Genomic DNA, 57671 nt, shown 5'->3' on the forward strand with positions numbered 1-57671 from the left:
AGCCGTTGTACCAAATGAGCCTGGCCGCTTCCAAACAGATATTGCAGGGGAAGGGTACGGTGCGCCTGAATATCCGCGATCCGTTTGCCTGGATGCGGTTCAGCGGGGAAAACAAATACGGCGATATAGACATGCGTTTCCAGAACCGGCCCGACACAAGGCAGGTAGCGGCCACCTTTACCTATCGATTCGGTAAGGCAAGCCCGCAGTCGCAGCCCCGCCGCCGCAATTCTTCCTCGCAGGAAGAACAAAGCAGGGTAGGACAGGGCAATTAAAAAGAGTACTTTTTATTTTTCTCATGTGCAAAACCGGCTCCTTTTTCCAAAGGAGCCTTTTGATTTTCGAATACCAAACAAGGGATGATGAATGCCGAAGGGTTTTAGGGCATCTTTCCCTCTCTTCTCAGGAAGCTTGCTTTGTTGGGAAGAGAGATGAACAGAGGATTTCACTTCAATATTCTTTCCTCCTTGTTCATCTGTTCTTCTGTTCATTTTCCTATCTTCAACGCCCAAAACCACAACCCCTTATGCCTTCTTTCGATATTGTTTCCAAAGTAGACGCACAGGCACTCGACAATGCTGTGAACGTTACCAAGAAAGAGATTACCAATCGCTTCGATTTTAAGAATGCCCATATTGTCATTGATTTGAACAAAAAGGATTTCAAGCTCAACGTCGAAACCGACGACGACATGAAAATGCGGCAGCTGATCGATGTGCTCATCAACCGGGCGCACAAGCAGGGGATTGCCCCCGAGGCATTCGATACGTCGAAGGATGGCTACCAAAGCGGCAAAGTGTGGAAAAAAGAAGTGCAGGTACGCAACGGCCTGAAGCAGGAGGATGCCAAAAAGATCGTCAAGCAAATCAAAGACAGCGGGCTGAAGGTGCAGGCCGCGATCATGGACGACCTGGTTCGGGTGACAGGGAAAAAAATTGACGACCTTCAGACCGTTATCCAGGCCGCTAAAGGCTGGGACTTGGGTATTCCGCTCCAGTTTGAGAACATGCGAAGCTAATTTGGTTCAGGGGTTTGGGGACCACAAACCGGGTTCCCCGCTTCGTGAACGTGTGAACAAGTGAACTCGAAAACGATCTCTTTCAACATCTGCTTAACAAAAAAAGTTTTCCGGGTGTGTAATTTTTTAGAAGGGTTTACTTACTTTTGCGCCTTCAATTCAAGCAATCACACGATATTTATAAAATCATTTTTATGAAAAAGGGTCTTCATCCGGCAAATTACCGTTATGTGGTTTTCAAAGACATGAGTAACGGGCACAGCTTTTTAAGCCGTTCTACCGCAGCAAGTAAAGAAACCGTAAAATGGGAAGATGGAAACGAATATCCCCTGATCAAATTGGAGATTTCCAATACGTCTCACCCTTTCTTCACCGGTAAAAACATGTTGGTAGATACTGCCGGCCGTATCGACAAGTTCAAGAAAAAATACGCAAAGAAATAACTGTTGCAGTTTTCATAACAGACTATCCCGCCTTTCCAGGCGGGATTTTTTTGTTGGCTGGATGGCAGGCTTCCGGGTGAGCGCAGTTGCCGTTTCGATAGGTAAATTCTTTTACCTTCGGAGAATTGAGACAAATCAACGGTAATAGATCACCAAAGACAAGCATCCAGTCATATGTATAAGATTGTTTTTACCGAAGAGTTTTGCAACCCGGGTAACCTTTTCCCATTCACCCTGACCCGCCAGGTTCAGGACATTCGTGTCGGCATTTTAACCATCCGGGAAAAATGGGAAACGGCCCTCCAGGCCCCTTCCTTCGATAAGTTTGAAGAAGACTACAAAGACCTGGAAAGGGCGGTGAAGATCAGCGAAGTGATTGGTGGTGACCGGGTTTACCTCATTCACGGGAATGTGCTCCCCACCAAAAAAATCGTCAAGCAGGTAAAAAAGTTGAAACCCGGTGAGTTCCTGGCGGTGCCCGACCGCGAAAGTTTTGTTTACTGCATTTCCCAAAAAGAAGTGCTGGATGAAAACAACATCAAGATGGGAAAGCCGGTAGAGATTGAAAGCGAATTGAAGGAGATCAGTTTGCCCTGGCATATTTTTCAGCTGAACGCCTGGGCCATCGAGCAGGATTTTGCCCTGCTGACAGAGGGACGGAAATCGCAGAAAATCTCGGAAACAAACAATGTCAACAACCCATCCAATGTCTTTATTGAAAAAGGGGCGGTCGTGGAATGTTGTTACCTGAACGCCCAGGAAGGACCGATCTATATCGGGAAAGATGCCGTGGTCATGGAAGGTGCCCTGCTTCGCGGTCCACTGGCAATCTGCGAAGGCGCCGTGGTGAAGATGGGAGCAAAAATCTATGGCGGTACCACCATCGGGCCCAAATGCACGGCAGGGGGAGAAATTAAAAACTCGGTGATGTTTGGAAATTCCAACAAATCGCACGATGGCTATATGGGTGATGCCGTGATTGGCGAGTGGTGCAACTGGGGCGCCGGCACCTCCAATTCCAACATAAAAAACAATGCGTCCGGTGTGGTTGTGTGGACGCCAGGCGGCGCCATCAACGTGGGGCTGAAATGCGGTGTGCTGATGGGCGACTATTCCCGCACGGCGATCAATACTTCCATTAATACGGGTACCGTGATTGGCACCTGTGTGAATGTGTATGGCAATGGCCTTACACCCAAATATATTCCTCCATTTGCCTGGGGCAGCGACGGCTTGCAGCGGTATGAATTTGAGAAAGCCCTTGCGGATATCAATAACTGGAAACTCCTGAAGGGGAGCGCACTGACTTCAGCAGAAAAAACGATCCTGAAACATATCTTTGACCACTATTAAAATTGGAAACAGCCAAACCTGCAAATACACGTTTGGCGTTCTCGGGATTTTCGATTTTTTAATTTTCTTATTTACATAGTAAACTACCAACACAATGCGGAAACAAATTGCAGCAGCGAACTGGAAGATGAATCTCACGCTGGAAGGAGCGCAAGGTTTATTGGATGATATTTTAAAAGAAGCCGTGCAACCCGGCGCCAACCAGCAGGTCATTTTTGCGGTGCCTTTTCCCTACCTGATGATGGCAAAAGAACGGGTAACACAGCAAGGCTACGCTGTAGCTGCGCAAAACTGCAGCAACAAGAAAAGCGGGGCTTATACCGGCGAAGTATCCGTAGAAATGCTTCGCTCCATTGGGATCGACCATTGCATAATCGGCCATAGCGAACGACGCGAATATTACGGGGAGATCGACGAAATCCTGCAGCAAAAGCTGGCTCTTTGCCTCGATCATGGCGTGACGCCGATTTTTTGTTGCGGCGAGGCGCTGGATGTCCGGGAAAAGGGAAAACAAAACGACTTCGTCCGGGAACAACTGGAAAAGGCGCTGTTCGAATTTTCCGGTTCGGAAATGAAGAAGATCGTCATTGCCTACGAACCCATTTGGGCCATTGGGACCGGTAAAACAGCAACAGCGGAACAGGCGCAACAAATGCATGCGTTTATCCGTTCTGTATTGGCGGAGAAGTGGGGCCTGGATGTCGCGAATGACGTTTCCATTTTGTACGGCGGCAGCGTGAAAGGTGCCAATGCAAATGAACTTTTTGGTTCACCCGATGTCGATGGCGGCCTGGTCGGCGGCGCTTCTCTCAATGCGTCAGAGTTTATCCAGATCATCAAAGCATTAAAGCATTAAACCATCAACCCAATACAAGATCGTTGTTGTTCAAAAAAACCATGTGCTCCTGCGATTTTTAAAGCTGCGGCTCGTGGTAAACGGGATGCATATTTATCCGCTTCGCAAAAACAACCCGGTCCTGGTTACCATGCCCACCAATCCGTCACGGATCGTTGTGACCGATGGTTTTCACATAACGCAACCCCTTGAACTGAAGTACCGGCAACAGACTTCGTACTTCAACATTGTTTGCGCCATCGACAACGACGTGCTGGTTGGCGGGCTCATTTTTATGCTCATGTTTTTTGCGATGGGTGCCACCTCCGGCGTGTGGCTGCTGCAATTTTTCAGCCTGTTACCCATCGGCTATATTCTTTTTCTGTATTACATCCGCCGGAAAGAATTTATCCGGATCCTGCCTGCATAGCCGGACAGTGCAGGCCTTCATGACCGTTCTCTCTGTATGCCCAAAGCATTGATTTTTGACGTTGGTGCCCACCGCGGCGATGACAGCTTTGTTTATCTGAAACAGGGCTATCGGGTGGTTGCCGTGGAAGCCAACGAATTGCTGACGGCAGAACTGCAAAAGCGGCTTCAGGCGGAAATAAAGGCTGGCGATTTCAGCATTGTTCACTGTGCCGTTAGCTCGACCGATGACCAATGCATCAATTTCTACCTTGCCCGGGATACAAGCCGGAGCTCTGTATTCGAATCGGCACAGGCCATTGCCACAAAGGTGCAGTCGCAACGCCTTGATACCCTTTTTGCCAAATTCGGTGAACCGTTTTACTGCAAAATAGATATCGAAGGTTCGGACCTGGTGGCGCTTCATTCCATAGGAAACTATCGTCCGTCCTGGGTTTCTGTCGAAGTGAGTGGCCATTCCGTTGCGGAGCTTGAAATGCATACAGGAAAACTGTTTGATACGCTGGAGGCATTGCACCAATTCGGCTATACGCAGTTTAAACTGGTTGACCAGGAAAACCTGGTTGTTCTTTCCAGGCAGTCCTATTACCGATATCGCAAAACCATTCCGGGCGGCGTACGGGAATTTATCTGGAAAAAGTTTCGGTTGTCGCCCCGCGATCATTTCCGGCGAAAATTTCATTTGCCTGCGGACAGTGAACTTTCCGGTTACCCGTCCAACGGATTAGGTGGCGTGTGGTCTAGTTATGCAGAAGCAAAAGACCTTCTTGCCTTTCACTTTGCTGAATACCGCGAAGTGTGCAGGGATAAAAACCTGCTTTTTTGGGTGGACATCCATGCCGGTTTAGGGACGTGAATTTGCGGCTGCGAGGCCGGTTAGCATTTGATTCAATGTGGCGATCCCTCTTTCCAACGAAAAGTTTTGCGCATTCAGGAAGGCCTCATTGGAAAGGCGCAAAAAGTATTCGTCCCCAAGAAAAAATTGGCTGGCCAGGTCGAAAGCTTCATTGGCCGATGCGTACCGGATGCAGCTTGACCCTAGCTCGTTTGGAACGGTGAGCCAATCCGGAACGAGGAGTGGCTTCCCGTGGCGGATGGCATCGTACATGTTGCCGCTCACTTTTGTCTGGCCGTAAGTTTCCTTAATGGCATCGTGGATGGCAGTGCTTTTACACAGAGGAGACCACAACAAACTGCTCCGGGAAATGAGATCCTGGAATGTTGCCTCGGGTATTTCATCCGTATAAAACGTGATAGCAATGCCCTTGCGCTGCTGTTCCCGAGCTTTTGCCAGGATCGTCTCTCCATAAGCTCCCACGGGCCGGCCAGCGAGTACAAACCTGATTTTATACGACAGCGCTTTTGCCAGTTTTTGAAAAACCTGAAGCACCAGGTGATAGTCACGCCGTTTTTCATCGATTGAACCCGGCACAGTAAGGACCGGTACTTCCGGTCTTCCGGCCGGTGGTTTTGCCCGGGTAATCACCGGCGGCAGCCAGTAAACGGGTTTCGTTGTTAACTGGTTCGACAAAATATAGTCTCTCATCGCGTTGGCATTTACGATAAATCCACCGGCCTTTTTTAGCAGCAGGCGTTTGCCGATGGTTCGAACCAATTTCCGGGGATGAGGCGATAGCGGACTCCGGAAAAAGTTGTTGATGTCGTGAACATTAATGAGGACCGTTGCCGTGCCGGACCGGATGGCTTCAAAGAGTAAGAGGTGCCGGAAATCGATGCTGTTGAGAATAATGACATCCCAGGATTGGGATAAAAAAAAGTGTTTGATTTTGTGACGAAACACATGCCGGCTCTCGTCCAAACGAAAGTAATAAAATGTGAAGCGGGAATAGTTGGCACCAAGAACGGTTTTGAGGTCGGCTTCAAACGCGTCGGACGTAAAGAAGGAAACGTCGTGCGACAGATGAGAAAAAAACTCGCAATAGGGAAGGACCCAGTCGAGATGGATTGGTTCGTATATTGCAATCTTCATAAATGTCGGCTCACCATTTTTCTTTTGTTCGGTCGCTCAAAAAAACGAAAGCTTTTGTTGACTTCAATGCACTCAAGCCCGTTTTTTATCGTGTTGTACGGTTGGGTGTGATGAACGTTGCAGGCGTCGCCCTGGTTTTCCTGACCAATTATCTCTTAATCCGTGTTGCCGGGGAAACGGCCTACGGGAACTACAGCATTATCACTGTGTGGGTAAACCTGTTTCTGGTGCTCGTTGTTTTTGGCTATGATGATTATTTCATTGCAAAGGTGCCGCAGCTACAAAGCCGGAACCAATCTCTCCGGCCCCTGTTGCAACAGGCTCTTAAACTGACTTCTTTTGTGTTTGTGGTCGTGGTGGCAGTGGTGATTCTCCTGTTCCTTGCCAATCTTTTGCCACCCGTGATCGCCGGTTACAAAGTCCTTTTCTTCGCGGTGTTGGCGTTAACGACGTTGTTTACGCTCCTGCAGGCTTTTTTCCGCTCGGTCAACCTAATCGGGTTGGGACAGGTTTTCGAAAAAATCGTTCGGCCCGGGCTCGTGCTGGCCGGGATCTTTGCCTTTTACCTGCTACAACGCCATGTGGTTTTTGAGAGCATCCTCCTGGTGCATTTGCTTTCCCTACTTGCCGTTTGCCTGCTTTTAATCCGGCGGCTTCGCAAGATCACAAGCATGGAGGCGATTACCGGAGAGTTTTTAAAGCCGGAGGTTAAGTCAAACTTATCATTCTTGGGTATTTCGCTGCTTTACCTGCTCAGTACACGTCTCGACCTGATTTTTCTCTCACAACAGGTTGTGCCGCAGGAAGTCGGTTATTACAACCTGGCTGCCCGCATTGGCGACCTGGTTGGTTATCCGCTCACCGCCATCAATTTGGTGATTCATACCATGCTTTCGCAGCAGTATGCCGGCAATAACAAGGACCGGATTTTTCAAACAACGGCCAGGATTACGGTATTTTCCTTTGGAATGACGGCCTTTGTTTTTTTGGTAATCCTGCTTTTTGGAGAAAGCATCCTCGGGATTTTTGGCGAGTCGTACCGGAAAAGCTTTCCGGCGCTGCGCATTCTTTCCTGCTCACACCTGGTTTATTCACTATCGCTGCCTTTTAACGCTTATTTTATGGTAAGCCAAAACGAGCGGCTTTCCCTGGCAAGCCTGGCCGCCAATGTGATTGCAACATTTCTACTGGCCTTTTTTTGGGTACCGGACATGGGCAGCCGGGGCGCCGCCCTGGCAGTATTGGGCGGAAGTATTGTTTATTTTCTGGCGACCGGCCTGTTTGCGTTCCGGCAGTATCAACTTGGCAAAGAGCAACGGGCTATCACTTCAAAATAGGGTAATTGCCTCTCCTCAATAAAAGTCAAAAGATTTTCCTTGGTGGTGAAATGCGGGAGCAGCAGTGCTTCGTCAAAAGCAAGGTTAAAAGAAACCGCTTCAGGACAGAAGCCTTCCAGTCTCGACAGGATTTCCCGCAACTCGGGTTTGTATTCCGGGTAGATGCACTCGAAGCTAAGGCAGGGCAGGGGTTGAGATAGGCCTTTTAGAACGTCCAGCTCAAAGCCTTCCGTGTCGATCTTGACAAAGTCGGGACGACCAAACGTTTTAATGAGGTTGTCCAGCGTGTCGGCTTCAACCGCAGTTTTGCGGGGGAACAGAACCTCTTCGCCCCATTTTTGCGCACCGGTGCTTTCGGCCAGGGATTTGAATTTGGCACTGGCCGTGTTAAAAGCGGAGCCTTCTGCCGGCGAAAAGAAATCGAGTGTTGATGCGGTGGCCGCAAGGGCTTTGTTCAGCAAAACAACTCTTTGCTTTAATCCAAGAAAACGCAGTGTGAGGATGCGAAAGTTATGCTGGTCGGGCTCACAACAAACAACCTTCTTCGCAAGGCGGAGGAAAGCCTCGGTTTTGTGTCCATCGTAGGCGCCAATGTCAAAAATCAGTTGGCAGGGTGGAAGAAAGGAACGGTAAAACCGGGTTTCCCTTTGCAGTTCGTCCCGCCATTTCCCCGGCAAGGCCTGCCGCAGCCACAGGGTTATACGGTTGTATTTGAGAGGGTAAAACCAGCCCCATTTCAGCAAGCGTTCTTTGATCCTTTGTTTCATGCGATGTTGGCAAATGTATTCATCCTGTGTTGTGCAGCCTTTTGTTATTGGCGAATTGCCGGAGGATTTTGTACAGGATGCCTCTGTTTTCCCGGAAGCACAGGAAATTGGGGGCTGCACAAGCATCGAAACAGGAAGGACTTAACAAAATTCTTCCCGAAAATTTCAATCGGCCCGCTTATCTTTGCGCCTCTTCCGGAAAACGGAAGGCATTGCTCCGAACAGGCTCCCCAAGTATTCTCCTGTGAGAATCGCCTCAAGGGCTGAACAATAAAGCATTCGTAAAATGCCGAAGGTTAAAACAAACTCCAGCGCCAAAAAAAGATTTAAAGTAACGGCCACTGGAAAAATCACACACCAGAAATCTTTCAAGCGTCACATCCTGACCAAAAAATCGAAAAAGCGGAAGCGTTCATTGCGCCAGGACGGCGTGGTAGCAAAAGCCAACCTGGATTTTGTAAAACGCCTTTTAGCGCTGAAATAAGCGGTCAGCCGTGGATCGTCAGCAACCAGGAAAAAGCTGACTGCTGATAGCCAAAACCACATTCATTTAACTTTAAACTAATTCAGATATGCCTCGTTCCGTAAACGCTGTTGCTTCAAGAGCACGCAGAAAGAGAATTTTAAAGCAAGCCAAAGGCTTCTATGGCAAGCGGAAAAACGTATACACCGTTGCCAAAAACGTCGTTGAAAAAGGGATGACCTATAGCTATGTAGGTCGTAAACTGAAGAAAAGAGAATACCGTCGTCTGTGGATTGCCCGTATCAATGCGGCCGTTCGCGAAGAAGGGATGACATATTCGCAGTTCATCAATGCCCTGAACAACAAAGGCATTACCCTCGATCGTAAAGTACTGGCAGACCTGGCCATGAACAACGCAGAAAGCTTCAAAGCGCTGGTTGCTCAGGTGAAATAAGTCGCCGCGACTCGTTGTTGAAAACCGTCCTGGAATTTCAGGACGGTTTTCTTTTTGCATATATCCTACTTTTGCCAAAATCTTTTAAAAAGGAATAACCCATTTCAACTGTCAATGAACAATACCTACATTGATCTCGTTCAGCAAACTTTCAATTTTCCGCAGCCCGGACTGGATGTTAAAGACGGTTACCTTCACTTCAACGGTCTTGACTTAAAAGCCATCATTGAAAAGTACGGAACGCCATTGAAGCTAACGTATCTGCCCAAAATCGGCATGCAGATCAACAAGGCCAAGGATATGTTTGCCAAAGCGTTCAAAAAACACAAGTACGAGGGCGAGTATTACTATTGCTATTGCACCAAGAGCTCGCATTTCAGCTTTGTGGTGGAGGAAGCGCTCAAGCACGGCATTCACCTGGAAACATCCTATGCGTACGACATTGAAATCATCAAGAAGCTCTACGAGAAAAAGAAGATCACGAAAGATATCTTCATCATCTGTAACGGGTTTAAACAAAAAGGGTATACGCGTCGCATTGCGCAGTTGTTGAATGGCGGGTTTAAAAATGTCATCCCGGTGCTGGATAACAAGGATGAATTATTGGCCTACCGCAAGTCGGTACGGGTGCCTTTCAAAATTGGGATCCGTGTAGCGGCTGAAGAAGAGCCCACCTTTCCTTTTTACACCTCCCGCCTGGGAATCCGTGCAAAAGACATTCTCGAGTTTTATGTCGACAATATCGAAGGATACGAGGACAAGTTTCAACTGAAAATGCTCCACATTTTCCTGAACAAAGGCATCAAGGACGACATTTATTACTGGTCTGAACTGAACAAGATCATCAACCTGTATTGCCAGCTCCGCAAAATCTGTCCTGAACTGGACTCCCTGAACATCGGCGGCGGCTTTCCGATCAAGCACTCCCTGGGTTTTGAATACGATTACCAGTTCATGATCGACGAGATCGTCAGCAATATCAAGGCGGCCTGCAAGCGCAGCAAGGTGCCGATGCCGAATATTTACACGGAATTTGGCAGCTATACAGTGGGTGAAAGCATGGCCCATATCTACAGTGTGATTGGCGAGAAAGTGCAGAACGACCGCGAAAACTGGTACATGATCGATTCGTCGTTTATCACGACCCTCCCTGATACCTGGGGCATTGGAGAGAAGTTCCTGATGTTACCGATTAATAAATGGGAAAATGAATATCAGCGGGTCGTCCTGGGCGGTATAACCTGCGACAGCCATGATTACTACGATTCCGAAGAGCATATCAACGAGGTTTTCCTGCCTAAGATTAATGGCGGCGAGCCGCTTTATGTGGGCTTTTTCCATACCGGGGCTTACCAGGACCAGATCAGCGGCTATGGGGGCATCAAGCACTGCCTGATCCCTTCTCCGAAACACGTCATCATCGAGTACGATAAAAACGGGAAGCTCGAAGACTGGGTTTATGCCAAAGAGCAATCCGCACAAAGCATGCTGAAGATTTTAGGCTATATCAAGTAAAAAGAACAACGTTCGCTATAAAATAAAAATCCCCGGTTATCGGGGATTTGCTTTTTAGGTTCGGCGAACATGTTAGTTGCCTAGTACTTTTCTGCGGGCTTCGTCTCTGTTCTGCCTGATCTCTTCGCGGGATGGAGCTTGCTGCACGGTTCCGCCGCGCTGATAAACGCCGCCGCCTCTGCTATAGCTTCTGTTATAACCACGATTGTATCCGCCATAGGGATAACTTCTGCTGTATCCTGTTCCGTATCCAGAACCATAGGTAACATCATAGTAGCGGCCGGTGTATGGATCTCTCTCCAGTACGACGGTACCATAGTAGGGATCCTGCATGTAAACACGGTTGCCAATACGCTGCGTACCCCGGGTGTCCAGGTATTCATCGTCTGCGGCGCCTTGTGTGGTGACACAACTGGTCATGATCAGCACAACGGTCAAAAGCCCCAATAGAAATTTGATGTTTTTCATGTATCGGTTTGTTTACATGATTAACGTCAAATTTGTCGCCAAAATTTTACTGAAACCCTTTTCTGTGGCGGGTTTGCGCAATATTAACATTGCCTTCCTGTACGGGCGGGAGCGGGGGTAGAAAAAGCTAAAAAACGTACTTTCTTTAACCTTTCAGGCGGTACTTGCGCTGCACTTTAGGGCTGTTGAAATAGCGGTTCAATTCCTCTTCTGACATGTCGTTTGTAAACTCCAGCGGCACGTCGATGAGCTGCATCTGGCTTTGTTTTAATTCATCCTTCAGCTTGTTGATCTTTTTCATGATATCGGGATCTTTTTCGCCAATCAACTGGTTGTCCTGGAGCATGTATTCGAGCCGTTTAATGGACGTACGAATAACAGATGCCTGGTTTTGATCGATGGGCTTGTTAGGAACTGATGCTTCTTTGATTGGAACAAGGGCGAGACCCACGCTGGGCAGGATTTTGCCGGTTCGTTGGTCTTCCGAATTGCCCGAGGTCGAAAGCACCGTACCGGTCAGCGACGTAGAGGCGGAAGTTAGATCAAAAACGACACGGGTGTTTTTGGTGCGCTTCAGCTTTTTATCCAACTGGAGAAAGGTATATTTTAACTGAAGCACGTACTTGTTGATGCTTTTTACGACCTGGTTATATTCTTCTCTTGCCAGCACCTGGTTCAGTGCATCCCGCACGATGATCCGAACGGTAGCCGTGTCCCGCTGCCCCATTTTGGTACTGCCGATAAAGCTAAGCAGCACCGGGCGCACTTTTGCTGAGTCGGATTCCCTGGCAAAGTCGTAACCGGGTGTCCAGGTAAAATCGTCGCCGCATTTTTGTACGCTCTGGTAACCGGTAATGGGTACAGAGGAAGTCATGATCAGGTTTTCGATCGGGTAGCTGCCCGTTTCGCAAAGGATTTTAAAACTGATCGTTTCCGCTTCATCAATCCAGATCGTTCCGCCCACGGTTGGTTTCACCTGGGAGGGGATAATTTCAGTATTGAAGAAAACGATGTTAAAGCTGGTGTCTTTCCGGTCTGAAGGGTCATACAGGTTTTGAACCCCAATGGCGACTTTGTACGTCACGTCGTATTTCAGTCGGCCGGAAAGGAAGTAACTTTTCTCTGCTCTAAAGGAAATCAGCCCATTGTCTTTACCAATGCGGAGGCCGACAGGGGCATTTTTCAGGTACCAGAAATAATTTTCAGGATTTTTATTGATTTGAAGCTGGTACAGCAGCGACGAATCCACATGCAAGGTAAAATAGGGGTTCAGGTTGACGATGCGCAGCGACGTATCACCGGCGGGTACACGGACCATTGTATCAACGGGCGGCATCTGAACACTATCGTCTTGAGCTGAAAGGGTAAACTGGAAAAGGATGAAAAGAAAAACGCCAACCAGTTTTCGCAAATTTTCGCACATCATCGTGGCTGCAAAATACAGAAATTAAGAAGGTTTGGAAAACATGATTTGCCTGCAAAAGGAAGGGCTCGGTATCGGCCGGCGATTACCGCTGTGTTTGACACTTGTTCCCAGCGCCTTTTTACCGGCAATGGATAGGTGCAAAAAAGTAAACCCCCGTAGAAACGGGGGTCGATAAACCAAAACCAACTGCTTATGAGAAAATCGGTCAATTATTTTTTATTGAACAGAAATCTGTTTTACTGCAGGTTTGACTTCTGCTTTCTTCGGAAGGTTTACTGTCAGAAAACCATTAACATATTGTGCAGAAATCGCCTCTGTGTCAATCTTTTCGTCCAATGTAAAAGAGCGTTTAAATGCGTTGTGCCTGTATTCGCGGCGAACAAAGGTTTGATTGGCGTCTGCGTTCTCTTCCTTTTTTTCCGCTGAAACCGTAAGAAGATTGTTTTCAATATCGATCTTAAAATCCTCTTTGGCCAGTCCGGGTGCTACGATATCCAAAAAATATTCCTTTTCGGTTTCCCGGATATTTACCGGTACTGCTTGTTTGAATTCGTCTCTATTCAAAGACGGAAAAGGCGTAAAAAGGTCGCTTAGCAAATTGTTAAAAGCCGGCTCGCCGTTGATCCTGTTTTTATAACGTACAACTGTCATAGGTAAAAAGTTTTTTGGTTATGAAAAGTTTGGTTTCCGTTCTTGTTTTTCAAACTGTGTACCGGGTGCTGATTTCGTTGAAAAGCCTGCCAGAACAGCATTTTGATTCTTTTGCTTCTGTCATATTGTACAAAATGTTATTCCTTTCAGGCAATTCTTTCAGTTTCGTAGATTTGCCAAAATTTTTTCGATATGTATCCAAGAGAGATAGTGCAACCCATGAAAGAGGAGCTGACCGAAAATGGGTTCAAGGAGTTATTGAACCCCGAAGAAGTGGAAGCGCAGTTGAAGGAAAAAGGTACCACGCTGGTAATGATCAATTCCGTTTGTGGCTGCTCGGCAGGTACGGCCCGTCCCGGTGTGTTGATGGCCGTCGCCAATACGCCGAAAAAGCCGGACCATTTAACAACGGCTTTTGCCGGCTACGACATTGATGCTATTCAAACCCTGCGTCAGCACCTGATGCCTTACCCGCCTTCTTCACCGGCGATCGCCTTGTTTAAGGACGGCGAGCTGGTTCACTTTATTGAGCGTCATCAAATTGAGGGTCGTTCGGCGCAAATGATCGCTCATAACCTCATTGCTGCATTTGAACATTATTGCAACTAAGGCAATGTTTCTGATTCATGTTTAAAGTTTAAGGTTTACAGTGGCTAATCTACTTTGAACCTTAAACTTTACACGTTTAAACCCTCCCGATGTATCCTAACCTCTATTACGTTTTCGACGATTTATTTGGTATCAAGATTGGCTTTCTGCGGTTCATCAACTCTTTTGGCTTTTTTGTGGCAATTGCTTTTCTCGTGGCGGCTGCCCTGTTAGCAAAGGAATTGCGCCGGAAGAGCAAAGAGGGCCTGTTTCAGCCAACCGAACGGAAACTGGTTGTCGGCGGTCCGGCCACACCGGGTGAATTGATCGTCAATTTCCTGTTGGGATTTCTTTTCGGGTTTAAAATCCTGGCGCTTTTCCTTATCGGCTCTACGGCCGTGCAGGATCCGCAGGCTTATATTTTTTCCAAAAACGGTAGTTTATGGCTCGGGCTTCTTACCGGTGGGTTTTTTGTTTGGATGAAATGGCGCGAACGCCGCAAGCAGCAACTGAAAAGCCCGGAAGAGCGGACGGTTCGCATCTGGCCGCACGACAGGGTGGGAGACATTACCGTTATTGCCCTCATCGTTGGACTGTTGGGCGCCAAGCTTTTTGATATTTTCGAAAACTGGAGCGATTTCCTGCAACACCCTTCCGATTATATTTTTTCCGGTGGGGGTTTGACGTTTTATGGAGGACTGATCTGCGCCGCGCTGGCCATTATTTATTATGCCAGGAAAAACAAATTCAGCATACGCCATCTTGCCGACGCCATTGCACCGTCGCTGATGATCGCCTATGCCATTGGCCGGATTGGTTGCCAGACCGCCGGCGACGGCGACTGGGGCATTTACAACAGTGCCTACAAAGTTGATTCAACCAACCATGTCGTCCTGGCGCAGCCAACCGATTTTAAGGATACCGTTTCTTCCCGGGCCAGCTATTTCCTGCAGCATTACGGCAGCCTGGATTCTATTCCGCACAAAAGTTTTGAAAAACCTGGTTTTCTCGGGTTTCTGCCAAACTGGATGGTTGCCTTCCACTACCCGCATAATGTCAACAAGACGGGTGTGCCGATTGCGGATTGTAACGATATGTATTGCAATCGATTGGTGATTCCAGTATTTCCCACACCCTTGTATGAAATCCTTTTTTGTACAGTCCTGTTTTTTATCCTGTGGGCAGTGCGGAAAAAGATGCGGCCTTATGGCGCATTGTTCTGCCTTTACCTTATCCTGAATGGATTTGAGCGTTTCTTGATCGAAAAGATCAGGGTCAACAACCGGATGAATTTTCTGGGAATGCACCCCACCCAGGCGGAGGTTATCTCTTTTGGGCTGATGATCGCCGGCGCTGCCATTTGGATTTTTCTCCTTCAAAAGAACCGGGCCAACCTCAGGAAAGTGTGAATAAGTTCTGAACCCCACCCCGGAAAATTTTTGATAAGCCTTAACGGGGCCGCATTTCCGGCAAAACTGTTGTAGTACAATATTTGTAGAAAGAAAATGTGTCAGGCGGCTATGAGGTTTGCCGTTTGGAGCGTACTTTTGCAGACAGTCTTGGGCAGTATTAACCTTTTCATTGCAACGATCTGTTACAGTACATTGTCATTTATTTATTCATCTATATAACTAAGGATTTAATTTATGAGGCAGCTTAAAATTGCTACCCAAATTACCAACCGGGATTCGCAAGCCGTAGAAAAGTACCTTCAGGAGATCTCCAAGATCCCGATGATCACCCCTGAAGAGGAAACGACTCTGGCGCAGCGCATCAAAATGGGTGACCAGCGTGCATTGGACAAACTGGTTCAGGCCAACCTGCGTTTCGTGGTATCGGTAGCCAAACAATATCAACACCAGGGTTTGTCACTGAGCGATCTGATCAATGAAGGAAACCTTGGTTTGATTAAAGCCGCCCAGCGTTTTGATGAAACCAAAGGTTTTAAGTTCATTTCTTACGCTGTGTGGTGGATTCGTCAATCGATCTTACAGGCATTGGCCGAGCAGGGCCGCCTGGTTCGTTTGCCCCAAAACAAAATCGGTACCTATAACAAAGCCAACAAAGCCTACATGGCGTTTGAGCAGGAACACGAGCGGGAGCCTTCTACCGAAGAGCTTGCAGATATCCTGGAAATGAGTGAGACCGAGATCAACAATATTTTCCAAAGCAATACCCGCCATACTTCCCTCGATGCACCAGTTCACGAAGCGGAAGATGTGGCCATGGGTGATCTCCTGGAAGGCAGCGACGATACGGATGATGATGTGATGAAAGATTCATTGCGCAACGAGATCCGCCGCGTGCTGAAATCACTTTCCCCGCGTGAAGCCGAGATCGTGAACGCTTATTTTGGGCTGGATGGCGAGAATGGGACGACTATTGAGCAGATAGGCCAGAAATACGATCTGACAAAAGAACGTATTCGCCAGATCAAGGAAAGAGCGATTAAACGCCTGCAAAAAGCTCGTTACAGCAGCGCCTTAAAAGCATATTTGGGATAAATTACGTGAAGCGTCAAGCGACAGAAGTGAAACTTGTTTCTTTTCTATTCCGTTTCACTTCCCACGTCTCACGTTCGAAATAGCAAATTTGATGGGTTTTACAGCAGCCTCTGTCTTTTTTGACAGGGGCTGTTTTTTTAGCATAACTGCAAACGTTACCAGCGAATCCTATTGTTCTAAAAAGGAATTCAGCATTTCATCCCGCTTCAGCTGGGATTCGTACCGTTTGTATTTCCAGTAAAATAATCCGGAAACCAGCAGGCCAAGTACGAGTGAAATTTCGTGTGAAGTAACCATCGTGTCGAATTTTTGATAAACGAAACAATTCCGGCGGCTCTTCATTTACCATTCAAAGGACTTGCCAAGCTCGTCATCCGTAGGAGAGAAAGTCGGTTTCTCTAAGTTAGACAATCTGCTAGAATCTTTCGCCGGTGCCTTGCAATCGCCTATCTTCGCACCCGCTATGACACAAGAACAAATTAAGGATATGAGGGACCGCGTGGTTGTCCTGAGGAGGTTTCTTTGACGTCGAGAACCGACAACAAAAAATAACTCAAGACAAACAACTTTCGCTTTCACCCGGCTTTTGGGATGACAACCAGCGGGCTACCGCCATCCTGAAAGAAATCAAGCTGAATGAATATTGGGTAAATCTCTACAGCGAGGTAGACGCTGCTGTGGAAGATTTTGCCGTGTTGTTCGAGTTTTGGAAAGAAGGGGAAGGGACGGAGGAGGAAGTCAAAGCCTCCTACGAAAAAGCCCTTGTTGCCATCGAAGAGGCGGAGTTCAAAAGCACGTTGAACCAACCCGAGGACGAACTGCCCGCCGTCTTACAAATCAATTCTGGCGCCGGCGGCACCGAAAGCCAGGATTGGTCCGAAATGCTGGCCCGCATGTACCGTATGTACGGCGAAAAGCAGGGCTGGACTGTGACCATTCTCGACTGGGTGGACGGCGATGGTGCCGGCATCAAGACCTGCACCATGCAGTTTGACGGACCGTTTGCCTACGGCTTCCTAAAAGCTGAAAGTGGTGTACACCGCCTCGTTCGAATTTCACCGTTCGACAGTAATGCTCGCAGACACACTTCATTTGCTTCAGTTTTCGTTTACCCGTTGGTCGACGACTCCATTAACATTGAGATCAAGGACAGCGAGGTGAAAATGGAAACTGCCCGAAGCGGTGGTGCCGGCGGACAAAACGTAAACAAGGTGGAAACGAAGGTGTTCCTGACGCACATTCCGACCGGCATTACGGTTGTTTGCCAAACCGAGCGGACGCAAATGGGCAACCGCGAAAAAGCCATGCAAATGCTGAAAAGCCGGCTATACGAAGAGGAGTTGCGCAAACGCGAAGAGCTGAAGAACGCCGCCAATGCCAATAAGAAAAAAATCGAATGGGGCTCGCAAATCCGGAGCTATGTTTTCCACCCCTATAAGATGATCAAAGATCACCGCACCGATTTTGAAGTTGGTAATGTCGGACCTGTGATGGACGGCGACCTTGACGGTTTTATCAAAGCCTATTTAATGCTGGAAAAAGAACAGGAAGCCTAGCAGAAGTAAAAACGAAAAAGGCGAATTTCAAAAGCATTGCGGATGTATTGAAGACTCCTTTTTATAGTTTAACTTTTGAATTTTGACGTTCAAACAACTGCTATATGAAAATAAAAGGAATCGACGGCCTGACGGTTTCACAAATTCAAAACGAAGTTGACGGCGGAGGAAAGTTCGTATTCTATTCGTATTGCTTTTCCCTGGTCGTCATGACGTTCAAAAAAACATCGGCTGTTTATTTTATACGGGAAAACGAGAGTGCGTTTTTGAAAGGAACGCCTTTCACGCTCATCTCTTTCCTTTTCGGCTGGTGGGGAATTCCCTGGGGCATCATCTATACCATCGGCAGCCTGGTTACGAACCTTGGCGGCGGTAAAAACGTTACCGCGGAGGTCTTGCAGTTACTTCACAAACAAACCAGCGGCCATGTTTTTGAATTTGAAACGGCAGCGGTGCAATAGCGATTATTAACCCTTGTAAAAGATAAATGATGAATTTCGGCTACTTCTCGTATCCCATACCCGTCAACGAACCCGTTCTATCATATGCTCCCGGTTCGCCGGAAAGAGATGCATTGAAAAACACGTTGGCCGAATTAAAAGGTCAGCAACTGGATGTTCCCATGTACATCGGTGGCGAAGAAGTTCGCACCGGCAAATTGGAAGCAATGCACCCGCCGCACGAAACCGGCCACTTGCTGGGACACTACCATGCAGGCGACGAAAACCACGTGAAGCAAGCCATTGCCTGTGCGCTCGATGCCAAGGAGGCCTGGGCAAACATGGCCTGGGAAGACCGGGCCGGTATCTTTCTCCGTGCCGCAGAATTGATCTCGACCAAATACCGTTACCATATGAACGGGACAACCATGCTTGGTCAAAGCAAAAATGCTTTCCAGGCCGAGATCGACAGTGCCTGCGAATTGATCGACTTCCTGCGATTCAACGTGCATTTTTTAAGCGAGATTTATCGCCAGCAGCCCATCAGCGGCCCGGGCATGCACAACCGCATGGAGTATCGTCCGCTGGAAGGATTTGTACTCGCCGTTACCCCGTTCAATTTTACGGCGATTGGCGGCAACCTGCCGACGAGTGCGGCCATGTGCGGCAACGTCGTGGTTTGGAAGCCGGCGCATACACAGGTTTATTCGGCGCAGATGTTCATGCGCATTTTAAAGGAAGCCGGTTTGCCGGATGGCGTCATCAACCTGATTTATGTAGATGGCCCTACACTTGGTAAAGTTTGTTTTTCGCACCGCGATTTTGCCGGTGTCCATTTCACCGGGTCAACCGGCGTCTTCAACGAGATGTGGAAGACCATCGGGGAAAATGTGTCCAACTACAAAAGCTATCCGCGCATTGTTGGTGAAACGGGTGGAAAGGACTTTGTCATTGCCCACAATTCGGCTGATCCGCAGGTCGTTGCTACGGCCTTGCTTCGTGGTGCATTCGAATACCAGGGACAAAAATGTTCTGCAGCCAGCCGTGCCTATATTCCTTCGAACCTGGCAGAAGAAGTGAAGCGACTGTTGGTGGAAGGCGTGAACTCGTTCTCGATGGGTAGTGTAGAAGACTTTGGCAACTTTGTGAATGCCGTGATCGATGAGAAAAGCTTTGACCGCATTGTCAACTATATCAACAATGCAAAGGCATCACAGGATGCGGAAATCCTGGTGGGCGGTTCGTACGATAAATCCAAGGGTTATTTTGTACACCCTACTATCGTTGAAGCAAAAGATCCAAAATATGTTTCGATGTGCGAAGAGATCTTTGGCCCCGTGCTGACGATCCACGTTTACGACGAAGCTTTGTTCGGTGAAACGCTACACCTGGTGGATGAAACTTCACCTTATGCCCTCACCGGTTCTGTGATTGCCAATGACCGCTATGCAATTGAACTGGCAACGGACCGCCTGCGCAATGCTGCTGGTAACTTTTATATTAATGACAAGCCCACCGGTGCTGTTGTCGGGCAGCAGCCTTTTGGCGGTGCAAGAGCCAGTGGTACCAACGACAAAGCCGGCTCCATGCTGAACCTCTATCGCTGGTTGAGTGCCCGCACCATTAAGGAAACCTTTGTGCCGGCTACCACCTACCCATACCCGTTTTTGCGGGGTGAAAGCGAATGGAAAGGTTGCTGAAATGTTCAGCAACCTTTTTGTTTTTCTCCTTACAGCGATCCACTGCGTATAAAAGTGTAGCCATTCTCGTCATGCAGTTAGCAAAGGCAGGAGCCGCTGTTAGAATCCGATACAGAGACGCTTTACCACGATGTAAAAGGGAAAGTGGTAACCTGTAGGTGTATTTTCGTATTTTTTTAAAAATGTAGAGGCTGCTCTATGAAAGCTGGGTGCGATAGATATCTTTGCTTCTCATTTTATAAACCTCAAAAGACTACTGTTTTATGAAGAAAGTTCTCCTTTCAATGGCTCTTTGTGTGTCTACTCTAACGTTAATCCATGCCCAGGAAGGCAAAAGCAATGCCTTTAAAGTTAACATCCTTAGCCCGGTTGTAAAATCTGGTTCTTTCTTTTATGAAAGAGCCGTAAACGAAACGTCAAGCTTGCAGCTTGGTGTCGGTTTCACAGCGTATAATGCCAACCAGGTCAAAATCTCTGGTTTGTTCTTTACGCCGGAATACCGTTTTTATATGTCAGGTCAGGCAATGAACGGTTTTTATATCAGCCCGTTTTTACGTTACCAGAACCTGAAGATCGAAGACACTGAAAGCGATCCTGCCAACCCAGACAAGGCGACGTTGACAACAATCGGTGGTGGCCTGACGGCTGGCCGTCAATGGATGTTCAAAGACATTGTTACCCTGGATATCTTTCTTGGACCAAGCTACAATAGCGGAAAAATGAAAGTTACCAGCGGTAGTGATGTGGAAGATGTGCCGGGGGCACTCAATGGTTTCGGTCTGAGAACAGGTGTTACGCTGGGAATTGCATTCTAATAGCATTCAACCCTTCTGGCTGCAATCCGAAAAAATTGGAGGCTCGCACTGCGAGCCTCTTTTTGTGTCTTTTCAAGACTGCGCAATGCCGCCGGTAACTTTTATAGTAGTGACAAGCCCACCGGTGCCGTTGTCGGGCAGCAGCCTTTTGGCGGTGCAAGAGCCAGCGGTACCAACGACAAAGCCGGCTCCATGCTGAACCTCTATCGCTGGTTGAGTGCCCGCACCATTAAGGAAACCTTTGTGCCGGCTACCACCTACCCATACCCGTTTTTGCGGGGTGAAAGCGAAGAGGGCTTTTTTTATGCCCTCGTATGAACCGGAAAATCGGGTGAATGAACTGTCAAACTATCGGATGGACTTTTTTGCCTCGCGGGTTTTCCGGTTCATTTTTGCATTGCAATAAATTATTTAACCAACAAATCAAGATTTACTTATGAGAAAAGTGTTTCTAACTGCAGCAATCGTCGCAATGGCGACAGCAGGCTTCGCCCAAACCGGAAAAAATCAAATTGGCATCGGCGCAGAATTGGGTATCGCTACACAAAGTGGTGGGGGGACGGCTTTCGGTGGTACGGCCAAATATCTTTACGGTATTGGTAAGGCAGGACAGTTGACCTTCACGGCAGGTGCAATGTTCGATTCGGAGACGGAAGACAATGTCAAAATCACAGCCACCAACATTCCTTTGCTGGCCGGTTACCGGCATAATTTCAACGGGCTTTATGTTGAGCCGCAGCTGGGCTACATGACATCGAAATTCACGATGAAAGTCGATGGTCAAAAGTACCTGAGTGGTTCTGATGGTGCGTTTGCCTACGCTATCGGTGGCGGTTATGCATTTACCAACGGCCTCGATCTTGGCCTTAGTTTCCGCAACGCGGCACAATCCGGTGCCACAGGCATGTTGGTTGTCCGCGCCGGTTACAACTTTGCACTTGGCCGTTTTGGAAAATAAGGGCCGCCGTCCGCAATAAAAAAGCCGGTGATTTCACTGGCTTTTTTATTGCGAAGACTTTCCATTCAAATGAAAATTTATGGCGGGTAATTGATGGAAGGTACGGTGCATTTATACTTTTGTCCATCAGGTAAAACCCCGCAAAAAACAGTTCAGTTCGTTAAGATCGCTGTTCAATTGCCGTTTTTAACAAAAGCGGCCTCTTTTTTGATTTTACCCTGAAAACGCGATCTATGAAAAAGATTTATTTACTCGCCCTTGTGGCGATGGCAGGCTTTGCAGTACAGGCTCAAAACGCTGATATTGGTTTAAAAGGTGGATTGAACCTGGCCACATGGTCCAATAACGGCAGTGGTGCCGCTTATGCCAACCGTTTAGGATTCAATGGAGGTTTGTTTGCCCAATTTCGAGTGACGCCCCAGTTTGCTGTGCAGCCGGAGGTGGTCTATTCAAGCCAGGGAACCAAATACACCATCGGTAACCAGGAGCATGATCTGAAGCTCAATTACGTTAACATTCCCGTGATGCTTCAGGCAATGGTTGGACGGGGTTTTTATGCAGAAGCAGGCCCGCAAATCGGATTTTTAACCGGTACCGCCGACAAAGTTGGCGATGTTGAAACCGGTTATTTTACGACCAACGATTTTAAAAAGAATGATGTGGGGCTCGGCGTTGGCCTCGGCTTTTCCGGCGCATCGGGTTTGGGTATCAATGGCCGCTACAATTTTGGCCTGACCAACATCAACAATGCGGGTACCAACAAGATTAAGAACAATGTGCTGCAGGTAGACCTGACGTATAAATTCAATGGTGGCGGACGCCGGTACTAAAAAAAAGTTTTCCAGAAAATTGAAAGGCCGCACATGCGGCCTTTTTTTTGATTGCGTGGTGAAAACGTTTTTTATGAAGAAGTTGAATGCTTTTGCTCTGGCAATGTGTGCTGCTTTGGTTGTTGCAGCGCAGGAGAAACCGAAATTTGGCCTGAAGGCAGGATTGAATGTCGCAACCCTGAAATACAGCAACAATGCTGAAGCCGACTACCGTTCCGGTTTTCATGTGGGCGCACTGGCGCACGTTCACATTACACCTTCCTTTTCGCTGCAGCCTGAAATTTATTATTCAAGCCAGGGAGCCAAAATTCCTTACAACGGCGACAAGATGAACCTCGGTTTGGATTACATTAATGTGCCTGTCCTGTTGCAATACAATTTTGCCAACGGCTTTCGTTTGCAGGGTGGTCCACAGGTTGGCTTTTTGGTTGGTGTGAGTGATAAAGTGAATGGTGCCGAAATGAACGCTTATACCACCGACAATTTTAAAACGGTGGAAGTGGCCATTCCGCTGGGCGTGAGCTACCTGGGATACTCCGGTTTCGGTATTGATGCCCGCTACAACATCGGGCTTTCCAACATCAACCAGGTAACGCCACCAACGGCAAAGAACAAAGTATTCCAAGTTGGTGCTTTTTATCTCTTCGATCACAAGCACAAAGTTGAATCCCGCAAAAAGAAATAACCGGCTTTTGCTGCGAGAGAAATTTCCTGTTCGGGTTTTATTCAGATGCCCTGCACAGGCCAATGCCGGCAGGGCATTTTCTTACCCGCATATAGCATTATAATTGCTCGCTCTTCACGGATTATCCACAGGGGAATAGGGCGGCCTTTTTTTTGTAAGTCAATGACTGTCAAAAAAATTAACCGTATGAAAAAAAGTAGTTTAGTGGCATTAGCAGCAGTGATGAGTGTGGGCGTATTTGCGCAGGAAACGCAACCACAGTTACGGACACCAATGGCCGTTCAAACGCGGATTGGATTAAGGGGAGGCGTGAACCTGGCCGACTTGTCGGCGAAGAATTTGCCAAGTAGTAGTATGTATACCGAAGCGCAGGCGAAAACGTCTTTCAATGCAGGCATATTTGCGAATATCCCGCTGGGTGGATCGATGCTCCGTTTTCAGCCGGAATTAAATTTCAGTTCGCAGGGTGGTAAGGTTCAGGGCCCGTCAGGTACCACGTCGGGTGGGACTTATGAGCAGGATCTGCATTACGTTAACCTGCCCCTGAATTTTCAGTTGATGGCGAAAAATGGGTTTTTTGTGCAGACAGGACCGCAACTCGGTTACCTGGTGTCGGCAAAAATTAAAAATCCTTCCGGAACCGGTGCACCTGCAGCAACAGACGACAACAAGGACGATTTCGACAAGCTCGATTTTTCGTGGACCGGCGGTGTCGGATATCTCTCACGGATTGGTCTTGGTGTGGATCTACGCTACAACCTTGGTATCGCTAATATTGTTGCCGATGATGCCCGTGCCGCAGCACCGTTTAAAGGCGGAACATGGAAGAACAGCGTTGGGCAATTCAGTTTGATCTACCAGTTTGGCGCCTACAAATAAACTTGATTCAACAACTGGAAAAAGCCCTGCATCGCGGGGCTTTCCTTTTTGTATCTATCCGGCAACAAGGTTCGAAAACAAGGAATACCTATTTTTATCAAAATTTCATTTTTGAAAACGCTTCTCACCGAACAACAGATTGGATTAACAGTGAAACGTCTTGCTCACCAGTTGCTGGAAAACCATGTCGCGTTGAACAATACCGTTTTGATTGGCTTGCAGCCACGGGGTATTTTTTTATCCGATCGGATCGTTCGCGAAATAAGGCAAAGCGGGGAAGCGGAAAACATCGTGTACGGAAAGTTGGACATTACCTTTTACCGGGATGATGTGCGCAAAGAAATCCACGTTCCCAATCAAACAGATATCCGGTTTTCGGTCGAAGACAAACATGTGGTCCTGATCGATGATGTGCTCTACACCGGTCGCACCATTCGGGCTGCACTGGATGCGCTGATGGATTTCGGCCGCCCGGCAAAAGTGGAATTAATGGTGCTGGTAGACCGGCGTTACAGCCGACAGCTTCCCATCCAGGCCGATTACATCGGCAAGTCCATCGACTCCATCATTACCCAACGCGTCAAAGTTTTGTGGGCCGAAAAAGATGACAAGGACGAAGTGGTGTTGGTTTAAGAAATACCATCAACTTCGGGCCTGCTGTCGTAAATGAACGCCTGGAGCGCTGGGTGGTTTACGATACCAAAACCGGAGTTTTGCCCAATTCTACAGCGGCAGTAAATCGCATTGCGGTCCGGGTTAAATTTGTTTACACCAAAGCAAATGCGATCCCTATGAAGCATTATTCGCTGCTTGTCCTGTTATTTGCCACTTGCAGTTCTGCCGGCGCACAAACGCCTATTACCCATGTGATCTTCGAACATACGACTGCTTCTTCGGGGCTGACATATTCATTGTCGGCAAAAGAGTACAATTTCGGCAACCGTTCCGGAACCATCCGGAACATGCAGAATGCAACCGGGATCATTTTCCCCAGCCAAAACTTTTACTACAATTCATTCGTGAATGGCGAAGTGCGAATCAGGCGGGTGAACAACGGCGTGACGAAAGGACGAAAAAGTCTTGTCTGGATGGAATCGGTTGAAAAGCCGACGGCTTATAATATTTCACTTCCGTATCAGGATGCCATGGAGGTTTTTTTGCAAGGCAGAATCATTAACCAGGGTACAGATAATTTATTTGGCAACCAGGGCGATGGCAGCGGCAACAACAACAACATCGAGCGGGTAGATTGGTTGACACCGGGCGGGATGAAAACCGCTAATGTCAGTCAGGCCGGCTTTGCCATTCTTGAACGCGGCGACGACAACCAGCACGATCCGTTTTGCATCGCAGCCATCCTCGACGTTGACGAATTGGGAAACCCAATAAAATATGGCAATATCCTGCGGGTTGCTTCCAGCAAATTTGGCAACATTGTTAGTTCCTCCGTTACCTATTCCATCCTCCGGAAAGAGGAGTCGGAGACCCGTCTTTCCCGTAGTTCCGGTGGAACACAAAACCGCGGTGGCGTGTTTGTGTCGCTACAGGACCTTGGCATTGTTGCCAACCAGGTTGTTTATGGCTATTCGCTGTTTGCCAACGATCTGCCACTTTCTGCCACGCCGGCCAATTTGCTCAACTATACAGATACCCGTTATTTTCCTACAACTACCTCGGCCAACACAGGAGATGGTGGCATTGATTTGATCGCCATCACCGGGTTGTTTAATACTGCGGGCAATGCCGTTGTTTTGCCTGCCAAACTTTTTTCGTTTAACGCAAAGGCAACAAACGGTGCTGTAAAACTGGACTGGGAAATCGCCCAGTCCGAAGAAATCAAGCAGATCGAAGTTGAAGAAAGCAACGACGGAAATATTTGGAAAAGCTGTTCCGTACTTGCCGGCAGTGTGCGTTCTTGCAATGCACCGGTGATAGAGGCCGGCAAGCATTACTACCGGTTGCGGTTGGTTTCAAAAGATGGGGGTGTCATTTATTCTGGCGTAAAAATGGTGCTGGCAGCAAAACCGGGTTTTTCTAATCTATTGGTCCATTTTTCTGCGCAGGAATTGCGACTTTGGTTTCAGCAAAAAACCGCACAGCCAGTTACCGTGCGCATTTACGATCTGCAGGGAAAACGCATTTGGCAAACATCTTTTTTAGGCCAATCCGGCGATAACCAGTTGCAGTTTTCCGGCATTCCCTTCAGGGGCGAAGGGCTTCTGGAACTTTGCACGCCGCAGTCTGTCATTCGAAGAAAAGTTATTGCGCAATAGCGCCAAACAGCGCCATCATGCCCATGCCTGTTTCGATAGCGCTTTCGTCGATATTAAATGTTGGCGTATGCACGCCGGACGTCAGTCCTTTTGCTTTGTTGGCGGTTCCAAGGCGAAAGAAACAACCCGGTATTTTTTGCGAATAAAAACCAAAGTCTTCTGCACCCATGCGTATTTCGGTTTCCTCAACATTCTCCCGGCCCATCCATTCTTCAGCCAATGCACGGGCCTTTGCGTTTAAGTCTTCATTGTTGTATACCGTCGGGTAACCGACATCGATATGCACATCGGCCTCGGCGCCCATGGCGTGAACCAGTTCCGTGGTGTGTTTTCGAATGAGATCGTGGGCCCTGAAACGCCAATCTTCATCCATGGCCCGGAAGGTGCCCATCAGCTTTACTTCTGCCGGGATCACATTGGTGGTAAAACCGCCCTGGAAAGAAGAGATAGAGAGCACCGAAGGCGAAAGTGGATTGCGGTTGCGACTGATGATTTGTTGCAGGCTTACCACAAGGTGCGACGCTATCAGGATCGTATCGGCCGTTAAATGCGGTGCCGCCGCATGGCCTCCTTTGCTGCGAACCGTGATGTAAAGTTCATCGGCGCTTGCCATTACCTTTCCGCCGCGAAAGCTCAATTTTCCCACTTCCAGTTGCGGGTTCACGTGCAGGCCGAAGATGCATTGTGGCGCAGGATTTTCCAGCACACCTTCCTTGATCAGCAGGCTGGCGCCGCCCGGATTTCTTTCTTCGCCGGGTTGAAAAATGAGTTTCACCGTCCCTTCCCATTCGTCACGTGTCTCGGACAGGAGTTTGGCCGCACCCAGCAGGCAGGTGGTGTGCACGTCGTGGCCGCAGGCATGCATCACACCCGGCACTGTCGACTTGTAGGCAATGTCGTTTTCTTCCTGGATAGGCAATGCATCCATATCCGCCCGCAGGGCAACAATCCTTGAGTCCGGATTTTTACCCTGGATCAGGCCAACGACACCGGTCGTGGCTTTTATGTCAAATGGGATGGAATAGTCTGTCAACTTTTGCTGAACGTATTTCGATGTTTCAAATTCCTGGTAACTCAGTTCCGGGTGCGCATGCAGGTAATGCCGGATCTCGATGAAGTCCGGTGCATATTGTTTGGCTAAGGCTTTGAGTTTTTGTTGAAGCATGCGGCGAAGATACAGCCCACCGATCCGCTTCCGTTACTGAAAAATGTGATTTCGCGTCGTGCTTATTGATTGATGAATGTTGGCGGATTGACCAAAGGCGCACCTGTGCTGTCGGTGTTTCTTCGCGGATTTCTACGGCCAAAAAGGAATTCGCTGAAGTTGTCAAATTCTTTGTTGTACGACAGGCTGGTTCCGTAGCGTCTTGTTTGCGGACTGCCGCTGGTGGTAAACCCGTTAAGGAAGTCGACATTCTGCCGGTAAAAAAATGTTGCCCGCAGCGAACCTGTTTTGTTGAGCAAAATCTGCAGGCTCACATCCGGCAAAATCTGGAAGGTTTGCTGCACATTCGCCTCCAACGGAATATCAAAGCTGCCGCCAACTGAAAGAATGGCCCGCCCGTTGAACAGAGACGTACCCACGCTAATGTTGGAGGTGGCCTGGTTGAAAAGACGGATACCCCTGGCATTGGGGTCGAACAGGTTGCGGTTGTAAAGCGAACCGGAAAAGTTAAGCGTAAACCGGTTGCGAAGCACCCGTGACAGGATCTGGTTCAGTTCGCGATTGATTACATTGAACAAGACACCGGAAATGGTATTGTAAGCCAGTTCCTCAAACGGACGTTGTACCGATTGCGTGCTTTCGTATGGCGCAAAAGAGTTCGTAACGATCAGGAAAGTGACTTGCTTCGTCAGTTCATTCCTGTTGCGTTCCAGTTGTTGAACGGCAAAAGAGATCTTTGGATTCGAATAAATACTGTTTGGAAACTCCAGGCGGAAATCAATATCAGGTGAAAAAAGTTTTCCCGTCAATGTTGCGGCCACAACCACGTTTTCACGAGTGCGGTTTAGAATATCCTGGTCCTGCTTGTCCACCACCAGGGTAGAAGCCAGCGGGGCAAAACTGACTTTTTCGGCAGTATAAAAGGCATCAAGATGAATGTTTGCATCGTAAGGGTCGCCGTTCCATTCGATGTAATTGTTGGCGCCTTTTCGTACAATAAATGGCCGTTTGAAAACGGATTGGAACGTAAACAGGTAGTTTCCTTCTTCGATGTTGTAGCGGCCGGAAAGGCGCAGCGGTGCGATGGTGCCGGCTGTGATCTTCAAGGTGCCGTTCCCTCTTCCTTTGATGATATCGCCGGTCAGTTCATCAAGGACGACTTCTACGTTAACCAAAGGTGTCGCGGTCATATTCACCTCGTACGTGATGTTGCTTTCGCCGCCGCGCTTCTCAATCTCCGTCATCTCACGGCCGTATTTTTTCTCCACCATGAAAGTGGTTTGGCCGGTCACTCTTGTTTGTGCCGGCGGCAGCGTAATGTACGAACTGTCCGTTGTGGAGGCCTTCACATCGATGTACATGTTCATGTCGTACTGCGGTCCGATCAGCACAAAAGAGCCGGCCCCTTTTGCCCGTCCGTAAAACTGTTGATTATCCCTGTACGTGGTGTTGATCAGTTCCATTTGCCGTGATACGGTTTGCACGGCAAGGTCAAAATACATATTCTTAAATCCATGATGCGTGATGCCGCCCTTGATCTGCGCAAGGTTGCCTTCACGGTCGTGCAGCTTGAGATTGGAAAGATCGAGGTAGTCTTTTTTTAGTTCAATGTCTGTGTCTTCCAGCGTATAAGGCACCTGGGTAAAGACCACTTTGAAGCCGGCGTTTTTGAGTCGCACTTTTGCCAGGAAGTCACGGTTGTCGCCCTCGCCTACGATATCCACCTTGCCCGTCATGGTGCCCTGGATATTGGTGAAAAGTGTACCAATGAAACGCTCCAGGATTTTCAGTTGAAAGTTGTCTGGCCGCAGCGTAATCCTGTCCTGGAAGGTGTTGGCGCTGTCTTTAAAATCCATCGCCATGTCGAAATCAATCTTGTGTTCGGGATCGACATTGTTGCCGCGGGCCGTCAGCATACCGTCAACGTTATTGTACCTGCCATTGATCAGCACATCGCCGATGGAGTCGTTGTCCAGTCTTATTTGCCCGCCTCTGACATTCGCATCGATCACCAATTTTTCCGTTGGATTTTCGGCAACGATGCTTCCCGACAGCGTTCCTTCCAGCCGCATGTCCTTTATAAAAAGGGGTGAAAGGTCGGCCAGGTTGAGGTCCCGCATGGTCACATGAATGTCGTTCCAGCTACCGATATCGGAGGCCACCGTTTCTATACGCACTTCCTGCGGTCCTTCACGCAAAAGCACCTGGCCATTGGCAACGGCACTTTTGCGGAGGTTTAGCTCTCCGCCTTGTTCGATGTTCCAGGTTTTTCCGTTGAGCACAAACGAAGATGGAAAAAACAGCACGGAGATTCCATCGTTGAAAGTTTTGACCTGCGCGGCCAGTGAAGCCCTGTTGATGGCCTGGTTGGCCGTGGTATTGAGCACGATATTCGAAACGTCGTTACTGGCCCGTATGCTGAATGTGGTTTGCGGCAGTTTAATCGCACGACTCAGTGTCGCATCGCTGGCACTGCCGTTCAGTACAAGGCTGTCGAGGTTTCCGGCACCGGTCAGTTTGATGGCTGTGAATGAATATTGCTTGTAGCCAAACGCCGGCACATCGGCATCAATGGTCATCGTGTTGGCCGTCGTGTTCAGTGAGCCAATGAGGCGGCTGTTGTTCAAGCCGGAAAGATTTGAATCGAGCAGGCGTACATAATCTTCCACCAGGCCGGTTGTAATGTCGAATGTAAAGTTCTGCGGGATAAAATGCGTAGGCTTGGGAATGTAGGCAGGGTAGTAGCGGCTCAAGAAAAGCTTAAAGGCAGAAGGCAGGGTGCTGATGTCGAAGTCACCGGTAATCCGTCCGTCGAATTCGTTGGAACTCACATTGAGGCTTCTCTCGTTGTTGATATAATAAGAGGCCACGTTCAGAAAGTCGAAGGAAAGCGGCTGCCCGTTGGCCACCAGTTCGGCGTTGCTGATGCGGGCCGTGCCAATGAGGTTGGACAAACTGTTGCCCTGCAAGTTCAATGTAAAATCTCCTTTCAGCTTGATGTCTTCTTTGGTCAGTTGAAGGGCTTTCAGGTCAGCCTTGCGGATTTGTGCCGTCGCATCAAAAACGGGAATACGCTTGCTGAAGTCGATCAGGCCATTCAAGTGCAGGTCGGCGTTGGGGTCGTTGATGGTAAAATCGCCATTCAGTTGCTGCTTTTTAATTGTTCCCTTGCCTTTGATATTTTGGTAAGTATACCCGCCATACCGGATGCGGTGCACGATGCCGTCGATATCCAGGCTGATCTTGTTCCAGTCGAAACTGCGGCCTTTCACGTTACCGTGAAAATCCACAATTCCCAAATCCTTGTTGTTGATCAGGGTACCCAGTTGAAAACCGTCGGTAGAGACCGAACCGGAATAAACCGCTTCGCCGCCCTTCGGTAGTTTCATGTTGATATCGGTGGTGAGTGTGCCAAGCGCTGTTTGGATGGTGCCGTACGAGACAAAGTCGTTGACGAAACCCGTGAACGTTCCTTTAAAACGCAGGTAGCGAAGCGCCCTGGCATTGGGATTTTTCAGCCGGCCCAGCTCGGGGAAAAAGCTGACGGCATCGTCGTATGTTGTGCTGAGTTCTTTAGCCTCAACGTTTAATAATGTCTTGTTGATGTCGGGCAGGCCTACCACACTCACATTGCCGTTGATCACCGTGTTTTTTCCCAGCCGGACCAGGAGGTCATCGGCATTCAACCGGTCAACGGCACCGTTTACTTTTCCTTCGATGCGGATGTCTTTGTTCCAGTTGCGGGCACTGGGAATGAAATAAGCCAGATCGTCCGATGAAATGGTGGCGTCGGCAAAATCCGCATCCATGGTTACACTGTGCAAAAAATCGCTGAATCCTTTGGGACCTTCTGCCCGCAGGGAAAACGACCGGTGCAACCGGCTTTTGGGTGTTTCCAGAAGCAGGTCGGCAAAGGTGTATGCTTTCGGCTGGAGAGTGACAAAGGATTGAAGATTCTTGACTACAAACCCGCTGCGTTCGGCAGTAGAAAGCTTTACGCTTGCCTGAACCGTGTCTCCCCTGAACCATAAATTATCTGCGGTACCGTTAATGCGGCTAAAGTCCAGGTGGTTCCCATCGAAATACGTCACGGTAGGCGTATAATTGTCTTTGTCGAGACGGAAACGTCCATTTTTCATGCTGGCATGGGTAACCCGGATTGTCCAGGTATTGGGGGAGGAGCTTGTGTTTTTGAATTTGCCTTTGTACGACAGCGATGAAAAATACGGGTCGGTCAGCTCCACGTTCCGCAGCAACACATTCTGGCGGCTGACGCTGATGTCCTGGGCATCCAGGTCGAGTGCGCCGACTTTTACTGTGAGATCGTTGCCGGCCCAGGCATCCCGCTTGTAAAAAGCCACGTTATCCAGTTCCACCCGCTGCAGGTTGAATTGAATCCCGGCGTTCTTTTTCACTTTCACCGTGTCGGTTGAAGCAAAGTACTTGGCGAGAAAGCCATAGTTCCAAACCGAGTCTGTCCGGTTAAAATGTATGGTGGCGTTTTCCAGCCCGATGTATTTCAGGTCGGCTTTGTCCTTGAAAAAAAACCAGTCCGTGATGCGGACCTTTACAGCACCGGCATAGAGCAGTGTATCTTGTTTCTGATCTTCCACATAAACACCTTCCAGTTCCATACGATTAAAAAAGCCGATGCTGACATGTTTAATGGCAATTTTGGTGCGGAGGTCTTTGGAGAGTTTGCTGGTTACCTGCCCGGCAAGCCAGTTCTGGCCCCAATCTGTTTGCACAAATGCCCAGATTACGATGAGCAGCAAAACGATGGAGAGAAGGACGCGGCCAAGTATTTTGAAAAATCTCCTCAATGGCAAATTTGTGTAAATGTAGGTATATGCCATTTTCAGACAAATTAAGGGCCGCGGGGTTTGTTCAAAGAATTGTGAAAGGTGAAAGGCTGAGGGCAAGCGGCAATCGGCCATCAGCTGTTGGCAGGTGACGATTGGTAACGCTACAAACATTTCTATTTTTATTCCGTTCATCCTCTTCCTTCCCATTGGCAGGTTTCTATTACTGATGGCTGATCGCTGTTGGCCGATCGCAGCTTGCTTCGTGGCATATTTGCTGCATACCTTTTCCTCACGATCAACTGAGACATGAAACAGAAAATAGCCCTTGCGATACACGGGGGAGCGGGCACCATCCTCAAAAGCAAGATGACCGCTGCTCTCGAAAAAGCGTATAAGGAAGCCCTCCGGCTTTCACTTCAAAAAGGTTACGATGTTTTGACGGCCGGTGGCACCTCCCTCGATGCCGTGGAGACTGCGGTGCGTGAACTGGAAGATTGTCCCCTGTACAATGCGGGCAAAGGGGCCGTGTTTACAGCCGATGGCCGAAACGAAATGGATGCATCGATTATGTCGGGAAAAGACCTGGCCGCAGGAGCGATTGCCGGTGTGACCTGCCTTAAAAACCCGGTTACGGCTGCAAGGGCGGTCATGGAAAAAAGCGATCACGTGATGCTGATCGGGAGTGGGGCGGAAGCATTTGCGCGGCTGCACGGAATAGAGATGGTCGCACCTGATTATTACTTCACCCGGGAACGCTGGGAGGCACTGCTCAAAATCCGCGAAGAAGACCCGGACCGTACCGACCTGGATCATGGAAGCAGTAAATCCTATCGGAAGAAAAAGAAGGAAGAAAAGTTCGGCACCGTCGGCGCTGTGGCCCTGGACCGCGAAGGCAACCTGGCGGCTGCAACCAGCACCGGCGGCATGACCAACAAGAAATGGGGCCGCGTTGGCGACTCGCCGGTTATTGGCGCCGGCACCTATGCCAACCGGTTGTGTGCGGTAAGTTGCACCGGCTGGGGAGAATACTTTTTACGGTTGTGTGTTGCAAAGACTGTGGCTGACCTGATGGAGTACAAGGGATACTCGCTTTTGCGTGCAGCCAATGAAGCCATTTTAAAAAAGCTTCCGGAGATTGGTGGCGATGGTGGCCTGGTGGCCGTTGATGCACAGGGGGCTGTTGCACTACCGTTCAATACAGAGGGCATGTACCGTGGCTATGTAAAAAACAACGGGAAGATTGTCGTGGATATTTATGCCTGATTGTTGATAAGGAAATAGCTTCGAGAACGACGCAAAACTTCAGGGAATATGGTTGCTATCAGTTTACGGGTATGTACAGGCGTCAATGAATCAAATGTTCTGCCTGGGAGAACGAATGGCCGTGAATTCCGACCCAAAGAACAAAAGGCAATCAGATACGTACCCTTATTTCCGTCCTAATTTCCACTCCACTGAAATACCGACTACCCGCTGGAGGATCATGGGTCCCAGGTCGGCGTTATTGAAATTGCTCAGGCCATGCTCGTAATTGGCATAGACACTAAAGCCGCTACTGTGAACAAACCCTACCTGTATATTGGCAAACGCGGTTGCCGGGCTGTACCCGAGCGACCCGAAGACCATCGGACGGTTGACCTGCTTGCCCGCTGCCGAATCAAACGTTTCTTTCCCTGAAAAGGCGACGTCAACACCCGGTCCAAAGCGGACAAAGTAGTGCGATTTGGTGCCTGATAAATTGAATTGCAAAAGCGGTGTAAAAGCAATCGTGTTGTACGAGGTATTGTTGTTCAGTGCTGCGGAGTCGGGGAGGACGGCCTGGCGGTTGAACGACACTTTATAGCCTTTCCGGCTGTAATAAAGAGAGGGAGAAAAGTAAAGATTGCCTTCTACCGGTGTTGTCAACCGCAAACCGGCCATATAGCCCTGTTTGAATTCTTTGTCCTGCTTGGCATTTCGAATATGGTATTTGGCCGTTGTAAACTGTGGGCCGGCAAACAGGCTGACCTGGGCCATGGAACGGTTGGCAAATAAAACAAAAAGAAAAAGTATGCTTAGAGTCCTGGCTTTTCTCATAACGCTTGAAAAGGCGTAAAAATAAGGGAAACTGCTTAATTGAGTCGCTTCAGGGGAAAATCAGTTGCATGGCGGATTGCGCGTCGAATCAGGCAGGCCATGTTTTGGGTAAAAAGAAGGCGGGACTGGCTGGGGTTGGCGTTTCGCCCATGGCTTTTTGTGGATTCGAAATCGTTAATCCCGAACCGGGCAATTGGTAAGACAACAGCGCAATTTGTTGCAGCACCGAAAGACCTGCTGGTCCAATTCTATCAAGCCGGTACCGGCCTGTCAGATAAATATTTCCTCCTCTCAGGAAACGAATGGAGCAGGAGGTAGTATAAGGTGCCTGGCCTGACTGGTAGCAAGTGTGTCGCGATAAAGAAACTGTTACCTCGCGAACACCGCTTCGGTTACCGCTTTTCCATTCAATTGATACGCCATTTCTGGCGGTTCATTCCTGTTCCGCTTTTCCTGCTGCCCGTTTTCGACAAGTTTTGTTATTCAAACCACCCAACGTGAACAAAGTCCTTTTCTTCGTCCTGTTTCTCCTGGTCTTCATCAATGCCCTGCTCTTTTGGCAAAGCCACCGGGAAAACAATCAATCCGCAAAAAACAACGGGTCGTGGCCGGCGAAAACCATGGTTTTACCGGGGACGTTACTCACTGTGAATTAACCTCGTTTCACCCATAAATATTTCAACTATGCAACGACTTCGATTCAATCCCTTTGGCCAGGTGCACAAAGGCCTGCGGGCACTTTTGTATGATACGGCTCTCCTGCTCCAGCACACGGATTTTTCCAATGAAAAGGAGATTTACGCTGCGATTGACCGCGTTAAGCTGGTAGCCCGGCTTTTCGAGCATCATGCCCATATTGAGGACAGCCAGGTGTTTCCAATGATTGGGAATACAGCGCCGGAGATCGTCGCTGACTTTGAAGCGCAGCACCAAACCGATCACGAACTTTCGGCGCAACTGGAAAAATGCATCGCACTGTTCGCCGAAACCAACACAACAGATCAAAACCGTTACGCCGGCAACGAATTGGCGCAAAGCTTTCATTCTTTCCTGGCCTTTAACGTGGAGCACATGAAAAAAGAAGAAACGGTCGTAAACGAATGTTTGTGGCGCCACTACTCCGACGAAGACCTGCAACGGAAAGTGCAGGAGATCGCGGCTTCCGTTCCCCCTGCCGACAACCAGCTTTTTTCTTACTGGATGCTGAAAGGCATGGCGGCACACGAAATCGTTGACTGGTTTACTGCGATCAGGCAAACCGCGCCGCCACCGGTCTTTGCTTTTTTCTGCAACCTTGCAGAGACGGCACTGTTGCCGAATGAATGGCAACGTGTGCAGGAAAAAATCCGGGAAGTTGCATTGCTTGCCTGATTTTTTGTATATTTCTGAACGCAGTTTTTTTACCAAATAACCAAACCACTATGCGCAACACGAAACGAATCCTCTCCGCACTGCTTTCTGCTTCGGTCCTGATCTGGTCTTGCGAGTCTGCAAACAAGAACGTCAGGCAGGACGAAGAACCCCTGGTGAAAGCCTCCTCCACAAAGGAAGAAATGATTGATCACGGCCGGCTGCTGGTCACGGCAGGTGGTTGTAACGACTGCCATTCGCCCAAGAGCATGGGTCCTTATGGACCGGCAGTCGATTCCGCAAAAGCCTTGTCTGGTCACCCGGCTTCGATGCCGACACCACCGGTGATCGAAAGCGCATTGAAGCCAGGCGGGTGGGTCCTGATGGGACCCGATGTTACTTCGTTTGTCGGGCCCTGGGGCATTTCCTATGCCGCCAACCTGACGCCGGACAGCGCCACGGGAATCGGCGCCTGGACCGAAGGCGAATTTATTCAAACATTGCGGAAGGGGAAGCACCTGGGAGCGGATAATGGTCGCCCCTTGCTGCCTCCAATGCCGTGGCCGGGCCTGGCCCGTCTGTCCGACCAGGATCTCAAGTCAATCTTTGCCTACCTGCAGACCCTTACACCTGTCAGTAACCGTGTTCCCGGACCCGTATCGCCGGACAAGGCAGTGGTCGCGAAATAACAGTCATTCCATTTTGAAAAAGAGCAGCAATTCGCTGCTCTTTTTTTATAGAAATCTTGCTTCTGTTGTTCGGCTGTTTGATGATTCTAAGGGACAATACCACTGCCGCCGTCTAAGCGAAACGGTCATCTGCAAAAAGCGCTGTGCTCTCGCTAAAGTCATCCCTCATCAAAATACCTTTCCAAAATGAAAAGGGTTGGGTGAATGACCGTAAATGGCCAGGTTACCGGCTATTGATTTTTCTGACCTGCAACCATTTCGGCAGTAAAATTTGCAGACGCTCCTTTTGGGATGGATAATGATTGCCATTCTGCATCCTTCATCCACCGGCCGAGATAAACAATTTGTCCTACGTGGTAGCTGTAATGGGCCAGTTGCCGGTTGATTGCGTCCACGACGATCAACGGTTCCGAGCGGATCGTGATCGTCTTTTCAAGGTCGCTTTCCTTCAGCGAATGGAGCGTGTCGAACAGGGTTTGCCATCCGTCTTGCCATAATTGCAGCAATTGGTCTTTACTCAGGTGATGCGCCTCGAATTCATCGTCCCGTTTGCGCCAGGTTTTTTCACCGTCTTCGGAAAGAAAATTGGTCCAGCGGCTAAGCATGTTGCCATGCAGGTGCTGAATAATAACCCCGATGCTGTTGGATGCATCGTTCGGCTGGCGAAGCATTTGTTCGTTGTTTAGCTGGGCAAACGTTTTTTCGCCCAAAACTTTGTAGCTCTCAAACCGTTTGATGGCCGAATCTAAAAATTCAGTGGCGAGTGACATAACAGCGTTTTAAAGGTGTATGGCTCTTCAAATCGTGCAACGATCACGGACGATTTTTCATTCACTCCTCTTGAAAAAACAAGTGCAATATCAAAACGTCAGATCTTCGTTTGGATTGCCTACCAGCCTTCCGCCGCATCGTCGCCACGGTTGTCGGCAACGGCTTCGAAACTGCCGTTTGGCAATACTTTAATGGCTTCTACACGGCCTATGGAACCCCGCTCTGTGATCTTGTAACCCATTTTTTCAAGGGCTGTTCGCACATCGGTCGGAAAAGATTTTTCCACGGCAATTTCATCGGGCAGCCATTGGTGATGAAACTTCGGCTTGTACACGGCATCTTCCGTACGCAGGCCAAAATCGATGATGTTCAAAATGGTTTGGTAAACAGACGTGGGGATCGTGGTGCCTCCCGGTGTTCCCACGACTAGGAACGGTTTGCCATCTTTTAGTACGATGGTCGGTGTCATGGAACTCAGCATGCGCTTTCCCGGTGCAATTGCATTGGCTTCGCCGCCAACAGCGCCATAAAGATTGGGCACGCCGGGCTTTACGCTAAAATCATCCATCTCATCGTTGAGTAAAAAGCCGGCTCCGCCAACTACCGTTTTACTGCCATACGAATTATTGAGTGTGGTGGTGACTGAGACGGCATTTCCCGCGGCATCGATCACGCAGAGATGCGTGGTTTCTTCGCTTTCATGTGTCAACTTGCCGGGCCTCGTTGCCTGGCTGCTGCCGGCTTCGCCGGGCTTATAGTCACGCATCCGTTGGTTCAGGTAAGCCGTGTCGGTCAGTGCCTTTTCCGGCACTTTCACAAAATCGGCATCGCCCATGTGCTCGGCCCTGTCGGCATAGGCACGACGTTCGGCTTCCACCATCAATTGCACCGCTAAGGGCGACTGAAAGCCGTACGTCACCAGCGGCTTTTCCTCCACCATTTTCATCATCTGGTGTAAAAGAATACCGCCGCTGCTGGGCATGGGCATGCCAACAATGGTGTAACCCTTGTAGGAAAATATGTGAGGTTCTCGCCATTTCGCCTTGTAGTTCTTCATGTCTTCCAGCGTGATGATGCCAGCCCCCCGGCTCATTTCTTCAATCACCAGTTGCGCGGTTTTGCCTTCGTAAAACCCGGCCGCACCAGCGTCACGAACCCGCTTTAGCGTATTGGCAAGATCGGTTTGCACCAACGTGTCACCGCCATGCCAGGGTGATTCTTTTTGAAACGCATTTTTCACCGTGTTGTATTTAGCCAGGTCGGCTTGTATGGAATTGAGCGAACCGGCTTCTCTGTCCGTCAGTACAAATCCTTTTTCTGCAAGGTCAATGGCCGGCTGAATCAGTTTTGCAAAAGGCAGGTTGCCATATTTGGCGGTTTCAAAGAGACCTGCAATGGTGCCCGGTACACCGGCCGCCAAATGGCCATTCAGGCTTTTGCCCTGCAGCACATTGCCGGCCGCATCGAGGTACATGTCGCGGCGGGCCAGCGACGATGCCGTTTCGCGGTAATCGAGAGCCACGGTTTCGCCGCTTGCCCTGCGGGCTACGAGAAAACCGCCTCCACCAATATTGCCGGCGGTGGGATACACCACCGCCAGTGCCAGTTGCGTGGCAATGGCCGCGTCGAACGCATTGCCGCCCTGTCGCATGATTTCCATTCCCACCTTGCTGGCCAGCGGGTGCGCCGATGCCACGGCACCGTTTTGCACAACAACTTTTTTACTGCTGGTATACTGGTAGGGATTCACGGCGCCTTTGGGGCCAACCAGGTTTTTAGGTGTGCTGCATTGGAGGAAAAGAACAGAAAGAAGAAGAATTGTGTAACGCATGGTATAGTAAAATCGGTGATACAAACTTACTGCGCTGCAGCGATATGCCGTCTATCAAAATGTGCATAGAAAAGCTATGTGAATTCTGCAGAAGGCCTTACCTTTCCTACCTCTTTCACTGCAGAACATTCCCCGTTCCCTAAAGACTGATTTGTTTTCGATTGCCAGCAACGTACGAAAGCGTTAGCGATGGACTTCCCAAAGGAACCGGAAGCCTGTCTCCACATATTTCGAAAAACAAAACGAAAATCTATGACAAAGATTTACCCGAAACTTCACAGAACCTTTCTGGCAGTGATTACTTTATTCATGGCGACAGTAGCATGGGCGCAAAACACAACTATCAGGGGAACGATAACCGATGCAAGTGGGCAGGGGTTAGCCGGCGCATCCGTAACGGTGCAGGGCACGTCGAAAGGAGCTTTTGCCGACAACAGTGGTAATTATTCGCTGGCTGTAACTCCCGGCCGTTATACAATAGTGGTTTCCTATGTGGGCTATACCACCCAGTCGGTGGCCGTCACTGTAGGACAAACGGGGGCGGTACAGGACATCATCCTCAGCGGGGCAAGAGACCTGGGTGCAGTTACAGTAGTCGGATCCCGCAGCGCAGCGCGAACCCGGACCGAAACACCCGTACCCGTTGACGTTATTCCACTGGCACAGGTGGTGAACGAAATCGGGCAGGTCGACCTGAACCAGATCATGAACTACGTGGCGCCTTCCTTCCAGTCTGCACGCCAAACCATCGCCGATGGTACCGACCACCTCGATCCGGCTCAGCTCCGTGGACTGGGAACCGACCAGGTGCTGGTGCTCATCAACGGAAAGCGCCGTCACCAGGCCGCACTGGTGAATGTGAACGGAACGGTTAACAGGGGGCAAACCAACACTGACCTGAGCGCCATCCCGGCAACGGCCATTGAGCGCATCGAAATCCTTCGCGACGGGGCTTCCGCGCAATACGGGTCCGACGCAATAGCAGGAGTGATCAATATCGTGCTGAAGAAACGGACAGGCCTACTCGAAGCCGGCAGCAGCTATGGCTTTTATGACACCAAGTATCCCAAGAACTATGCGTTGTATAAAATCCAGGGCAAATCCGACGATCCGGATGTACATGTAACGGACGGCGGTACCTACCAGGGCTCTCTTGGATATGGCTTCAACCTGGGCAAGGGTTATTTGACCCTTTTTGGTGAATACATCAGCCGCGATGCCACCAACCGTACCGGCACCTACACAGGACAGGTGTTCCCGTCTGTAAACGGGCAAATTCGGGACGACTCTATTCTTTCAGCCCGTGGATTAACCCGTAACTTTTTTGATATCCGCGCCGGTAATTCGGAGATGAAAGGCGGGGCGGCTTTTTACAACTTCGGCTATCCTGTTGGCAAAAGTGGTGAGTTGTATGCATTTGGCGGCTGGAGCAAGAAGAGCGGGAATTCGGCAGGCTTGTACCGTTATCCCAGCAGCATTGTCCTGGCTTCCAATGCCGGCAAATATGCCCCCAATGTTTTTGCGCTTTACCCCAATGGGTTCTTGCCCAACATCGATACCGATATTGAAGACTTCTCCACGGCCGTTGGCTTTCGCACCAAGTTTAGCCAATGGAATTTTGACATCAGCAATACCTACGGGATCAACACCTTTGATTTCGGGGTGAGCAATTCTGTGAACTATTCACAATTCGCCGTCACGTCAAATCCGCAGACCAGCTTCGACGCGGGTGGGCTGAAGTTCTGGCAGAACACGGCCAATGCAGACGTTTCGAGACGCTACGAAGTTTTGCAGGGGCTGAACGTAGCGGCAGGATTGGAATACCGGATCGATGCATTTGGTATTCGTAGTGGAGAAGAAGCCTCCTATAAAAACTACGACGTACCGTCGGGAGTGGGCCCTGCTGCACAGGTTTTTCCCGGTTTTATCAACACCATCGGTGATACAAAAACCCGAAATGCCAAAGCCGTGTACGTGGACCTTGAACAGGATTTTACGCAAGCCTTTTTACTGACAGGAGCGTTGCGCTTTGAAGACTACAGCGATTTTGGCCACACATTGAATTATAAGTTCAGCAGCCGTTATAAGCTTACCAGCTGGCTCAACCTGCGGGCTTCGGTAAGCTCTGGTTTTCGTGCGCCGTCGCAGCAACAGAAGTATTATGCCAAGACAAACACACTCTTCATCCAGCAGGGTGGAAACCTGACTCCGGTGCAGGCGGGCACATTTACCAATGACAGCCGCCTGGCCGAACTGCTTGGTATTCCAAAGCTAACTGAAGAAACCAGCAACAATTATGCAGTGGGATTTACGGCGAAGCCATTCAGTGGTTTCGAGTTTACGTTTGATGGCTACCAGATCGACATCAAAAACCGCATCATCCTGACGAACAATTTTACCGGCGCTACAAACGCCCAAATCAAGCAGATACTGGATGCCGAGGGAGCGTCGACGGCGAACTTTTTTACAAATGCGATCGATACCCGGGCCCGGGGCTTTGAGGCCGTGGCTTCGTACAACAAGACGTTTTTGAAAAGCCATTCCCTGCGCACCGTCCTGGCGATAAACATTACCGATAACAATGTGAAAAAAGGTTCCGATGGAAAGCCTATCATTCATGCATCGCCGCTGCTGGTGAACGGAGGCCAGCTTGGAAATTATTTCAATCGTGAGGACGAGAGCCGCATCGAAGTGGCCAACCCGAAAGACAAGGTCAGCCTTTCGTTCAATTACCGGCACAGCCGGTTGGGCGCCATGCTACGGCTGGTGCGTTTTGGAACGGTGCAGTACCTTGATGCGAGCGCCAACCCGTTTTCTGCCAATGCCTTCAACGGTGGCGCTGTTGAAAGTTTAGACCAGGTATTCGCGGCAAAGACAGTCACCGATCTTTCGATCTCTTACGACATCCTGAAAACGCTGACAGCTACGGTTGGTGCAAACAATCTTTTCGATGTCTATCCTGATGTGCAAACCCATAGCGGGAACCAAAGCTTAGGACGGTTCGTTTATAGTCGTCGTGTGCAGCAAATGGGCTTCAACGGCGCTTACTATTTTGCCCGGTTAAAGCTGGCCCTGCCAACACGTTAGGAGGGAACAAGCATACTTCTTGTTAGATGGCTATCCGCAGGGATAGCCATTGTTGTGTTTACAAAAATTTGTTGATCGGGGACCGTATTTCAGGCAGTGGATGTTGACATGTTCGGCTAACTGTTTCGGAGAACCGAAATATTTTTTTGCAATTCATATTTATTTTAATAACTTGGCAAAGTGAAGTTAGAATCGTTCGTTTTTCCACCTACGCTATTCGATTTTTAAGCGCCGACTGAACGATTGCCGTAGAACCCTTTTACCGACCCTTGAACAACTCCTTCGGAAGATATCCTATCGTTTTAGCTGAGAATATCCTATTGTTTCAATCCATTTTTTAGGCATTGACTATTTGTGCATTTTTCTAATGTCCGGCGACTCTGCAGTAAATGCTTGTCGCTAGCATCGAAATTCTATTTGTCATGATGAAACGCATGGATATAGTTTTATTCGGTACCGGCCTGCAGTCATGGAAATGCGGGCATATTAAAAACAGGAGCCCTGAAAATTCGGGATCGCATGCGATCCCGAAACCGTATCTCCCGAATTTCACCCGCAGTGTATTACGAAAACCAATAACTAAGCATAACAACAGTCCCTAAAGTGAAAGCTCATGATACAGCTCCCCAATCGCTGTGACGTACAACCGAAACAAAGTACTGCTGTTTACCGCTTTTTGTTCAATTGGTCATCTTTCGGTTTTCTCAACGCCTGTCACAAAAGGCAGCCTTTCGTGCGGAATTACTTCGTCGAATGGGGCTGGCCAATTCGCTTACCTGCAGGGAGAAAATGGGGGTAAATGCGATTACGCCTAATCCTTGGGATCGTTGCAGCTTATAAACTGACCAAATATTCAGACAATATCACAAAAAAGAAAAGCAACAGGACTTTCACGTAAATGCAAATTGATCGCAAGGCTTACCCCTGGCTGCTAATCATCGCAATTGCTTTATGATGGCTTTGTTGTCCTCGCAATAACGTTGCCGGCTGGTCTTTGGTTTCGGCTTTTGTATTTAAAATTTAGACACAGCTAATCCATTTTATCAATCACTAAAATCGAATCAATTGTTCACTTCAAATTATACGCACATGAAAAGAACACTATGCACGTTTCGTAGTCGTTTATTGAGCTGCCTGGTCCTGCTGCTGGCCCTGGGAATCAGCAGTTCGCTCCTGGCACAAAAACTCGTTCCGGGTACATTTTCAAAATCAAGCTCCGATCGGTTTTTAACCCAGAAATCGAACCAGGCCGCTTTGGCAACTGCTGTCGGTTTACAGCAGGTGTATAGCTCCACTGGTCACTATACAATATCTGCTGATGGAAAAGGGACAACGGGAACGTCGATGAACATTCGGGTTGACAAACCCAGTGCAGCAGCAACGGTTGCAAAAGCCTTTCTCGTTTCGTCAGTGACCAGCAGTACCATTCCTGATGGTTGTGTAACCATCAATGGCACACCAATCAATTGGGACGGGAATGCAGCCGTTTCTTACTTCCGGAATTACTGGGCTGATGTGACAACCACAGTAGCGCCTATCATCAACGCTTTGCCTGCTGGTATTTCAAACCTGGCCTTAACTGAATGCAGTTCCAGTGTGGTTGAAGGCGAAGCACTGGTGGTTGTATTTAACGATGCTGCTGCTACGGAAAAGACGATTGTGATCATGCTGGGGGCTATGAACCCTTCAGGCGACAACTTTTCTGTAACGCTGGCACAGGCGATCAATCCCAGCCAGCCTGGTGCCCTGCTGGATATGGGCCTTGGAATTGGGTATAGTTACCAGGCCAATGGAAGCAACCAGGCTTCCCAGGTATCGGTTAACGACCAAAGGCTCACCTCGTCTGCTGGTGGAGAAGACGACGGACAATCTACCAATGGTGCCCTAATTACAGTGGGGGGTATTGGGGACGCAAACGATAACCCGGCTGACCCGATGGCCAACCCAACCAATCCCCGTTCGGACGATGAATTGTACAACATTTTGCCTTTCATCAACAGTTCGACAACCAGCCTGACAATCCATACGTCCAACCCCTCACTGGATGACAATATCTTCCTGGCCTATTTTGCTTTGTCGGGAGCGGCTGTTATCGGTGAAGGAATCCTGTTGTCGCAAACAACAAACTCAGGAACCGTAGGCACCAATCATACGGTTAAAGCATCTGTTGTAAACTCGCTTGGCCAACCAATCGCTAATCGCCAGGTCACTTTCCAGATCACGTCCGGGCCAAATGCTGGCAACACATTTTCTGTTAACACCGATGTAAATGGCGTGGCAGAATATACCTATACAGGTTCCGGAGGTGCTGGTACAGACAATATCCAGGCCTGCTTTACCAACAGCCAAAGCACGCAAAGCTGTTCCAACACCCTTTCTTTCCAATGGGTTTCAGACAATAATAACACGTGTACTACACCGCCAACGTTCCTCAACGATATGACGATCGTGCTTGACGCCAGTACCTGCGGTAATGATGGTTTGATCACCATTATTCCGACGTCAGGCACGGCACCATTCATGTACTCGATCGATGGTGGGGCCACTTATGTGGAAGGTCCGGCTACCGGCTATTCCTTCCAGGGCCTGGCTGCCGGCATGTATCAGCTTCGACTGAAAGACGCCAATGGATGTCAATCAGAAGTCATCTCCAGAGAAGTGAAAGCTTTGTATCCATGTCCAACCACATGCACACCGCCGACCTTCCTCAATGACCTGACAATTGTACTCGATGCAAGCGAGTGCGGTAATGATGGTTTGATCACCATTATTCCGACGTCAGGCACAGCACCGTTTATGTACTCGATCGATGGTGGGGCCACTTATGTGGAAGGTCCTGCGACCGGCTATTCCTTCCAGGGCCTGGCTGCCGGCATGTATCAGCTTCGACTGAAAGACGCCAAAGGTTGCGAATCCGCAGTGGTAACAAGAGAAGTCAGGGTATTGTTCCCCTGTCCGGCTAAGTGTACGAAACCAACTTTCCGGAACGACAACACCATTGTGCTTGATGCATCCTGCCAGGGCAATGACGGTAACATCTCCATCATCCCGACGTCCGGTACCGCGCCGTTCATGTATTCGATCGATGGTGGTATGACTTACGTGGAAGGTCCGGCTACCGGCTACACATTCATGAATCTTGCCGCCGGCACGTACCAACTGCGGCTGAAGGATTCGAAAGGTTGTGAATCCGAAGTCGTTACCAGAGAAGTGAAGCCCGATGCCTTTGGTCCATGTAATGTCACAACGGTCTCTCCGCGTCAACGTGTGCAAAACCTGGCCTCACTTGCCGAGGTGACGGCTTATCCAAATCCGAGCAGCGGCCAGTTCCAGGTGCAGCTGAAGCGCTTTGGTGCACAAACTGTGCAGGTTCAGATCCTTGACAGCCGCGGTGTTGTGGTTGAACAGCGCCGGGTGAATGCCGAGCAAAGCACCACCTTGCCGATCAACCTGTCTAACAGGGCGAAAGGTCTCTACCTGATCCGCGTGGCGAGCAGCAACGGTGTGCAATCCACCAAGGTCAACGTCCAGTAGTTTACTTGCTTACTTCCATAACTCAACTCCCGGCGTAGCTGCCGGGAGTTTTCATTTTTGAACCCTACTTATTTTTCCATGCATTGCCGGATGCGTTTTCAAGAACAGCCCGTCTTTGTCATTGCCGGTACCAAACCGATTTCAGCCTGGAAAGCTTTTATTTGATGGCAGATGACGGAAGACAGGAGGGAGGATGCTTAGCTTTCCCGCGGAGATTTGTTTCATTTGCAGGTGGTGGATTATAAAATAGAAAAAGCTGCCCGGTTAAGGACAGCTTTTGTTTTCATTTGCCTCCGCAGCTTTTTGCAGGGCTCTATTTTACAACAGGATAAAACGATTCCGGCTTATCCGTTAATAGGGTTGGAACGATTCGTTCTTTGACGATTAGTGTTTTTTGATCACCACGTCCTGAACAGTACGCACCTGTGAGTTGACTTCAAACACCTGTGCTTTCTTGCTTTTTTCACCGGTAACAGTGAAAATCAGCTTGGATGCATTGTGGTCGGCGTTGTTCCACTCGAATTTTTTGGAGAAAACTTTCTTGGCGATTTTTTCGCGGTACAAAACTGTACCGTCTTCTTCCTGGATAGTCAGGAGATAAGCTTCTTCGTTGTCGTTCAGAAGGTCAAACTGGAACTGTGCTCTTTGATCTGCCAGGCCTACATACTTCACATCTACAAAAGGCTCGTCACCTTTGTTGGGAGTAGCGGCATAGCCTTTGGTCAGGCTCATGAAAAGAAGAATGGCGGCGCTAAAACGGATCATTGAAGATTTTGTGCTGTTGCTAATCAATTGCTTTTTCATAACATTAACTTTTTAACTTTTTACAAATACTCTTTCCCTATCGCAAACCCAATCGAGAGCAGCAAGCAAATTTTCTGGTGCACCTTGAAAAGAACTGTTGAACATTTCTTGGTACGAATTCTGGAACAAAAATAGGGGCTTAAAAAAGCGGTTTACAATGCAAGTTTCCCTGCGGTTTCGTATAACGAAAAGACAAAAAAAAACGTTAAAACCAGCTGCTGGCAAGGGTTTCGGCTAAAAGCAAATCACACGTCCAACGTGTATTTCTTGTTGGTAAAAGCGTTGTAATTCGTGTGTTTGCTTACATATCCTTAACAAACATCGCCGAAATAATGAATTCAACCTGGAACAGAATTGCCTTTCGGTACCTGCGAGTGATGTGCTGGCTGATAATTCCAGAAAGCGCTTTAGCCGATCGCCACCGCTTTCCGTCGTTTACACAGCGAAGTGCAGAAGAATCCTATTAATGATCCCGGTTAGCGGGTAAAAGCCAGTTGTCCTCGGCAACCGGCGTTCTTCACTATTTGATTCCATCGGCTTTTCCCCGTGATTTGATGGCTTTGCTCACTATCCGGCTTGTGCTTGTTGCAAAACGGCGAATCAATGCCGTTTCAGATCACGACGTATGTGGTTAAAAAATCAGGACTGATGCCGTCATCACCATATCCATCGAAAATGGCTGTGCGAAAAAAGATGAGATAATGCCTCTTCCGATTCAGGATATGGAAACACAAAAGATTTGTAGAGAATTCAGCAATTACCGCCGTATTTGCAAATGTGCGTTGCCGGAAGTAATTTGGCGGCCGAATCATCCTGGATGGTTCATTGTCGCTTTGACAACCTAAACCCTCTGGCGACAACAGGCCCCTGCTTTTGCGGGGGCTTTGTTTTGGTGAAATGTATGGATTTCCCTGTTTAATATTGCGCCTTAATTCCCTTGTTGCATGAGACGTTACTTTCTCGCTTCTTTTCTTTTGATCACAGTTTTTACCATTGCGCAAGTGCCTTCGCCTGAGCAGTTTTTGGGCTATAAAATTGGCACCCGCTTTACGCCGCATTTCCGTATCGTTGACTATTACAAGGCGGTTGCTGCCGCATCTCCCTCCACAGTGAAACTGCAGCAGTATGGAACCACCAACGAGGGCCGGCCGCTGCTGGTTGCGTTTGTGTCGTCGGCCGGTAATCTTGCCAACCTGGAAACAATTCGGACCAACAACCTTGCCGTGGTTAACAAGACGGGGACGTATCCTGCCGGCCAGCCGGCGATCGTATGGCTTAGCTATAATGTGCACGGTAACGAGCCGTCGTCTTCGGAAGCGGCCATGCTGACCCTGTATGCTTTGGTCGATCCGTCGAATGCACAAACCAAACAATACCTGCAAAATACCGTGGCCGTACTGGATCCCTGCATCAACCCCGATGGGAGAGACCGGTATGTAAACTGGTATAATTCGGTCGTTGGCAAAACCTACGATCCATCGCCGATTGCCCGTGAGCACAACGAACCCTGGCCAAGAGGCAGGGCCAACCACTACAATTTTGACCTGAACCGCGACTGGGCCTGGCAAACGCAAAAGGAGAGCCAGCAGCGCCTTGCATTTTACAACCAGTGGCTGCCGCAAGTGCACGTGGACTTTCACGAGCAGGGCTACAATCAACCCTATTATTTTGCGCCGGCTGCCGAACCCTTTCACGAGGTTATTACCAAATGGCAGCGGGATTTCCAATCGACGATTGGCCGCAACCACGCAAAATATTTCGACGAGAAAGGCTGGCTGTATTTTACCAAAGAACGCTTCGATCTCCTATATCCTTCGTATGGCGACACCTACCCGCTTTACAACGGTGCCATCGGCATGACCTATGAACAGGGTGGAATTGGGGCCGGTTTGGGTGTGCTGCTTGATAATGGCGATACCCTGACCCTTGTTGACAGGGCGCAGCACCATTTCACCACGGGCGTCAGCACGATCGAAGTAGTATCAAAAAATGTAGAGCGCCTGAAAAAGGAATTTGCAGATTATTTCACCGCCGCCAACCAGGGGGTGGGCGACTACAAAGCCTTTGTGCTGAAACCCGGGCGGGAAGACTCGGCCCGGCTGTCCGCCCTGTTGCAATTGCTCGACCGAAACAAGATCCATTATTTCTATGGCCGCCCTGGCACTGCCCGCGGGTTGAACTATCATACCAATAAGGAAGAAAGTTTTGCCATTGGCAGCACCGATATCGTGGTGCCATCGGCGCAGCCCAAAAGCAATCTGCTAAAAGTGCTGTTTGAGCCCGTGACCAAGCTGACGGACTCAGCGACCTACGACATTACCGCCTGGGCCTTGCCCTATGTATACGGTGTTCCAACCTTTGCGGTTAAATCAGCGGTTGCCCTCGGCCAGCAGGTGAATGGAATTGACGAGGGAAGGAAGACAGCCAACGTGTCTGCCGGCGTCGATCCCTATGCGTATGTCATTCCCTGGAACGGCATTCCGTCGGTTAAGTTGGTAGGTGCGCTTTTGCAAAAAGGCATAAAGCTTCGGTTTGCAACGACACCATTCGAGTCCAGTGGCCGTCAATTTGACCGCGGCTCTGTAATTGTGCTGAAGACCGGTAACCAATACACGGCAAACCTGTGGCAAATGGTGCGGACCCTGGCCAACGAAAATGGTGTGCAATTGGCGAGTGTGGCCAGTGGATTTGTCGACAAAGGACTTGATTTTGGTAGCAGCAGTGTGTTGCCTGTCAAGGCCCGGAAGGTGGCTTTGCTGACCGGTGATGGTGTCAGCAGTTTGGCTGCCGGGGAAGTATGGCATTACTTCGAACAGGTGATCAACTACCCGGTTACATTGATCAATGCTACCGACGCCGGCCGCATGACGTGGAGCGATTACGACGTTGTAATCATGCCCGATGGCGCCTATCGTTTCCTGACGGACAAAGCATCGGGCGATGCGTTTAAAACCTGGATCAATAACGGCGGACATGTCGTTGCGCTGGAAGGCGCGGTGGCCCAGTTGAGCAAGCTCGATTGGAGCCTGAAGACAAAAAAGGCCGACGATGCGGAGCCCAAAGAACTGGCAGATTATATTCACCGGTACGAGGCAAGGGAGCGGGACGCATTATCTGGCTCAACACCGGGTTCTATCTTCCGTGTGCAACTGGACAACACGCATCCGCTGGCCTTTGGCTATCCTGATTATTACTATACGCTGAAGCAGGATGCTGCTATCTACGATTTTATCAAAGAAGACGGGTGGAATGTGGGTGTGCTGCGAAAAGACAAACCGGTAGCCGGTTTTGTGGGTACATCACTTGCCCGGCGCTTGCAAAACGGGTTGCTATTTGGTGTGCAGGATATCGGCCGAGGCTCGGTTACCTACCTGACGGATGACGTGCTGTTTCGTAGTTTTTGGGAAAACGGCAAGCTGCTTTTCGCCAATGCTGTTTTCTTTGTAGGGCAATAATTTTTTAGGTCAAAATCCAAACGGAAAAAAACCGGATCTTTTGCATCCATTTTCAGTTTTGGATTTTGACTTTTTACTTTTGAATTTTCTGTAAGACAACACAGGCGCATGAAAAAACTCCTTCTCTGCTGTTCGGCTTTGCTTGCCATCACGTCCTTTGCCCAAACGCCGGCGTTTCCAACCTCCGGCGATATTTACCTGGGTATTAAAAAACTGAATGTTCTGGGCAGCGTGTTGTACCTCGCTGCACACCCCGACGACGAAAACACACGGCTGCTCACCTATTTTTCGAAAGAGAAATTATACCGGACCGGTTATCTTTCGTTGACGCGAGGCGATGGGGGGCAAAACCTGATTGGCGAGGAGCAGGGCGTCGAGTTGGGATTGATCCGCACACAGGAGCTGCTGGCCGCAAGGCGAATCGACGGGGCCGAGCAGTTTTTTTCACGGGCTTTCGATTTCGGCTATTCCAAATCGCCGGAAGAAACGTTTACCAAATGGGACCGCGAAAAGATCCTGAGTGATGTGGTGTGGGTGATCCGCAAATTTCAGCCCGATGTGATCATCACCCGTTTCCCGACAACAGGCGAAGGCGGGCACGGGCAACATACCGCTTCCGCCATTCTCGCTGTGGAAGCCTTTCGTGCAGCGGCTGATCCAAAGCGTTTTCCCGAACAGTTGAAATGGGTGCAGCCGTGGCAGGCAAGGCGCCTTTTATGGAACACCTTCAACTTCGGTTCGGCTAATACAACGGGTCCAGGCCAGTTTACACTCGATGCCGGGGACTACAATCCTGTGCTGGGAAAAAGCTATGGCGAGATTGCCGCCGAAAGCCGTAGCCAGCACAAAAGCCAGGGTTTTGGTGTGCCGCGTGGCAGGGGAGAAGCCATTGAATATTTTAAGACGATCGGAGGCGATGAACCACATACCGATTTGCACGAAGGGATTAATACGACATGGTCGAAAGCCCTGAACGGCGCATCCTTGCAAACCGTGCAGAAGCAAGTAACCGACCTGTTGGCAGGTTTTGATTTTTCTGCACCGCAAAAATCGGTACCCCAACTGGCGGCGCTTTACCAGGCTTTGTCTGCCGAAGCTGCCGGCAATGTTTGGGTGGCGCAAAAAGCAAAAGAAGTGAAAGACCTGTTGGTTGCAGCCAGTGGCTTGTGGCTCGAGGCGGTCACCAGCCAGTCGGCTGTAGTGAAGGGAGATTCGCTGCAGTTTTCTGTGATTGCCAACGATCGTTTGGGCTACGGCATGCAACTGAAGCGAATTCAAATGGAAGGATTTGATACCAGTTTGTCGGCAGCGCTTCAGAAAAACAAAAACGTTTCCATTACCAAAAAGGTGAGGGTTTCACCCAAGAAAGAATTGACGCAGCCTTACTGGTTGCGGGAAACCATGCACGAAGGTTATTTTGAAGTGAAAGACCAGAACCTGATCGGGCAACCCGACGTCGAGAAGGCTTTCCCGGTAACCGTGACTCTGTCTCTAAACGGCCAGGATATTTCGGTGACGCGGCCCCTGCAGTACAAATATTCCGACCAGGTGAAAGGAGAAGTGTACCAGCCGTTTTTTGTGTTGCCGCCGGCAACCGTTTCGCTCAATCCGCCGGTTTTGCTTCTCAATAAAAATACCAACCAGCCAAAAGACCTGACGGTTTTCCTCATCGCACAAAAACAGTTGAACGGCACCGCCGAAGCCCATGTCCGTTCCCGTTCTATCGACTCTACCAAACCACCCGAGCCCCTCGTGCTGGCACCACGTACTGCCCATCCCTATTTGTTCTCCCTTTCCAGCAAAAGCCTGCAAAACCGCAAGGATGACAATCTTTTTGGCTCCGTGTCCATCCACGAAAAACAGGACACGGCAACGGCCTACCTGAGTATGCGGACGATTAGTTACGATCACATTCCGTCGATCCTGTACTTCTTTGGAAGCACCATTAAACTGGTCAACCTTGACTTGAAAACGGAGGGGAAGAAGATCGGCTACATTGTCGGCGCAGGCGATAAGGTGCCCGAAGCGCTGGAGCAAATGGGCTACGAGGTGACGCTGCTTACGGCCAAAGAACTGGAGCGGAACAACCTGCAGCAATACGATGCCATCATTTCCGGCGTGCGGGCCTTTAATGCGAACGATTGGATGGGCCGGTTTTACGACAAGTTGATGGCCTACGTGGAAGGCGGTGGCAACTACATTGTGCAGTATTCGCAGAACAATAATATCCGCGGGAAAATCGGGCCGTACAACTTTACGGTGTCCAACCGTCGCATCACCGATGAAAATGCTGCCGTTACATTCCTGTCGCCGCAGCACCCCGCCTTGAATTTTCCAAACAAGATCACGCAGGACGATTTTAAAGGTTGGATCCAGGAACGAAGCATTTACCACGCCGATGGCTGGGATCCGCATTTCGAACCGATTCTCAGCATGAACGACCCGGGCGAACAGGCGCACAACGGTAGCCTGATTGTTACCCGGTACGGGAAGGGATTTTTTACCTACACCGGCCTGGTTTTCTTTCGCGAATTGCCGGCAGGCGTGCCGGGCGCCTACCGGCTGCTGGCCAACCTGATTGCGTTGAACAAATTAAAAGGAATGTAATGGCAGAAAGAAAGCCGGACACCAACCGTGGCTATATCGCATTTGCGTTTGTGATTGTGCTGGGATATATCATTGGTATTTTTTTGAAAAAGGTAACGCTGGGATTGATCATTGGATTGATGTTGGGTCTACTTGGGTCCGGCTTCCTGCGAAGAAGATAAACGGCCGGATTGTGAGCCGGCCCGCCATTTAGGGAACTGCCTTTCGGGTAGGTAAGAGGTTCCCAATTTTTTCAGAGTATGAAACAGAACCAAGATAAACCACCGCTGTTCAAAGGCTGGAGCGCCTGGTACATAATTGTGATTCTTTTTCTTTTATTGCTCCTATTTTTATTCTACCGCTTTACCAAAACCTTTTCATGACCGCTACCGATTGGCTTGTGATCATTGCCGTGCTCCTTGGGATCGTTTTGTATGGTCTGTACAAGAGCCGCACCACCAAAAACCTGGAAGGTTATTTTCTTTCCAATCGCGACCTGCCCTGGTATATCGTGCTGTTAAGTATCATGGGAACGCAAGCCAGTGCAATCACCTTTCTTTCCGGCCCGGGACAAGCCTTTGCCGACGGGATGCGCTTTGTGCAATATTATTTTGGTTTACCGCTGGCGATGGTGGTTATCTGCATCACCTTCGTTCCGATCTTCAACCGGTTGAAAGTCTACACCGCCTACGAGTTTCTCGAAAAACGGTTCGATAACAAAACGCGAACGCTGACATCGTTTTTGTTTTTACTGCAGCGCGGACTGTCCACAGGAATCAGCATTTATGCGCCATCCATTATTGTCTCCTCGCTGTTTGGCTGGCCGGTGTTCTGGGTCAACATGGTGATGGGCGGACTGCTGATCATCTACACGGTGAGCGGTGGTGCCAGGGCCGTTGCGCATACGCAAAAAATACAACTGCTCCTCATCTTCGCAGCCATGGCGGCAGCCGGTTACATGGTTGTTCACCTGATGCCACCCGGTGTGGGTTTGACCGAAGCCTTGCACCTGAGCGGAAAGGCAGGAAAGACGGCCGTGATCACGTCGGGGGTAACGCAAGACGGTTTCAACTGGAACGACCGCTACAACATCTGGAGCGGACTGATTGGCGGCTTTTTCCTGGCCCTCTCTTATTTCGGTACCGATCACTCGCAGGTGGGTCGTTATCTAACGGCTCAAAACAACCGTGAAAGCCGCCTGGGCCTGCTGATGAATGGCTTGGTGAAGGTGCCCATGCAGTTTTGCATTTTGCTGATTGGTGTGCTTGTTTTTGCGTTTTACCAGTTTGCGCCGATGCCGCTTTCGTTCGACGAAACCCTCGTGAATGATGTCGCGGCATCGCCGTACCGCGACTCCCTGCAGCAGTTGCAAAAGCAGTATGCCGACGTGAATGTGCAAAAGCAGGCAGCGGCGCAGGACTATGTTCGTGCGTTGCAAAGAAAAGAAAGTAACGACACAGGTATAGTTCGCTTTCAACAACTGACCGCCCAAAGCGAAAGCTACCGCCAGTCGTTTCGGCAACTGGCGCAAAAGGCAGTGGATCGAAAAGGCGAGGATGCCAATTTTGTTTTTCTTTCTTTCGTCAAAAATTACTTGCCCAAAGGGTTGAAAGGCCTGCTGATCGCAATTATTTTCCTCGCATCCTGGGGTTCGATTGCTGCTGCCCTGAATTCGCTGGCAGCAAGCACAGTAGTGGATTTTCAGCAACGGTTTGGGCGGCAGAGCCAGCCGGTGGATGAATACCGGATTGCAAAATGGTACACGTTTGCCTGGGGCGCTTTTTCGGTGCTGGTGGCTGAATTTGCCCACAATCTTGGACAAAGCCTGATCGAGACCGTCAATATACTCGGGTCTCTTTTTTACGGTGTGATCCTGGGAATTTTTTTAGTGGCCTTTTACCTGAAAACTGTAAAGGGCACGGCTACGTTCGTGGCGGCGCTGCTGGTCGAAGCTTTTGTCGTCGCGCTGTTTTTCAAAAACAGTATCGGGCCTTTGCGTCAACTTCCGGACATTAGTTTTTTATGGCTGAACGCGATCGGCGCCATTGGTGTGGTCCTTCTTTCCGTTTTGCTGCAGGTTTTGCTTCAACCGGGTGCGTTGCGCCGGAAAACAGTAACGGTATCATAACCGACTTACGATGCTATACCGGCAACGTTTCATTTTTTTTCGGTGAATGCCTTGAATGGAAAAGGTGATGCAGATGCATCACCTTTTTTCATAGATCAATATTGTGTGCATTAACCCACTAAAAACGGATTGACAATTGCGGTGATCTCGGCTTTTGTCAACGGCTCGTCAAATGCTTCCGACGCCTCGTTGGCAGCGATCATTTGTCCGCCGATGTTCGTGATGGGAACGCTGGCCTGCGTGGTGGCATTCTCGCCGTTGTAGCTAAGCTGGATCGCTGCATTGACGCTGGAATTCCCCGCGTCGATCCCGCTTTGCGCCTGCGTAATCCAGGGCTGAAGCAGCACGCCGGCTGGAATCAGTTGCCCTAGGTTACGACGCATCTGGCGAATGTGCGAAGCATGGCGGGCTTCCACCGAATGAATTTGCAAGGCGGCCTGCAATACATCGTTGTTGTTGATCAGCCGCGGTGCCTGTCCTTTGTAGGCGCGGACACCTGTGTCTTCAAAGGTTTGTGCAACTGCCAGCAGCACTGCATAATTATTGGTAAATGCCGTGGCAAAAGGTCCCGTGCCGGAACCCTTGCCACCGGAGAAGTCGAACGATGCGGCAGTGTACGTTGGTGGTGTCACGCCGAGTGATGTCAGGACAGATTTCAGGAAGTTAACGTGTGCAACTTCGTGGTCACGTATGGTGGTCATGGCGCCTTGTGCAGCACCAGCAGGTACGCCGTTGGTGGCAAACGTGGAAACTACCCGCTTGTAAAATTCCGCTTCGAGGTTTTCGAGCAGGTAAGCGAAGAGGAGAACGTCTTTAACGTCATCGGTGGTTTGTCCATAGGCCTTATTCAGCATCGAGCCCAGTGCTGTGGGCACGGCGGCAAGAGCCAGTGTTTTCCCGATAAACGAAAAGCGTTTCATGATATGCCGGCGGCTATCCAACCGCTCGTAAACCTCCGGATCAACGTTTTCAATTTCAGAGATAATATTTTGAATATTCATTGTTTCGTGTTTAGATGTTGAAGAAAAGGGATTAGGAGGTGGGCAAATTGCTGGCGTTGATTTTTGTTTTAATATAGCTGGAAGCGGCTGCCAGCACATCCGGCGGGTTCAGTGCCGCGTCGAGTCCTTTGGCGTTGTCGGCACCCAGCGGCTGCAGCGAGGTCAAGTCTGCAAACGAACCATTGCTGAGGAGGTCGCGGAACAGGGCCGCATGGCGTGCCTCCACCGAAACGATCTTGCCGGCGATGGTCAGGTAATCCGTACTTACCAATAATTTGCCGGCACCGTTGTACGCTGCTACACCCAGATCTTCAAATGTTTTGGCTGTTGTCAGCACACTGCTTCGGTTGGAAAAATCAATGCTTGAAAAATCGACTTCCAGTGCCTGGATGGCATTGCTGCCGAGGGCCGCTTTGAAAAATTCGCGGTGGGCAATTTCATGGTCGCGTACGTCTTTGATGTACTCCTGTTCCAGGGCGCTAAAGTTGGTTGTGAAACTTCCATTTGCCACCACCTGGGTGTAAAAAGCAGCTTCCAGTTGCTCCAGCGCATACGCATAATTCAGGATGCCTACATCGCCGCTGCCTAAGTTGGTACCGTTACTGCTGCTGTCGTCGTCTTTTTTGCAGCCTGTTAATCCGGCGCCGCCAACCACTACGGCCGATGCACCGACAAGGCCCGAAAAACGGAGGAATTTTCTGCGGGAGAGTTCTTGTTGCGACAAGTCGCTGAGGAGGGAATGCTCATCCTGTTTTTCTGAGCGTTTCAAAATGTCCATACTGTCTGTTTAAGGGTGAAAAAAAAGTTTCCGTGGTGAGGGACTGTTTGCCTGTAGCCAATCATTTCAAAGAGTTACGAAAAGAGTCATGCCGCTGGATTTACAGAGTCAAAAAAAAGTTCTTGTGGCATGATTGATTCCGCAAAATGATAAAGCTTAAACAACGTCTAGCTGTGTTCGTTAGCAACTGTAGAAAGTTTGGCGCAAAAAAAAAGAACACTGTTGGAAGTGTTCTTTTTAAAAAGGTTGTTGACCGGTTATTTCAAGCGTTCCAAAAGCTTTTCATTCAGTTTTACATAGTCGTCGTTCTTTTGTGCTTTGGCCAGTTCCATTGATTTGGCAGCAGTCTGCCGGGCTTCGTCTTTCTTTCCCAGTTTGGCCAGGGCATTCGCTTTCTGGTGATAGATCCAGTAGGCGTTTGGATTTTGCTCAATTGCTTTGTTGAACCAGCTAACAGCCTGGTTCAGGTCTTTTCCTGATTCCATATAATACATGGCCGCATTGAAGTAAGGGCGGTTGTCCTTGTTCATCAGGTTGTCGATCTGTGCCATCACCTTGCTGTCGATATCGGTGGTAATGGGTACAGCTACGGCCGTTTTCTCCCACATTATTTTCAGTTCTGCTGAAGCTGGTTTAACATTATCAAACTGCATGGTAAAGGTTTCTACAGGGTCGTTCAGTTTGAGGGATTTAACCTTTGTGCGCAACAGGTCGTCTTCCTGTTTGTATTCGGTGCCCCAGTTGGCAGAACCCTTGTTGATGATCACTTCCCATTCGTTTTCGCCGGGGATGGTATAGAGTGCATATTCGCCGGCCTTGAGGGGCTGCCCGCCGATCAGCACATCATCGTTGAATTTGATGCGGGTGGCGGCGTTTGCGCCGGTACGCCATACTTTCCCAAACGGCACCAGGTCGCCGAAAATCTTACGGCCTTTCATGCCGGGACGGGAATAGATCAATTGCATGGACGAAATGCCAAAATCTTGTTGAATGGTTTGCGTGGGACTGGGAGCGGGTGTTCGAAGTTGTTGTGCTTCTGTCGCTGAAAGAAAGGCGCAGCATAGCAAAGCGAGAGTCAATTTCCGGATCATATGATTGAAAGATTTTTTCAAAGATAACATTGTGTTGTTCATCTGAAAGTTTGTGAGAAGCGGGCCTTATTCTTCGCTGCTTGCTGCCAGGTGCAAACGGTAGCTTCCCCGTACGTCTCCGGTTCCGTTTTTGTCCCACACCC

The 57671-nt window shown here is 49.3% G+C and carries 51 protein-coding genes (2 of these 51 cut by a window edge); 35 read left to right on the forward strand and 16 right to left on the reverse strand.

The window, feature by feature from the left end; all coding sequences use genetic code 11:
• Positions 1–275, forward strand: partial view of a TonB-dependent receptor domain-containing protein gene (locus D6024_RS10865; protein ID WP_121354611.1) — the final stretch only. It extends 2182 nt beyond the left edge of the window; the window shows 275 of its 2457 coding nt (coding positions 2183–2457); its start codon lies beyond the left edge, outside the window; it ends in the stop codon at positions 273–275.
• Positions 276–296: 21 nt separating this feature from the next.
• Here the strand turns inward: D6024_RS10865 and D6024_RS26670 are convergent, their stop codons facing one another.
• On the reverse strand, positions 297–491 hold the full coding sequence (locus tag D6024_RS26670; RefSeq protein WP_162944695.1) for a hypothetical protein: 195 nt from the start codon (positions 489–491) through the stop codon (positions 297–299).
• Positions 492–526: 35 nt separating this feature from the next.
• Between D6024_RS26670 and D6024_RS10870 the strand changes: the two genes are divergently transcribed.
• From D6024_RS10870 to D6024_RS10895, 6 genes are all read left to right on the forward strand, one after another.
• Entirely contained in the window at positions 527–1018 is a 492-nt protein-coding gene (locus tag D6024_RS10870; protein WP_121354612.1) for a YajQ family cyclic di-GMP-binding protein, read from the forward strand.
• Positions 1019–1212: 194 nt separating this feature from the next.
• Positions 1213–1461 carry a type B 50S ribosomal protein L31 gene (locus D6024_RS10875; protein ID WP_121354613.1) on the forward strand — a complete coding sequence of 83 codons (249 nt, stop codon included), beginning with the start codon at positions 1213–1215 and terminating at the stop codon, positions 1459–1461.
• Between the two features lie 174 nt (positions 1462–1635).
• Positions 1636–2814: a putative sugar nucleotidyl transferase gene (locus D6024_RS10880; protein ID WP_121354614.1), complete on the forward strand. Its 1179-nt coding sequence runs from the start codon at positions 1636–1638 to the stop codon at positions 2812–2814.
• 94 nt (positions 2815–2908) lie between these two features.
• The gene (tpiA, locus tag D6024_RS10885) at positions 2909–3670 is read left to right on the forward strand and encodes a triose-phosphate isomerase (RefSeq protein ID WP_121354615.1); all 762 of its coding nucleotides are present in this window, start codon (positions 2909–2911) and stop codon (positions 3668–3670) included.
• Positions 3671–3713: 43 nt separating this feature from the next.
• The gene (locus D6024_RS10890; protein WP_121354616.1) at positions 3714–4079 is read left to right on the forward strand and encodes a hypothetical protein; all 366 of its coding nucleotides are present in this window, start codon (positions 3714–3716) and stop codon (positions 4077–4079) included.
• Positions 4080–4115: 36 nt separating this feature from the next.
• Positions 4116–4934, forward strand: a complete 819-nt coding sequence (locus D6024_RS10895; protein WP_121354617.1) for an FkbM family methyltransferase — start codon at positions 4116–4118, stop codon at positions 4932–4934.
• On the opposite strand, the gene D6024_RS10900 is transcribed toward D6024_RS10895, so the two are convergent.
• Positions 4923–6068, reverse strand: coding sequence for a glycosyltransferase family protein (locus D6024_RS10900; RefSeq protein ID WP_121354618.1), 1146 nt, complete (start codon positions 6066–6068; stop codon positions 4923–4925). The two genes, D6024_RS10895 and D6024_RS10900, sit on opposite strands and share 12 nt — an antisense overlap.
• Positions 6069–6070: 2 nt before the next feature.
• Here D6024_RS10900 and D6024_RS10905 point away from each other — a divergent pair, with 2 nt between their 5' ends.
• On the forward strand, positions 6071–7405 hold the full coding sequence (locus D6024_RS10905; RefSeq protein ID WP_121354619.1) for a lipopolysaccharide biosynthesis protein: 1335 nt from the start codon (positions 6071–6073) through the stop codon (positions 7403–7405).
• Here the strand turns inward: D6024_RS10905 and D6024_RS10910 are convergent.
• Positions 7366–8172: an FkbM family methyltransferase gene (locus D6024_RS10910; protein ID WP_162944696.1), complete on the reverse strand. Its 807-nt coding sequence runs from the start codon at positions 8170–8172 to the stop codon at positions 7366–7368. The two genes, D6024_RS10905 and D6024_RS10910, sit on opposite strands and share 40 nt — an antisense overlap.
• A 286-nt stretch (positions 8173–8458) precedes the next feature.
• Here D6024_RS10910 and rpmI point away from each other — a divergent pair, with 286 nt between their 5' ends.
• From rpmI to D6024_RS10925, 3 genes are all read left to right on the forward strand, one after another.
• Entirely contained in the window at positions 8459–8656 is a 198-nt protein-coding gene (rpmI, locus tag D6024_RS10915) for a 50S ribosomal protein L35 (RefSeq protein ID WP_121354621.1), read from the forward strand.
• Positions 8657–8744: 88 nt separating this feature from the next.
• On the forward strand, positions 8745–9089 hold the full coding sequence (gene rplT, locus D6024_RS10920) for a 50S ribosomal protein L20 (protein WP_121354622.1): 345 nt from the start codon (positions 8745–8747) through the stop codon (positions 9087–9089).
• Between the two features lie 114 nt (positions 9090–9203).
• Complete coding sequence (locus D6024_RS10925; protein ID WP_121354623.1) at positions 9204–10604, forward strand: type III PLP-dependent enzyme domain-containing protein; 1401 nt, start codon at positions 9204–9206, stop codon at positions 10602–10604.
• Positions 10605–10676: 72 nt separating this feature from the next.
• On the opposite strand, the gene D6024_RS10930 is transcribed toward D6024_RS10925, so the two are convergent.
• The 3 genes from D6024_RS10930 to D6024_RS10940 form a co-directional block, all read right to left on the reverse strand.
• Entirely contained in the window at positions 10677–11072 is a 396-nt protein-coding gene (locus D6024_RS10930) for a hypothetical protein (RefSeq protein WP_121354624.1), read from the reverse strand.
• A 145-nt stretch (positions 11073–11217) separates the two neighbouring features.
• The gene (locus D6024_RS10935; RefSeq protein WP_240410012.1) at positions 11218–12498 is read right to left on the reverse strand and encodes a hypothetical protein; all 1281 of its coding nucleotides are present in this window, start codon (positions 12496–12498) and stop codon (positions 11218–11220) included.
• Between the two features lie 216 nt (positions 12499–12714).
• Positions 12715–13149, reverse strand: a complete 435-nt coding sequence (locus tag D6024_RS10940; RefSeq protein WP_121354626.1) for an Hsp20/alpha crystallin family protein — start codon at positions 13147–13149, stop codon at positions 12715–12717.
• A gap of 192 nt (positions 13150–13341) precedes the next feature.
• Here D6024_RS10940 and D6024_RS10945 point away from each other — a divergent pair, with 192 nt between their 5' ends.
• From D6024_RS10945 to D6024_RS11010, 14 genes are all read left to right on the forward strand, one after another.
• Complete coding sequence (locus tag D6024_RS10945) at positions 13342–13758, forward strand: BrxA/BrxB family bacilliredoxin (protein ID WP_121354627.1); 417 nt, start codon at positions 13342–13344, stop codon at positions 13756–13758.
• 89 nt (positions 13759–13847) lie between these two features.
• Complete coding sequence (locus D6024_RS10950) at positions 13848–15146, forward strand: prolipoprotein diacylglyceryl transferase (RefSeq protein ID WP_121354628.1); 1299 nt, start codon at positions 13848–13850, stop codon at positions 15144–15146.
• A 237-nt stretch (positions 15147–15383) separates the two neighbouring features.
• A complete protein-coding gene (locus tag D6024_RS10955) occupies positions 15384–16241 on the forward strand; it encodes a sigma-70 family RNA polymerase sigma factor (protein WP_121354629.1) in 858 nt (285 codons plus the stop codon).
• A 463-nt stretch (positions 16242–16704) separates the two neighbouring features.
• Positions 16705–17797, forward strand: a protein-coding gene (gene prfB, locus D6024_RS10960; protein ID WP_205573262.1) for a peptide chain release factor 2 whose coding sequence is annotated in 2 segments (ribosomal slippage) — positions 16705–16752 and positions 16754–17797 — 1092 coding nt in all. Because the reading frame shifts where the segments join, the coding sequence is not laid out codon by codon here.
• A 104-nt stretch (positions 17798–17901) separates the two neighbouring features.
• Positions 17902–18258 carry a hypothetical protein gene (locus D6024_RS10965; RefSeq protein WP_121354631.1) on the forward strand — a complete coding sequence of 119 codons (357 nt, stop codon included), beginning with the start codon at positions 17902–17904 and terminating at the stop codon, positions 18256–18258.
• A 29-nt stretch (positions 18259–18287) separates the two neighbouring features.
• Complete coding sequence (gene pruA, locus D6024_RS10970) at positions 18288–19937, forward strand: L-glutamate gamma-semialdehyde dehydrogenase (protein ID WP_121354632.1); 1650 nt, start codon at positions 18288–18290, stop codon at positions 19935–19937.
• A 263-nt stretch (positions 19938–20200) separates the two neighbouring features.
• A complete protein-coding gene (locus tag D6024_RS10975) occupies positions 20201–20752 on the forward strand; it encodes a DUF3575 domain-containing protein (protein WP_121354633.1) in 552 nt (183 codons plus the stop codon).
• Positions 20753–20944: 192 nt separating this feature from the next.
• Entirely contained in the window at positions 20945–21070 is a 126-nt protein-coding gene (locus D6024_RS27715; protein WP_262670711.1) for a hypothetical protein, read from the forward strand.
• A 118-nt stretch (positions 21071–21188) separates the two neighbouring features.
• Complete coding sequence (locus D6024_RS10985) at positions 21189–21710, forward strand: outer membrane beta-barrel protein (RefSeq protein WP_121354634.1); 522 nt, start codon at positions 21189–21191, stop codon at positions 21708–21710.
• Between the two features lie 233 nt (positions 21711–21943).
• The gene (locus tag D6024_RS10990) at positions 21944–22540 is read left to right on the forward strand and encodes a porin family protein (protein ID WP_121354635.1); all 597 of its coding nucleotides are present in this window, start codon (positions 21944–21946) and stop codon (positions 22538–22540) included.
• 73 nt (positions 22541–22613) lie between these two features.
• Positions 22614–23225 (forward strand): porin family protein, encoded by a 612-nt coding sequence (locus D6024_RS10995; RefSeq protein WP_162944698.1) that lies wholly within the window; start codon positions 22614–22616, stop codon positions 23223–23225.
• Positions 23226–23411: 186 nt separating this feature from the next.
• Positions 23412–24104 carry a porin family protein gene (locus D6024_RS11000; RefSeq protein WP_162944700.1) on the forward strand — a complete coding sequence of 231 codons (693 nt, stop codon included), beginning with the start codon at positions 23412–23414 and terminating at the stop codon, positions 24102–24104.
• 111 nt (positions 24105–24215) lie between these two features.
• Positions 24216–24737 (forward strand): bifunctional pyr operon transcriptional regulator/uracil phosphoribosyltransferase PyrR, encoded by a 522-nt coding sequence (gene pyrR / locus D6024_RS11005; protein ID WP_121354638.1) that lies wholly within the window; start codon positions 24216–24218, stop codon positions 24735–24737.
• A gap of 158 nt (positions 24738–24895) precedes the next feature.
• Entirely contained in the window at positions 24896–26377 is a 1482-nt protein-coding gene (locus D6024_RS11010) for a hypothetical protein (protein WP_162944701.1), read from the forward strand.
• Here the strand turns inward: D6024_RS11010 and D6024_RS11015 are convergent.
• Positions 26364–27542, reverse strand: a complete 1179-nt coding sequence (locus D6024_RS11015) for a M20 metallopeptidase family protein (protein ID WP_121354640.1) — start codon at positions 27540–27542, stop codon at positions 26364–26366. The two genes, D6024_RS11010 and D6024_RS11015, sit on opposite strands and share 14 nt — an antisense overlap.
• A 62-nt stretch (positions 27543–27604) precedes the next feature.
• Entirely contained in the window at positions 27605–32365 is a 4761-nt protein-coding gene (locus tag D6024_RS11020; RefSeq protein WP_162944702.1) for a translocation/assembly module TamB domain-containing protein, read from the reverse strand.
• A 288-nt stretch (positions 32366–32653) separates the two neighbouring features.
• Between D6024_RS11020 and D6024_RS11025 the strand changes: the two genes are divergently transcribed.
• Positions 32654–33610: an isoaspartyl peptidase/L-asparaginase family protein gene (locus tag D6024_RS11025; RefSeq protein WP_121354642.1), complete on the forward strand. Its 957-nt coding sequence runs from the start codon at positions 32654–32656 to the stop codon at positions 33608–33610.
• A 165-nt stretch (positions 33611–33775) separates the two neighbouring features.
• On the opposite strand, the gene D6024_RS11030 is transcribed toward D6024_RS11025, so the two are convergent.
• Positions 33776–34423: an outer membrane beta-barrel protein gene (locus D6024_RS11030; RefSeq protein ID WP_121354643.1), complete on the reverse strand. Its 648-nt coding sequence runs from the start codon at positions 34421–34423 to the stop codon at positions 33776–33778.
• A gap of 497 nt (positions 34424–34920) precedes the next feature.
• On the opposite strand from D6024_RS11030, the gene D6024_RS26675 reads away from it, so the two are divergent.
• The 3 genes from D6024_RS26675 to D6024_RS11040 are packed head-to-tail and all read left to right on the forward strand — an operon-like array spanning position 34921 to position 36462.
• The gene (locus tag D6024_RS26675) at positions 34921–35079 is read left to right on the forward strand and encodes a hypothetical protein (RefSeq protein ID WP_162944703.1); all 159 of its coding nucleotides are present in this window, start codon (positions 34921–34923) and stop codon (positions 35077–35079) included.
• A gap of 28 nt (positions 35080–35107) precedes the next feature.
• A complete protein-coding gene (locus tag D6024_RS11035) occupies positions 35108–35794 on the forward strand; it encodes a hemerythrin domain-containing protein (protein WP_121354644.1) in 687 nt (228 codons plus the stop codon).
• Positions 35795–35844: 50 nt separating this feature from the next.
• Complete coding sequence (locus D6024_RS11040) at positions 35845–36462, forward strand: c-type cytochrome (RefSeq protein WP_162944704.1); 618 nt, start codon at positions 35845–35847, stop codon at positions 36460–36462.
• Between the two features lie 230 nt (positions 36463–36692).
• On the opposite strand, the gene D6024_RS11045 is transcribed toward D6024_RS11040, so the two are convergent.
• On the reverse strand, positions 36693–37232 hold the full coding sequence (locus D6024_RS11045; protein WP_121354646.1) for a DUF1572 family protein: 540 nt from the start codon (positions 37230–37232) through the stop codon (positions 36693–36695).
• A gap of 119 nt (positions 37233–37351) precedes the next feature.
• Positions 37352–39064: a gamma-glutamyltransferase gene (gene ggt / locus D6024_RS11050; protein WP_121354647.1), complete on the reverse strand. Its 1713-nt coding sequence runs from the start codon at positions 39062–39064 to the stop codon at positions 37352–37354.
• Positions 39065–39316: 252 nt separating this feature from the next.
• Here ggt and D6024_RS11055 point away from each other — a divergent pair, with 252 nt between their 5' ends.
• Both D6024_RS11055 and D6024_RS11060 read left to right on the forward strand, forming a co-directional pair.
• On the forward strand, positions 39317–42151 hold the full coding sequence (locus tag D6024_RS11055) for a TonB-dependent receptor (protein ID WP_121354648.1): 2835 nt from the start codon (positions 39317–39319) through the stop codon (positions 42149–42151).
• Between the two features lie 1089 nt (positions 42152–43240).
• Positions 43241–45685, forward strand: a complete 2445-nt coding sequence (locus tag D6024_RS11060; protein ID WP_121354649.1) for a T9SS type A sorting domain-containing protein — start codon at positions 43241–43243, stop codon at positions 45683–45685.
• A 384-nt stretch (positions 45686–46069) separates the two neighbouring features.
• Here D6024_RS11060 and D6024_RS11065 read toward each other — a convergent pair whose 3' ends face one another.
• Positions 46070–46489, reverse strand: a complete 420-nt coding sequence (locus tag D6024_RS11065; RefSeq protein ID WP_121354650.1) for a hypothetical protein — start codon at positions 46487–46489, stop codon at positions 46070–46072.
• 944 nt (positions 46490–47433) lie between these two features.
• Here D6024_RS11065 and D6024_RS11075 point away from each other — a divergent pair.
• The 4 genes from D6024_RS11075 (at position 47434) to D6024_RS11085 (ending at position 54658) form a co-directional block, all read left to right on the forward strand.
• Entirely contained in the window at positions 47434–49944 is a 2511-nt protein-coding gene (locus tag D6024_RS11075) for a M14 family metallopeptidase (protein WP_121354652.1), read from the forward strand.
• Positions 49945–50052: 108 nt separating this feature from the next.
• Positions 50053–52551, forward strand: a complete 2499-nt coding sequence (locus D6024_RS11080) for a PIG-L family deacetylase (protein ID WP_121354653.1) — start codon at positions 50053–50055, stop codon at positions 52549–52551.
• Entirely contained in the window at positions 52551–52712 is a 162-nt protein-coding gene (locus D6024_RS26680) for a hypothetical protein (RefSeq protein WP_162944705.1), read from the forward strand. The genes D6024_RS11080 and D6024_RS26680 overlap by 1 nt, the downstream gene beginning before the upstream one ends.
• Before the next feature lie 197 nt (positions 52713–52909).
• Complete coding sequence (locus D6024_RS11085; RefSeq protein ID WP_121354654.1) at positions 52910–54658, forward strand: sodium:solute symporter; 1749 nt, start codon at positions 52910–52912, stop codon at positions 54656–54658.
• 110 nt (positions 54659–54768) lie between these two features.
• Here the strand turns inward: D6024_RS11085 and D6024_RS11090 are convergent, their stop codons facing one another.
• The 4 genes from D6024_RS11090 to D6024_RS11105 all read right to left on the reverse strand — a co-directional run.
• Positions 54769–55659: a ferritin-like domain-containing protein gene (locus tag D6024_RS11090; protein ID WP_121354655.1), complete on the reverse strand. Its 891-nt coding sequence runs from the start codon at positions 55657–55659 to the stop codon at positions 54769–54771.
• A 31-nt stretch (positions 55660–55690) separates the two neighbouring features.
• Positions 55691–56437: a ferritin-like domain-containing protein gene (locus tag D6024_RS11095; RefSeq protein WP_121354656.1), complete on the reverse strand. Its 747-nt coding sequence runs from the start codon at positions 56435–56437 to the stop codon at positions 55691–55693.
• 257 nt (positions 56438–56694) lie between these two features.
• Complete coding sequence (locus D6024_RS11100) at positions 56695–57528, reverse strand: DUF2911 domain-containing protein (RefSeq protein ID WP_121354812.1); 834 nt, start codon at positions 57526–57528, stop codon at positions 56695–56697.
• 66 nt (positions 57529–57594) lie between these two features.
• Positions 57595–57671, reverse strand: the 3' end of a protein-coding gene (locus D6024_RS11105) for a hypothetical protein (RefSeq protein WP_121354657.1). It continues 469 nt past the right edge of the window; the window shows 77 of its 546 coding nt (coding positions 470–546); the start codon falls outside the window, past its right edge — the gene reads right to left on this strand; it ends in the stop codon at positions 57595–57597.

The sequence above is a fragment of the Flavisolibacter nicotianae genome, assembly GCF_003628535.1.
Classification (GTDB): domain Bacteria; phylum Bacteroidota; class Bacteroidia; order Chitinophagales; family Chitinophagaceae; genus Flavisolibacter; species Flavisolibacter nicotianae.

Bases quoted from the DNA above. Each gene is read 5' to 3' on its own strand.
- D6024_RS11100 (WP_121354812.1), bottom strand. From the start codon at position 57,528: ATGATCCGGAAATTGACTCTCGCTTTGCTATGCTGCGCCTTTCTTTCA.
- D6024_RS10905 (WP_121354619.1), top strand. From the start codon at position 6,071: ATGTCGGCTCACCATTTTTCTTTTGTTCGGTCGCTCAAAAAAACGAAA.
- D6024_RS11015 (WP_121354640.1), bottom strand. From the start codon at position 27,542: ATGCTTCAACAAAAACTCAAAGCCTTAGCCAAACAATATGCACCGGAC.
- D6024_RS11045 (WP_121354646.1), bottom strand. From the start codon at position 37,232: ATGTCACTCGCCACTGAATTTTTAGATTCGGCCATCAAACGGTTTGAG.
- D6024_RS11040 (WP_162944704.1), top strand. From the start codon at position 35,845: ATGCGCAACACGAAACGAATCCTCTCCGCACTGCTTTCTGCTTCGGTC.
- D6024_RS26670 (WP_162944695.1), bottom strand. From the start codon at position 491: ATGAACAGAAGAACAGATGAACAAGGAGGAAAGAATATTGAAGTGAAA.
- D6024_RS10910 (WP_162944696.1), bottom strand. From the start codon at position 8,172: ATGAAACAAAGGATCAAAGAACGCTTGCTGAAATGGGGCTGGTTTTAC.
- D6024_RS27715 (WP_262670711.1), top strand. From the start codon at position 20,945: ATGCTGAACCTCTATCGCTGGTTGAGTGCCCGCACCATTAAGGAAACC.
- D6024_RS11065 (WP_121354650.1), bottom strand. From the start codon at position 46,489: ATGAAAAAGCAATTGATTAGCAACAGCACAAAATCTTCAATGATCCGT.
- D6024_RS10880 (WP_121354614.1), top strand. From the start codon at position 1,636: ATGTATAAGATTGTTTTTACCGAAGAGTTTTGCAACCCGGGTAACCTT.
- D6024_RS10930 (WP_121354624.1), bottom strand. From the start codon at position 11,072: ATGAAAAACATCAAATTTCTATTGGGGCTTTTGACCGTTGTGCTGATC.
- D6024_RS26680 (WP_162944705.1), top strand. From the start codon at position 52,551: ATGGCAGAAAGAAAGCCGGACACCAACCGTGGCTATATCGCATTTGCG.
- D6024_RS10900 (WP_121354618.1), bottom strand. From the start codon at position 6,068: ATGAAGATTGCAATATACGAACCAATCCATCTCGACTGGGTCCTTCCC.
- D6024_RS11000 (WP_162944700.1), top strand. From the start codon at position 23,412: ATGAAAAAAAGTAGTTTAGTGGCATTAGCAGCAGTGATGAGTGTGGGC.
- D6024_RS10990 (WP_121354635.1), top strand. From the start codon at position 21,944: ATGAAAAAGATTTATTTACTCGCCCTTGTGGCGATGGCAGGCTTTGCA.
- D6024_RS11060 (WP_121354649.1), top strand. From the start codon at position 43,241: ATGAAAAGAACACTATGCACGTTTCGTAGTCGTTTATTGAGCTGCCTG.
- ggt (WP_121354647.1), bottom strand. From the start codon at position 39,064: ATGCGTTACACAATTCTTCTTCTTTCTGTTCTTTTCCTCCAATGCAGC.
- D6024_RS10975 (WP_121354633.1), top strand. From the start codon at position 20,201: ATGAAGAAAGTTCTCCTTTCAATGGCTCTTTGTGTGTCTACTCTAACG.
- D6024_RS11025 (WP_121354642.1), top strand. From the start codon at position 32,654: ATGAAACAGAAAATAGCCCTTGCGATACACGGGGGAGCGGGCACCATC.
- D6024_RS10945 (WP_121354627.1), top strand. From the start codon at position 13,342: ATGTATCCAAGAGAGATAGTGCAACCCATGAAAGAGGAGCTGACCGAA.
- D6024_RS11010 (WP_162944701.1), top strand. From the start codon at position 24,896: ATGAAGCATTATTCGCTGCTTGTCCTGTTATTTGCCACTTGCAGTTCT.
- D6024_RS10985 (WP_121354634.1), top strand. From the start codon at position 21,189: ATGAGAAAAGTGTTTCTAACTGCAGCAATCGTCGCAATGGCGACAGCA.
- D6024_RS11055 (WP_121354648.1), top strand. From the start codon at position 39,317: ATGACAAAGATTTACCCGAAACTTCACAGAACCTTTCTGGCAGTGATT.
- D6024_RS10935 (WP_240410012.1), bottom strand. From the start codon at position 12,498: ATGATGTGCGAAAATTTGCGAAAACTGGTTGGCGTTTTTCTTTTCATC.
- D6024_RS11095 (WP_121354656.1), bottom strand. From the start codon at position 56,437: ATGGACATTTTGAAACGCTCAGAAAAACAGGATGAGCATTCCCTCCTC.
- D6024_RS10925 (WP_121354623.1), top strand. From the start codon at position 9,204: ATGAACAATACCTACATTGATCTCGTTCAGCAAACTTTCAATTTTCCG.
- D6024_RS11090 (WP_121354655.1), bottom strand. From the start codon at position 55,659: ATGAATATTCAAAATATTATCTCTGAAATTGAAAACGTTGATCCGGAG.
- D6024_RS10995 (WP_162944698.1), top strand. From the start codon at position 22,614: ATGAAGAAGTTGAATGCTTTTGCTCTGGCAATGTGTGCTGCTTTGGTT.
- D6024_RS11075 (WP_121354652.1), top strand. From the start codon at position 47,434: ATGAGACGTTACTTTCTCGCTTCTTTTCTTTTGATCACAGTTTTTACC.
- D6024_RS11035 (WP_121354644.1), top strand. From the start codon at position 35,108: ATGCAACGACTTCGATTCAATCCCTTTGGCCAGGTGCACAAAGGCCTG.
- D6024_RS10875 (WP_121354613.1), top strand. From the start codon at position 1,213: ATGAAAAAGGGTCTTCATCCGGCAAATTACCGTTATGTGGTTTTCAAA.
- rpmI (WP_121354621.1), top strand. From the start codon at position 8,459: ATGCCGAAGGTTAAAACAAACTCCAGCGCCAAAAAAAGATTTAAAGTA.
- tpiA (WP_121354615.1), top strand. From the start codon at position 2,909: ATGCGGAAACAAATTGCAGCAGCGAACTGGAAGATGAATCTCACGCTG.
- pruA (WP_121354632.1), top strand. From the start codon at position 18,288: ATGAATTTCGGCTACTTCTCGTATCCCATACCCGTCAACGAACCCGTT.
- D6024_RS10965 (WP_121354631.1), top strand. From the start codon at position 17,902: ATGAAAATAAAAGGAATCGACGGCCTGACGGTTTCACAAATTCAAAAC.
- D6024_RS10870 (WP_121354612.1), top strand. From the start codon at position 527: ATGCCTTCTTTCGATATTGTTTCCAAAGTAGACGCACAGGCACTCGAC.
- D6024_RS10955 (WP_121354629.1), top strand. From the start codon at position 15,384: ATGAGGCAGCTTAAAATTGCTACCCAAATTACCAACCGGGATTCGCAA.
- rplT (WP_121354622.1), top strand. From the start codon at position 8,745: ATGCCTCGTTCCGTAAACGCTGTTGCTTCAAGAGCACGCAGAAAGAGA.
- D6024_RS10950 (WP_121354628.1), top strand. From the start codon at position 13,848: ATGTATCCTAACCTCTATTACGTTTTCGACGATTTATTTGGTATCAAG.
- D6024_RS11080 (WP_121354653.1), top strand. From the start codon at position 50,053: ATGAAAAAACTCCTTCTCTGCTGTTCGGCTTTGCTTGCCATCACGTCC.
- D6024_RS11085 (WP_121354654.1), top strand. From the start codon at position 52,910: ATGACCGCTACCGATTGGCTTGTGATCATTGCCGTGCTCCTTGGGATC.
- D6024_RS10940 (WP_121354626.1), bottom strand. From the start codon at position 13,149: ATGACAGTTGTACGTTATAAAAACAGGATCAACGGCGAGCCGGCTTTT.
- D6024_RS10895 (WP_121354617.1), top strand. From the start codon at position 4,116: ATGCCCAAAGCATTGATTTTTGACGTTGGTGCCCACCGCGGCGATGAC.
- D6024_RS11030 (WP_121354643.1), bottom strand. From the start codon at position 34,423: ATGAGAAAAGCCAGGACTCTAAGCATACTTTTTCTTTTTGTTTTATTT.